Raw genomic sequence first — 57,671 nt, forward strand, 5'->3', positions numbered from 1 at the left:
TTAGTGCAACTCACGCTGCTGGCTTTGTTTGCCGCTAGCAAGATAATGCTCTTGCACCTGGCTTCTAAACAGAAAGAAGCCGTGCCGCTGGCAGAAAGCTTTACCCGGCAAGAAGTCGCTTGTCTGCAGGCTTTACAAAAACGTTATGAAGGAAAAACAGCCAAGCAGCGGAATCCTTACCCCCAAGACTCTTTACAATGGTGCTACTGGATAATAGCCCGATTAGGCGGGTGGAAACCCCACGAAAAGCAGGCGGGGGTGATTACCCTTTTGCGCGGTTGGAATTACTTCCAGCATATCTTGCACGGGTGGACCCTGGCCCAAAAATTTGTGTCCTAATCGTAGCCCTAAATTAGGGAAGGAGTTCGGCCAAACCGTATTGTTGCAGAATAGCTTTGTTGAGCTGGCTTGCTAATTAATTTTTAACAATAATTTAGGCTTAGAAAAGCCGTAACTACTGGCATCTGACATCAGTTTGGGCGATGAGGGCCTTCTAAGGTTGTGGTGCTTTAGCATTCCGACGAGAGGAGGAAAACAAGCTTAGACAGCCCGAGTGACCAAACGGGGCCCCGCGGCCGGGAGCAAACTTAGACTTTCAAATACAATTAGCACCTCAGCCTTGAAAGATGGAATCTTTCAAAAGATAAACAGAAAGACTAGGCTATCTATGGAAGATTGTTAAGAGCATTGGCATTATTTTACTGGTGCGACTATCAGAAACCGAATACACCTGGCTTAATATTTTTTAGCCCAATAAAGCTTACGGCAACGTTATCGGAATAAATATTTGAATTTTTTATTTAGATACAGCTAAACTAACTGTAATTTATCGGCGCAATCTTGTTCACCACTATAATTCTGTAATAGTAATGTTTAAAAACTTAGCTACAGTTACCTTGCCAGGCCTAGCCTTATGCCTGTTGTTTTCCTGCTCTTCCAAAAAAAATACGGCTAACTCCGAAACGGCCTCTACCGACTCAGAAGCAACCGCCGGTAGTATCAAATTAATTACCCTCGATCCTGGTCACTTCCACGCCGCCCTGGTGCAGAAAACCATGCTCAGCCAGGTAGATCCTACGGTACACGTTTACGCACCGGCCGGCGAAGATGTACAGGAGCATCTGAAAAAAATTGAAGCCTATAACAACCGCCCGGAAGACCCCACGCAATGGAAAGAAACGGTTTATACTGGTCCGGATTATCTGCAAAAATTGGTGGCCGAGAAGAAAGGCAATGTGGTAGTAATGGCCGGCAATAATGCCCGCAAAACCGAATACATTAAAACAGCCGTAGAAGCCGGTTTTAATGTACTCGCCGATAAACCCATGGCTATTAACACCCAGGATTTTACCCAGTTAAAAGAGGCATTCGCCACCGCCAAAGAGAAAAATATTCTGCTCTACGACATCATGACGGAGCGCTTTGAAATAACCACCATGCTGCAACGGGAGTTTTCGCAATTACCAGAGGTATTTGGGGAGTTGCAGAAAGGTACCGCCGCCGACCCGGCAATTACGAAAGAAAGCGTGCACCACTTTTTTAAATATGTTTCGGGGGCTCCTATTAAACGGCCAGCCTGGTTTTTTGATGTTACCCAGCAAGGCGAAGGCATTGTGGATGTAACCACCCACCTCGTAGATTTAGTACAATGGGAATGTTATCCGGAACAAATAATTGATTATAACAAAGATATTACTATTAACTCGGCCCGCCACTGGAAAACTACTTTAAGCCCGAGCCAGTTTAAAAAAGTAACTTCTTTAACTTCTTACCCCGAGTTTTTGCAGGAAGGTGTAGAAAAAGACAGTATGCTGGGTGTTTATGCCAATGGCGAAATAAATTACCAGTTAAAAGGTACCCACGCCAAAGTTTCGGTTATCTGGAACTACGAAGCCCCCGAAGGTGCCGGCGATACGCATTTTTCTATTATGAAAGGAACCAAAGCCAACTTGGTAATCCGGCAGGGAAAAGAACAAAACTACAAACCGCAGTTATACATAGAGCCGGCGAAAGGCACCGACTTGAAAGCTTTTGAAACCAGCCTGAAAAATTCTTTAGCCAAAATACAGGCCAATTACCCTGGTGTAGAAGTAAAGCAGTTTAAAGATGGCTGGCAGGTTGAAGTTCCTGAAAAATACCACAACGGCCACGAGGCGCACTTTGGTCAGGTAATGGAGCGGTATTTAAAGTACGTAGGCGAAGGCAAATTGCCCGAGTGGGAAGTACCCAACATGCTGGCTAAATATTACACCACCACCAAGGCATTAGAAATGGCCCGCGGTGCGAAATAAATATTTATTGGTAAAATATTGCTTAAAAAGAAACGGCCTTGCTTTTATTAGCAAGGCCGTTTCTTTTATAGATAAAAGCAAAATTACCGTTCAAGCTTTTTCTTTTGGTAGCCTGATTAAATTCAAAGGGTTTGAAGCAACCACTATGTCATTCAGGAGGAACCTATGTAGCAGGTAGCTAACAAGTTTCCTCCTGAATGACAAAAGTGAGATCAATAAATAATTAAATATACTGGTTAATAATATTTTCCAGTAATTCCTGCTTACCGCTAATTTGCTGCGGTTCACCATTTTGCGAAGCCAGCTTATGTAAATCTTCGAAAGTAAGTTTGCCTTGCTCAAAAGCTTGGCCGTTGCCGCTGTCGAAAGAGGCATAGCGGTTTTCGCGGATTTTACGGTAGTCAGATTTTTCGAGAATATCGTTGGCTACTATTAAAGCACGCGCGAAGGTATCCATACCACCAATGTGGCCAATAAATAAATCTTCTAAATCGGTAGAGTTCCGGCGCAACTTGGCATCGAAGTTAATACCGCCGGTAGTTAAGCCACCGGTTTCCAGGAACACCAGCATGGCTTCGGTTAATTCGTATAAATCAATTGGGAACTGGTCGGTATCCCAGCCGTTTTGGTAGTCGCCACGGTTGGCATCCATCGAACCCAGCATACCGGCATCAGCGGCAATCTGTAATTCGTGGGCAAACGTATGGTTCGCTAAGGTAGCGTGGTTGGTTTCCAGGTTCAGTTTAAAGTCTTTGTCCAGGCCAAACTGACGCAGGAACCCGATTACGGTAGCGGCATCAAAATCGTACTGGTGCTTGGTGGGCTCCATTGGCTTCGGCTCGATGAGGAAAGTACCGGTAAAGCCAGCTTTACGGCCGTAATCGCGGGCCATGGCCAAAAAGCGACCTAAATGCTCAATTTCGCGTTTAGTATTGGTGTTCAGCAAAGACATATAACCTTCACGGCCGCCCCAGAATACGTAGTTTTCGCCGCCTAACGCAATGGTAGCATCAATGGCGTTTTTTACCTGGGCACCAGCGTAAGCCAACACGTTAAAATCCGGGTTAGTAGCAGCACCGTTCATGAAGCGCGGGTGCGAGAATAAATTAGCGGTTCCCCACAGTAATTTAATGCCGGTTTCCTGCTGCTTCTCTTTGGCGTAATCCACAATAGTTTGCAGGTTTCTTTCCGATTCGGCCAGGCTTTGACCTTCAGCTACTAAATCAAAATCGTGGAAGCAGTAATAACCGGCACCTAATTTAGAGGTAAACTCAAAAGCTGCGTCCATTTTTTCTTTGGCGCAAGTAATAGCATCGGAGCTGGTTGCCCACGGAAAAACGCGGGTACCCGGGCCAAACGGATCGCCGCCGGTGCCGGTAAAGGTGTGCCAGTAAGCCACCGAAAAACGGAAATGGTCTTTCAGAGATTTACCGCCTACCATTTTGTTCTCGTCGTAATATTTAAAGGCTAAAGGATTGTTCGATTCCCGGCCTTCGAATTTAATCTGGTCGATGCCAGGGAAATAAGTTTTGTTTCCGGTTACTACTTTTATAGACATAGCTGGATGGTTTGGGTTTTATATTAACAATGGAGATAATTAAAATTTTAGGTGGTTTTGGTGAGCCGCATCTGGTTTTCTAAAAGGGCACACCATTTCCGGTAAACTTCTTCGTATAAATCCCGGTTACTTGCATCGGGCGCAATGGTACGGGTACAAGCCAGGCCGGTAAACGAGCTATCAAAGTCCGGGTAAATGCCGGCCCCAATACCCGCGCCGCGGGCCGCCCCCTGCGAGCCATCGGTGTTGTACAGTTCTACGGTGGTATTGGTAACGGTGGCGAAAGTCTGGGCAAATAATGGGCTTAAAAACATGTTGGCATCGCCGGCCTTAACGGTTTTAGCCTGTATGCCAATGCCATTCATTATATCAAAACCATAGCGCAAGGCAAAAATAATTCCTTCCTGGGCGGCTCTTGCTAAGTGGCCTTTGGTGTGGGTTGTGAGCGATAAGCCGCTGAAAACTGCGCCTATTTGCTTGTTTTGCAATATCCGCTCGGCCCCGTTCCCAAATGGCAAAATAAGCAAGCCATCGGCGCCAACCGGTGCCTGGGTTGCTATTTCGTTTATTTCGGGGTAAGAATACTGGTAATTATATTTAGTAGAAGAAAATAAATTTTTGCGCAGCCAGGAGTTTAAAATACCGGTGCCGTTTACAATCATTAAGGTGCCGGTTACCGGGTTCTCGGCGGTGCCGTTTACGTGTAAAAACGAATTTACCCTCGATTGCGGATCGTAATTAATCTGATTGTTGATGCCGTAAATTACCCCCGAAGTGCCTGCCGTAGCGGCAATTTCGCCGGGCTTTAATACATTTAACGAGAAAGCATTATTGGGCTGGTCGCCGGCGCGGTAACCAATTACGGTACCGGGCGCTAAACCTAAAGTAGCTGCAGCTTCCGACGAAACTTCGGCCTGAAAACCAAAAGTAGGCACTACTTCCGGAATTAAATTGGCGCTGATGCCGTAATAATCAAGTAACTCGTAAGCCGGCCGGCTTTCTTTAAAGTTCCACAAAATACCTTCGGATAAACCTGAGGGCGTCGTCTGGATTTTACCCGATAATTTCATGGCAATAAAATCGCCGGGCAGCATAAACTTGTCAATCTGGCTGAATATTTCGGGTTCGTTTTCCCGCACCCATTTTAGTTTAGAAGCCGTAAAGTTAGCCGGCGAATTCAGGAAGTTAGACAAACAAACTTCTTCGCCTAAACCTTTAAACGCCTGATTACCAATTTCTACGGCCCGGCTGTCGCACCAAATAATAGAGGGGCGCAACACCTGCTGGTTTTTATCTACCACTACCAAACCGTGCATCTGGTAAGCAATCCCAATGGCCTTAATATCAGTGGCCGCCACCTGGCTTTTCGCTAATACCTGGCGGGTGGTTTCGGTAACGTATTGCCACCAAAGTTCCGGGTCTTGCTCGGCCCAGCCTTCCTGCTTTACCAGCATTCCCATTTCGTTGTTGGGCGCAAAAGCCGAAGCCAAAGCTTTACCGGTTGCGGCAATCATTAAAGTAGCTTTTACCGATGAACTACCAATATCATATCCGAGTAAATACATGTTTTTAGGCTTATTGTATTTTTTACAATAATAAAGGAATAAATTTACGATTCAAATTTTTTACCTTTTAATTTAGCTGTTTAAATTTTAACCAATTAACCCGGCGTAACTTATGTACTCCGGTATACTTTGTTTAAAATAATAAGTGTACTCACCTGCAAACAGAAAGGTTAAAGGTTTTAAAGTAACCGCACCCCAAAAACTAATCGGTATTCGTGTATATTTGAAGCGCAAAAGAGAATAGGTACCGGCTAAAAAATTTATTTTTTTAATTTGAATTGATTATTTAGCTTAAAAACACCATTTCTTTAAACCAGATAATAAAGTATGGATTACAGGCCGGAAGATATATTGCCTTCTATTTCGACAGACAATATTATTTTTGGATTAGATAACCGGAAGCTTAAAGTTTTATTAATCCGGCGAAATATTGAACCCTTCTTGGGTAATTGGGCTTTGCCTGGCGGTTTTGTGTTGTACAACGAAGATTTAGATATGTCGGCGCGGCGCACCCTGCAAAACATGACCGGTATGTCTAACGTGTACATGGAACAGGTGTATACTTTTGGCGCCGTAAATCGTTTTCCGGACCGCCGTGTAGTAACCGTAGCTTATTATGCGCTTATAAATTATACCCTTGATAACCTGAAAGCCGGGCCCGATGCCAGCGATATTAACTGGTTTGATATTCTGGAATTACCCGATCTGGTTTTCGACCATCAGCATATTTTAGAAACCACGCTGGAATTTTTGCGGGCCAAAGTAAGAACCGAACCCATTGGGTTTGAATTATTGCCCCAGAAATTTACCTTAACCGAATTGCAGGGTTTGTACGAGGCCGTGTTGGGAACCGTGTTTGATACGCGCAATTTCCGGAAGAAAATATTAAAAATGAACCTGCTGATGCCGCTGGACGAAACGCAGGTAGGCGTAGCGCACCGGGCAGCCCGGTTATATAGTTTTAACAAAGAAACGTACCACAAGCTGAAAGATAAAGGTTTTACCTTTGAGCTTTAAATATTAAATGCGGCTGGGTGTTTATGAAAATATTAGTGGTTGAAGATGAACCGAAAGTTTCGTCGTTTATAAAGAAAGGACTGGAAGAGCAGTCTTACGATGTGGATGTGGCTTACGATGGATATTTTGGGAAAAAGCTGGCCATTGAGAACGAATACGACCTAATAATTCTGGATGTAATATTACCCAAGCAAAGCGGGGTAGAAGTTTGCCGCGAAATCCGGCAGCAAAAACCGGCTGTTCCAATATTAATGTTAACGGCCCTGGGCAGCACCGACGATAAAATATTAGGTTTAGATTCGGGGGCCGATGATTATTTGGTAAAGCCTTTTGTTTTTCAGGAGTTGCTGGCCCGCATTAGGGCCTTAACCCGCCGGGCTTACGAAGCGCCCAACAACGAAATATTAAAAATAGCCGACTTAGAATTAAACCTTACCAGAAAAACCGTAACCCGGTCGGGGGTGCAGATAAACCTGACAGCCCGCGAGTTTTCTTTGCTGCATTACTTGTTGCGTAATAAAGAGCGCGTTGTTTCCAGGGTAGATATTATTGAACAGGTTTGGGAAACATCGTTCGATACGGGCAGCAACGTAATAGACGTATATATTAATTTTCTGCGAAAAAAAATTGACAAGGATTTTTCCCCTAAACTGATTCATACGCTGGTAGGAATGGGTTATGTGCTGAAGGAGGTGTAATATTTATGAAAATCAGGACCCGGCTTACGTTACAGTTTACTTCCATATTTGCCATTATCCTGGTTTTGTTTTCGCTTACCGTCTATTTTTATACGGCCATTACCCGCAGCATTTCTTTCTACGATAGCCTGGCTAACCGGGCCAATATTGTAGCGCACGTTTTTTTAGATGCCGATAAAGTAAGCGAAGCCACTTACCGCCAAACGCTGCAAAAATATTACCAGACCTTACCTTACGAAATAGTGCAGGTGTATAACCTACAGGGCGAAGTTGTTTTTCGCGAGGGCGAAGGTTCTTTTACCATCTCCCCGGCAACTTTTGCGAATATTAAACAAAATTATTTGGTAGAATGGAAAGATGAACAGCGCCATTTTACCGGTTTGGTTTACAAAGATGTTAGCGGCGATTACGTGGTAGTAGCCTCGTCTATTGATGTGGTTACGCTCGAAAAGCTCGGCGACTTAAGGCTAATATTAATAACCGGTTTACTAGGCTCGATGCTGATAGTGTTGGTGAGCGGTTGGTTTTTTGCGAAACAGGCGCTGCGGCCCATTTTAAAAGTAGTGCAAGAAGTAGAAAAAATTAACGTTTCGGATTTGCACCTGCGCCTAAGCCAGGCCGATGGAAAAGACGAGGTGTCGCACCTGGCGCTTACTTTTAACTACATGCTCGATCGGCTGGAAAGTGCCTTTGATATGCAGAATACCTTTATATCAAATGCCAGCCACGAATTACGTACACCACTCACGGCCATAATCGGCGAATTAGAAGTGGCCCTGATGAAGCCCCGCAATGCGCACGAATACGAGCGTGTACTGCAATCGGTACTCGACGAAGCCCGTCTGCTGGCCCGCCTATCTAACGGAATGCTTCAGATTGCCCATGCCAGTTTTGATATTTCTAAAATAAAGCTGGAGCCACTCCGGTTCGACGAGCTCGTTTTTCAGGCCATAGAAGAAGCCAAAAAGCGCCAGCCCCACGCCCTTATTGATATAAATTTCGAGAATTTGCCGGATGATGAACGGCTGTTGAAATGCCGGGGCAACGAGTCGCTGCTGCTGATAGCACTATTAAATATTGTTGAAAACGCCTGCAAATTTTCCGTTCCGGGCCAAGCAGTTGTTGGTACTATTTCGGTACAAAAAAACTTTGTGCAATTGCAAATTAAAGACCAGGGCAGGGGCATGTCGCCGGACGATTTAAAAAAAGTGTTTGTGCCTTTTTGGCGGGCCGATAATGTACGCGATATTTCCGGTCATGGCATTGGGTTGCCCTTGGCCGAAAGAATAGTTAAACTCCATAAAGGCAAAATTCAGATAAATTCTAAATTAGGAATCGGTACCGAAGTAATTATTGCCATCCCGGCTGCCGAAATTTTAATTTCATTTTAATTTCAGTTTAATACCTCCTTAATGTAGTACTTGTAAGTTTGCAGGACTATAAATTTAAAGAACACTTGTGTAGTTTCCTATTTTGGGGTTAATGCGCCGTTTCTAAAGGGAAATTGAAATAAATTATGAAAGAAAACACCTATAATCCAAGTTACATTGCCAATCTGGGTAAAGATATACCGGCCGGATTGGTAGTTTTTTTTGTGGCCCTGCCACTCTGTTTAGGTATTTCGCTGGCTTCGGGCGCGCCGCTCTTTTCGGGCGTAGTTACCGGTATAGTGGGTGGTTTAATTGTGGCGTGGCTTAGTGGCTCCGAAATGAGCGTTAGTGGTCCGGCGGCCGGTTTAACCGTTATTGTACTCAATGGTATCGAAACGTTGGGTAGTTTTGAATCTTTCCTGCTGGCGGTGGTTCTTGCGGGTGCTATTCAGTTGGTTCTGGGTTTTGTTAAAGCCGGAGTTATTGGCCTGTATTTTCCTTCTTCGGTAATCAGAGGTATGCTGGCTGCTATTGGTCTTATTCTTATTCTAAAACAAATACCGCATTTTTTAGGTGCCGACGAAGACTTTTTTGGCGAAATGGAGTTTTTTCAACCGGATGGCCGCAATACTTTTTCTGAAATTGGTTTTGCTTTATCCGGCTTGCAGTTGGGCGCTTTAATAGTAGGGGCTATATCGCTGGTAATTTTATTGTTATGGGATAATCCAAAATTAAAAAGGTTCTCCTTCTTTAAACTAGTTCCTGGTGCCTTAATAGCCGTTGTATTTTCTATTATAATTAACCTGATTTTCAAAAATTATTTTCCGGCTTTGGCTATTGCGCCAAGCCATTTGGTAAGTTTACCTGTTGTAGATGGAATTGGTGATTTACAAAAGGAGCTCCGCTTTTTAAGTTTAGAAAAATTAACTGACCCTTCGTTGTATGTTGTGGCATTTACCATTGCCATTGTAGCCAGCCTCGAAACGTTGCTGAGTGTGGAAGCCGTTGACAAACTAGACCCGCACAAACGCCGCAGCAATACCAACCGGGAACTGCGGGCACAAGGCGTAGGTAACATGGTTGCTGGTTTTTTAGGTGGTTTACCCATGACGGCTGTAATTGTGCGTAGTTCTACCAATGTTGCGGCAGGCGGACAAACCAGGGTTTCGGCTTTTGTGCATGGTGTTTTTCTGCTCTTATCGGTGCTTTTTTTAGCCAGCCTCATGAACCAGATTCCGCTCTCGGCCCTGGCCGCTGTGTTACTGGTGGTTGGTTATAAACTTACCAAACCAAGCATGTTTAAGGCGCAGTTTAAACTTGGTTTCGAGCAGTTTTTCCCGTTCATTGTTACGGTTTTGGCTATTCTGTTTACCGATTTATTAATTGGTATATGCGTAGGTTTGGCAGTAGGTGTTTTCTTTATCCTGAAAGCCAATTACAAATCGCCTTATTTCTACCAACGCGAAGACAGCTCAGATCACCAGACCATTCGCCTCCGGTTAAGCGAGCACGTATCGTTCCTGAACAAAGCGAGTATAATACTTACGCTGGATAAGTTACCTGCCAATTCGCACGTAATTATCGACGGCGAAAACTCGGAATATATAGATTACGATGTGCTGGAAGCTATCCAGGAGTTCAGGAAAACCGCTCATGAGCGTAATATTAAAGTAGATTTGCTGAACGTGCCGGATGTGAGCGTGCTGGAAATGCATTAATTCCGCGGGAATAAATCAGCAAGAATCTTATTACTAAAAACAAATTGATGGAAAAAATATTTGAAGGAAATAAAAAATGGGTAGCCGAAAAGCTGGCCCTGGATAAAGAATATTTTAAAAAACTGGCCTTAGGTCAAAGACCGGAATATTTATTTATTGGCTGCTCCGATAGCCGCGTGCCGGCCAACGAAATATCGGGCACGCAGCCCGGCGAAATGTTTGTGCACCGCAATATTGCCAACATGGTGGTACATACCGATATTAATTTGCTGTCGGTGTTGCAGTATGCTGTAGAGGTACTAAAAGTAAGACATATTATTGTGTGCGGCCATTATGGTTGCGGCGGTGTGCTGGCGGCCATGAGCGATAAATCGTACGGCTTAATTGATAATTGGCTGACAAATATTAAAGACGTAATGCGGCTGCACGAAGTAGAGTTTCTGCGGATTAAAAGCGAAGAGCAGCGCGCGCGCCGTTTGGTAGAGCTAAACGTGATTGAGCAGGTTCGGAATCTTTCTAAGACCTCTATTTTACAAACCGCCATGAAATCAGAAAATCCGCCGCAGTTGCATGGCCTCGTTTACGATATCGCCGAAGGTATTTTAACCGATTTAAATTGGCAGGATGGCGACATGAAGCGGTTTGAGCATATTTATAACATGGAATCTACGCCGGCTGAAAACCCGGCCTAAAAGTTTTTGTTTTTTATTGTTTAGTTTGGTTGGATAAATAAAAGCCTTGCTGAGTTTTCAGCAAGGCTTTTTGTTTTAGATTCAAGTTAAGAGTTAAAGGTTAAGAGTTAAAGGTTAGTTTATCTTTTAACTCTTAACTTTCAACTCTTAACTCTTATTTACCATTCGTAATCGCGGCGGGAAGAAGAACCGTAGTTATAAGGCGGACCACTGTTGCTCGATGATTGGTTATAGCCGCGGTTATCGTCATCGTTCCAACGGTTGTTGTTCCGGTTACGATTAGCGCGTTCCTGATCAGCGCGTTCTTCCTGGGTTAAATTATGCCAGGCATTGCTAATATAATTGCCTACGCGGTCAAAAAAGCCTTCGCCGTCCTGTTCCTCGCGCCGGCCAGATTGGTCGTAATCGCTTCGGCGCTGGCTATACCGGTTTTCGTCGTAACCGCGCCCCTGGTTGGCCGATGTTTGATGACCATAATCAGAAGAATACCGGCGCTGGTTATCGCCCGCGTTAAAATTGCTCCTGTTTTGGTCGTAGCGATTGCTTTGGTAACGATTTTGGTCGTTGTCTTTATCTGACCACCGGTTATTCCAGTTTTGGTTCTGGCGGTCATCGTTGTGCTCAAAAGAACTTCTTTCGCCGGCCCGGTGGCGGTCATAATCGCGGTCCTGAGAGTGGTTACCGTAATTACTTTGGTATTGCCGGTTATCTTGCGGCCAGCGGTTTTGCTGGTTACTTTGCCAGCTACTACCTTGGCCCGATTGCCAGTTACCAGACTGATTGGATTGACGGTTGCTGTAATCCCGATTCTGGTTAGACTGCCAGTTATCGTGCTGGTTTCGTTGCTGGTTCCAGTTTTGGTTATGCTGTTGGTTTTGGTCGTTGCGCTGGTTATCGTTCCGGTGTTCGCGGTACTGCTGCGGCTGATGCCAAACAGAGTTATCCTGAAAATGATCGGCGGTGCCAAAAGTAGAGCCACGGCGGGTTACCGAGGCCGGACTACCGTAGCCGGTTCTGCTGGAAAGTTCTCTTCTTGGGTTTTCGGAGCCAGACCGATAAGTATTGAAGGACGAAGTGTCCGAATTCTCATAATCTCTCATAGTTTTTACATTTAGGTTAAATAAAAATTATCCTTTTCAAAACTTAAAAGGTGACTATATAATACGCATTCAGCCTTTTTTGGTTTATCGGACGGTTGGTTACCCTTTATTTTTACAACACTAAAAAATAATAATTCAGCTTTCCCGTTTTAAAAATTATGAAGCCGCCTTTTACGACTTGTTTCTAATTAATGTTGCAGCTTCTATAAGAAATATTATACACATTAAGTTATTTTATTATAAAAGTACAAAACTTTATTGCTATAGAATAATGTTAAGGTGCATTGAGTAAATTGTGTTGTATTATTTTATTTATATATTTTAGTTATGAGATATACTAAGTTTGCATTTATAGCCCTGGTAGCAGTATTTACCGGATGTGAAGAATATTTTGAAAAAAAAGACAGCGAACCCGATGGATCTAAGCCCTACATTGCTATTTCGGCTCCGGCAAATAATAGTGTATTTTCAAGTACTCAAGCTATTAAAATAGAATCGGTTATTTCGGATAAAGATAAAGTTAAAGAACTGGAAGTACAGATTGTTCAACTCGGCGAAGCGGGCAGTGCACAGGATAAAAGTAGCAATGCCGATAACAGCAACGCCAAAGCACTGTGGAGTTTTAAAGAATTTCCGAAAACCAATCCGGTAGTAGTTGATACCGCATTTGCCGCCGCAACGCTGCCGGCCGGCAATTATTTATTAACCCTGAATACCATTGATGGCCGTACCAATGTGGGCATTAAAGAAGTTCATTTTACGGTAAAGTAAGCACCTTCATTTTGCCGGGCAGCTACTAGTAGCTGCCCGTATTTTTTTAATATTTATTCCCGGTAAATATTATACTAAATATTAAGCCTTCCGCAGCTAGCCTGCATGTAGCTTTGGTTACAAAAGTTTTTCAAGCCCGCCCGCCAACCACAACTTTACCCTTAAAAGAGGAAAATAGGTTTGTAAGCTGTATTTTTGCTTTAAACTAAGTTATATCTAGCCCAGCAGCGTTGAAAGTTTGTATTGCGGAAAAACCAAGTGTAGCCCGGGAGATTGCTTCGGTAATTGGGGCTAATAATAAAAAAGACGGCTACTTCGAAGGCAATGGCTACCAGGTTACCTGGACTTTTGGCCATTTTTGCCAGTTGCGGGAGCCGGATGATTATCGCCCGGAATGGAAGCGCTGGAGCATTCATGACCTGCCTATGATACCGGATCAGTTTGGTATTAAATTAATGCAGGACAAAGGGGTACAAAAGCAATTCCGGATAATAAAAGACTTACTCGCAAAAGCTACTGAAGTAATTAACTGCGGCGATGCGGGGCAGGAGGGAGAAGTTATTCAGCGCTGGGTACTCACCGAAGCTAAATTCCGCCGGCCTTTTAAACGGCTTTGGATTTCGTCGTTAACCGAAGAAGCCATCCGGCAAGGTTTTGCCAAACTGCGCGAAGGTTCAGAGTTTGATTTATTGTACCAGGCTGGTAAAAGCCGCGCCATCGGCGACTGGCTCCTGGGCATGAACGCTACCCGCTTGTTTACCTTAAAATATGCGCAGGGCCGCCAGTTACTTTCCCTGGGCCGGGTGCAAACGCCAACCCTGGCCATGCTGGTAAACCGGTACCACGAAATTCAGAATTTTAAGCCCGAACCTTATTGGGAACTCAAAACCCTGTACCGCGAAGCAATATTTGCGAGTATTACCGGCCGATTTACTTCCGAGGAAAAAGCAACGGCTATATTAGAAGCCATTAAAGGCCAACTGCTTACCATCACCGATATTGAGGTAAAAAAAGGCGTAGAAAGTCCGCCCCGGTTATTTGACCTTACCTCACTACAGGTAGAGTGTAACAACAAATTGGCCCTTTCCGCCGACGAAACCCTGAAAACGGTGCAAAGCCTCTACGAGAAAAAAGTAGTTACCTACCCCCGCGTTGATACCACGTATTTGCCCGACGATATGTACCCCAAAATTCCGGGCATATTAGAAAACCTGAACGGCTATCAAAGTTTAACGCAGCCCTTGCTGCAAAATAAAATCCGGAAAACGGGCAAAGTATTTAACAACAACAAAGTAACCGATCACCACGCCATTATTCCCACGGGCGGTTCGGCCGCTTTGTCGGGGCAGGAGAGCCGGGTGTACGATATTATAACCAAACGCTTTATTGCCGCTTTTTACCCCGATTGTATTGTAAGTAACACCACTGTTCTGGCCGATGTAGCGGGGCACGGGTTCCGGGCGAAAGGCCGGCAAATATTAGAGCCCGGCTGGCGGGTAGTGTACGAGAAGGAACCCAAAGAACAAAATACCAAAGAAGCAGAAGGCGACGATAAAGAAGAAAACGCTATTTTGCCTATTTTTGAAAAGGGCGAACAAGGGCCGCACGAACCTGTTCTGGATAAAAAAATGACCAGTCCGCCTAAAGAATATACCGAAGCCACCCTGCTCCGGGCCATGGAAACCGCCGGTAAGCAAATAGAAGACGACGAACTAAAAGAAGCCTTAAAAGAAAATGGCATTGGCCGCCCTTCTACGCGCGCCGCCATTATCGAAACTTTGTTTAAGCGCCAGTACATCCGCAAAGACAAAAAGAAAATAATCCCGACCCAAATGGGCATTGACCTGATTGGGCTTATTCAGAACCCAACTTTGAAATCGCCGGAACTAACCGGCCAATGGGAACGAAAACTGCGACAAATAGAGCAGGGTAATTTTAACGCCGATGCGTTTTTGCACGAACTAAAACAACTGGTTTCGGAAATGGTGCAGGAAGTAAAAGCCGACCGGAAAACCATGTATATAGCAGCCCCGCCGGCTACACCTGCCCCGGAACAGGTTAAAACAAAAGCTCCTGGCAAAAAATCAGAACCAAAAGCGCCTGCAAATCCGGCAGCCGATGGTTACGGAACTTGCCCCTTGTGCCAGACCGGCCGGGTAATAAAAGGCAACCAGGCTTTTGGCTGCTCGCGCTGGAAAGAAAACTGCAAATTCCGGTTGCCTTTAATATTTAAAGAAAAAGCTTTAACCGATAGCCAGGTTATTTCTTTGCTGCAAAAAGGTAAAGTAACAGTAAAAGGTTTACAGGACGAAAACGGCGACGCCCCTTATCAGGCTGAATTAACTTTTGACCAGAATAAGCAATTAACGGCCAATAAAGTAGAAAAAGCCCCTAAAACCGCCGGGCCGCTCTTGTGCCCCAGATGCAAACAAGGCCAAATGCTGAAAGGCAAAACCGCTTACGGTTGCAGCCGTTTCCGCGAAGGCTGTGAGTTTAAAATTCCGTTTGTAGTTAGCAGTAAAACCCTTACTGATAAACAAATAGAACAACTGCTCCGAAAAGGAAAAACTTCTAAAATTAAAGGTTTTGTTTCGCAGAAAACCGGCAATGCTTTTGAGGCCGCTTTGCTGGTAAATGCGGAAGGAAAAGTAATTTTTGGGTTCGATTAGTTTTTAAAGAATCTACTATTCGACTACCAAAAAATAGCCGGTAATTGGGGCCTAACTTGGTAAATGGTTAGCAGATAGACCCGCCCGAAGTAATATTAAATAATTGTAATGTTTTAATACCCTGTAACTGAACCAGAGTAGTTCAGGTATATGCTAAAATTAAAGAGTTTCCGCCTGATAATACTATGAAAAATAATTACTACCGAAAAGCCCTGCTGGTAGTTAAAATGGGGTTGTTTTTGGTAATGAGTTCCTGTGAGTTAGTAGAATACAGCCCCTACCAAGTTAAGTTACCAGACTCCGAAAAAGACCTGAACCGGAAAAATGCCGAAAAAATTGCTGCTCTAAACTTAAAACCTACCGATACATTACGCATTGCGCTTATATCGGATACCCAGCGCTTTTACGACGAAACCGAAGATTTTGTCCAGGCAATTAATCAGCGAACGGAGCAGAAAGGCAAAAAAATTCATTTTGTATTACACGGCGGCGATATTTCGGACTTTGGCTTGCTGGAAGAATACCGTTGGCAGCATGAGATTTTAAAAAAACTAAAAATGCCTTACATGGTAGTTTTGGGTAACCACGACTGCGTAGCCAACGGCGATAAAGTTTATGCTCATATGTACGGCCCTTTTGAGCAGGTTTACCAATTTGCCCGTAACCGCTTTATTCTGATGAACACCAATACCATGGAGTTTACCGAAGATATTGTGCGGCTGGATTTTCTTGAAAACAACCTGCGCGATACCAAAAACTACGATAATGTTTTTGTACTAGCCCACGTAAGCCCGTTTGATGAAGATTATGATAAACAAAAAGAAGAACCTTTTGCCCGCTTAATTCGCCAATACCAGGCTTACCCGATTCACGGGCACAAACACACGCACAAGATTTCGCAGCCTTACAACGATGGCGTTAATTATATGATTATTGGCAGCGTTTCGAACCGGAAATATGTGGTGCTGACCATTGTGGGCAAAAAAGTTAGCCACGAATTAATAAATTATTAACTAGGCTGCTATGAAAACGCTCGCAAAAATATTGCTTTTAGGAGTGCTCTTATTAATAGCGGCCGCCACCAAAGCGCAGGATTCGCATACGGCTAATTCTAACCGGCCCTGGTATTTGCCCGACCATGCCGTGGTACAGTTTGCCGGTAATATTGGCTTGTTTTCGGCCGGGCCAGGCTATAGTTATGCGCACGACAAAGTGCAGACCGATATTTTATACGGCATAACGCCGGGCTTCGAAACCAAAACCAGCATCCACATTCTTACGGCCAAAACCGCCTATCATCCTGTACAAGTTATGCTAAAAAATGGGTATATGCTGGAGCCGCTTCGGCTGGGATTGGGTATAAGTTACTCGGCCGGGCACCAGTTTTATACCAAATGGCCCTCACGTTACCCCGATGGCTATTATTGGTGGACGACTAGTTTCCGGTTAACGCCATTTGTGGGCGCCTCGCTCAGCCGAAAAGTAGGCGATGGAAACGCAGCTATCAAACGGGTACAGTTGTATTCCGAACTGGGTACCCACGACCTCGCCTTAATTAGCTTTTTTAACAACAAGCACTTGCCGGTACACCGTATATTAAATATTGCCGTCGGTACCAAGCTGGTTTTTTAAAGCACAGTTATTATTGAATACCAATAATATACCCTTAATATTGGGGTATTGCGCATAAAATATTGCAGTCATAGGTAGCCTGTCGAAATACCTGAATTTACATATTCATAAATGTAATAGATTCTTAGACAAACTCAGGATAACCCAGTAGCAAACACTTAAGCGTTAGTTTTGTTTTATTAGGGTATTATATTGCTTTGAGCACTACGCCGGCCTGTAAAAGCACTTCCTTAATGCGTTTGGCAAAGGTAACTGCCAATGGCCCGTCGCCGTGAATGCAGATGGTGTCGGTTATTAGCGTAATTTCCTGCTGATCGGTTGTTTGTACTTTGCCGGTTTGCACCATGTTTAGCACTTGCTGGGCGGCAACTTCTGGGTTGGTAATGTGGGCTTGCGGGTGCTGGCGGGGAGTAAGGGTGCCATCTGGTCTGTAGCTGCGGTCGGCAAATACTTCGTGAGCCGTTTTTAAGCCTAATTTATCGCCGGCCTTAATTAGTTCGCTTTGGGCCAACCCGTACAAAATAAGGTTTGGGTTTACTTTATAAACAGCTTCGGCAATGGCTTCGGCCAGGGTAGCATTTACGGCTGCCATATTGTACAAAGCGCCGTGGGGTTTTACGTGGTGCAGGGTGCCGCCTTCTGCCTGAATAAATCCCCACAAAGCGCCAATCTGGTAAACTACCAAAGCATAAGCTTCGTCCGGTGAAATTTTTATTTCCCTCCGGCCAAAGCCAGCCAGGTCGGGTAAGCCCGGGTGCGCCCCAATGGCTACATTTTTCAGTAGCGCCATCTTTACCGTTTTTTGCATTACTTGCGGGTCGCCGGCGTGCAAGCCGCAGGCAATATTGGCCGAGGTAACCAGGTCCAGCAACGCTTCGTCCTGACCAATGGCGTACGCGCCAAAGCTTTCGCCCATATCGCAATTTAAATCAACGGTTAACCGGCTCATGTTAAATATTTAAATTTGAGGTTTAATATTTTTTTCAGGTTTTCTAATTTGCTTTCCTGCGCCAGTAATAATTGCTGCGCCTCGGGTAAATTTATTTCTTTAAACCAGATAAGGGCTCCGGGTTTTACCTGGGCCAAAACAGAAAAATCGGCCGTAATAACCTGGGCCAGCCGGGGGTAACCGCCCGTAGTCTGGTGGTCAGATAGCAGCACGATGGGGTTGCCCCGGGGCGGTACTTGTACGGTACCAAAAGTTACGGCCGTCGAGAGTAGTTCCTGGGGCTGACGCAAATGTAAAACCGGCCCTTGTAAGCGGCCACCCATGCGGTCCGATTCGGGGGTAACCCGAAAGGGCGTTTCCCAAAATAGTCGCTGAGCCTCCGGGGTAAACCATTCGTACTCGGGGCCTTTTATAACCCGTATTACCGCATTTGGAGCGAGGTTTGGGTAAAAAGAGGCATTTAGAGTCCAGGTTGCTGCTGCGAAGCCAGTATTAGCCGCTTTTTTCTGCAAGAATAACATTAATTGCCGGGCAATTGCGGCGGGTTGGTTTAACGGAATAATATTATTGGTTTGCAAGGCTTTGCCCTGAAGGCCACCCAAAGCAGCGCGCAGGTAAGTAGCATAACTGCCCAATATTTGTGGTAGTTTAAAGCTGCTGGCAACTGCCAGGTACGCGCGATATCCCGAAATTGGTTTCTGGAACGCTAACAGGCTACCAGCGGTTACATAAACCGGCCGACACATTTTTACCGGCTGGCCATTAATAGTAGGGCCCAAATTTGCGCCGGTAAGGGCCAGCAAACAATCAACTTCAAATAATATTGTGGGGCCAGTTAAAGTTATTTCCAGCGCAGGGGCATCACTGGGGTTAGCTACTAATAAATTAGCCAGGCGCAAAGCCATAAGGTCGGTGGCGCCACTGGTGGTAATGCCGGCCTGGCGGTAGCCCAACCGGCCAGTATCCTGTATGGTGGTTAACAAGCCGGGCTTCAATATTTTAAGACTCATTTTCCCGGGCCTTTCTTTGGTTAAATTCGGCTGGCGTTACAGAAAAAAATTGTACCCGATCGCCGGCCTGCAGCAGGGTTGCCGGTTGCTGCCCCGGATTAAATAAATTTAAAGGCGTACGGCCAATTAATTGCCACCCACCCGGCGTAGGCAACGAATAAATGCCGGTTTGAAGACCGCCAATCCCCACCGAACCAGCCGGTATTTCGGTTAGGGGTACTTTTTTACGCGGGGCTGCAATGCTTGCGTCCATTCCTCCCAGGTAAGGAAACCCTGGCGCAAAACCTATCATGTAAACCAAATAAATATTCCTGGTATGTATGTGAATGACTTCTTCGGGGCTAATATTATTATGCAAGGCGACAAACGCCAGATCCGGACCAAAATTGCCGCCGTAACAAACAGGTATCTTTACGATTGGGGAACTAGTTTCGGCTGCGGGCTTTAATTGCGGCAATAAATTTAGTATGGCGTTGGTAACCTGCTCGTAGGGGTTATATTTTCCTTTTTCGCTGCTTACCCAAGGATTATAAAAAATGGTAACGGTAGTATAAGCCGGCACCAGTTCTACAAACCCCGGAAAAGAATAAGTAGTAAGCAGTTTTGCAAATGCTTTTACCCAGGTATGCGTAGCTGGCGAAATATTTTCTCCGAATTTAACGATTATGGCCGCATCGCCGAGCGGACTAATCTGGAGCGGCGGCAAAGCGTTTTCCATGGCATTTTTAAATACTGGCGCAAAACCGCAATTTCCGGACGCGGTACAAGTAGCCGGAAAAGCAATATTTTACAGTTGTACGCTAAATTAAATTTTATTCAAGAAATATAAATACCGGCTGTTTACCTCAATTTCGCTGTTTTGGGCAATTAAAAAACGCACAAACCTATTAAAACAAAAATAGCTTTTACCCAGCTACGATACGCGGTTTTAAACATCTGCGCGACGATTCCGAACAAGTGGGCAACCTTTGCGTAAATAATTATTCAACTAAGAAATAAGTATTATGGCTATAAACGAAGAAAATCAGCAAAATACACCGGCCAAAACGGAAAATATATACGACAAAGATTATCGGGAACAAACCAACGGCAACCGCCCCGACCCCAGCGCCAAGCGAAATATTGGACTGGGCGGCGAAACGGAGCGGCGCGGCCAGAAAGATAAACTAGAGAATTTACACATTGGCGGCAACGAAGTTTCCGGCTACGGAGCCAATAATCCGGACGAGGTAGAGTCCATTGCGCAAGGTCCGGGGTTTGAATTTGAAGGAAGCTACGAAGAAGGAGATGGCAGCGTAAATGGCGTTCGCAGTTCAGACCAGCCTTTGGATAGCGATACCACCGAACCCAACGAAAATGCTTCCGGCTATAACCGGATTTAAGCAAGCTATATTTTTATTTAAAAAGCAGACCCGTATTTTCATGGGCCTGCTTTTTTTATTTAGTAGCCCGACAAATTAAAGTATATTCATAAAAGCACTGGAAGCTCCCTTTCTGTTTCAGGAGAATTAAAAAAATACCTGTTATTTTTTGCCCACTTATTTTTGTACTTGTACTTAGTTAAGGCTTGCCATAGTTTTTGATTAAACTTATACGCGTTTATAGTTAGCAATTAATGGTTATCCATTTTAGCTTAAGGCTAATAATCCATTTTGCTTTCTAAAATATCAGAAATAACCCAAAAAGAGCCATTGACGAAATTGTGGCAAATAATTTTTTGATAACCGGCGCATGGATTGAAGAAAAGAATTAATCCCCTGGATGGTTTAAATTTTTATGAAACATAATATATTTATAAGGCTTAAGCCAAAATTATATAAACGCACCTGGTAAAATAAACGCACCACAGGAGATGAAATGTAATTTGTTTATAATTAATAACTTAACAACAAACAACCACCTATTTTTAAAGGCGATATAAACGCCAGTGGTGCGTTTACATACTAGTTCGCGGCAAAAAATTATACCGCTTTAAGTATAATTTTTAGAGTTATCAAAAAACAAACTGCAATGATATGAGAAGAAAGTGCGCATTCCTTTGTTTCCTTTTTTTGTTTGTTATTATTTGCATTGGCAAAGCGCAAACAAATCAACCACCTGTTACAGCGACAGAACAACAAGCTGCCATTGATACAATTGCGCAGCTATTAAATAGAAATTACGTCTTTCCTGAAATGGCAAAAGCAATGGCAGGCTTTCTTTCCACTAACCTGAAACAAGGAGTCTATGCCTCTATTACCGACCCCGCTTTGTTTTCCGAACGACTGACTTCAGACCTGCAATCCATTAGCAAAGACAAACATATACGGGTACGGCTTAATCCAGTCTTCATTAAAGAAGTAAAAGCAAGGCAATTACAAGGTGCAGATGGTGATAAATTTGCTCCCACTATGCTTGAACAGTGGAAGACCGACAACTATGGTTTTAAAGAAGTCAAAATTTTGGAGGGCAACATTGGCTACATTGATCTGCGCAATTTTTTTCCACCACAATTTGCCGGTGAAACAGCTGTTGCTGCAATGAATTTTGTTGGCAATAGCAAGGCTCTTATTATAGATTTGCGTAAAAATAGCGGTGGTTGGCCAGCAATGATTCAGCTTGTAAGCAGTTACTTGTTTGGGGCAGAACCGGTACACCTGAACAACTTTTACTTCCGTCCAACAAATGCAAACACTCAAACATGGACATTGCCCCATGTAACAGGTAAGCGGCGTCCGGATATGGATGTTTATGTACTTACGAGCAAATCCACGTTTTCTGCAGCCGAAGAATTCACCTATAATTTAAAGAACCTAAAAAGAGCAACCGTCATCGGGGAAACCACCGGCGGAGGTGCCAATCCCGGGGGCGACGAAATTGTAAACGACCGGTTCACTGTGTTCGTTCCGAGTGGAAGGGCAATTAATCCCATCACGGGCACTAATTGGGAAGGCACAGGTGTACGGCCGGACATTGAGGTGGCTGCATCCGAAGCGTTTTTCACTGCACAACAAAAAGCACTGGAAAAATTAGCACAGAAGGAAGCCGGCAACGCACATAGCATTTATCCTTGGCTATTGGCTTCACTACAAGTGAAACAGAAGCCGGTAAAAGTAGAGGAAAAGCAGCTAAAGGAATATGCTGGTACATATGGTCCAAAAACTATTACACAAGAAGGTGACAGGCTTTTCTTTCCGGTAACACGCCTTCGCCAGGCAGTTCTCATTCCGATGGGTGGTGACCTGTTTGACGTAGATGAAAATCTGTTTCGTGTGCAGTTTATTCGAGAGGCTGGAAAAGTTACAGGCCTGCGTATCAAAAACTATAATGGTAATATAGAAAATTACAAGAAAGAGAAGAAGCCACTATAAATGCATCTGCTGCTAACGGACTTGTGTAAACCTCAGCTTCGGCCGCCAGCCTTGCCGTCGTTTACACAAGTCCGTTAGCAGCAATTTTAAATTGCATATTAGGTAAAACTTGAAAGGATTAAAACAGAATAATGCTCATTAATATATGCTATTCGTTATTTTTCCTAGTTACTGATTTTGCAATTTTTGTTCAACTAACCAAGGCATACAAGATAGAGAAAAAATATTTATACTTTATTGGAGGTTCCGTGCTGACACTTTGGATATTACATAATGAAGTATTTCGGCCAGTTTTTTTATGCCGTACAAAGATTTTTTAGCATTCTAATGTTCAACTTTTGCTTAATAATATTTCACCTTGGAAGTAAATTTCAAGAGGCTATATATAAAAAACTGAACACTAATAATACTTCAAATTAGAAGTTTCCTGAATTTATATTAAAAGTATTTTATATTATGAGGTTTAAAATTATTTACCTCTTGATTTATGCATATCAGTTCCTTGCAATATAGATTCCTGCAATTAGGTAACTTAAGAAAAAAGCTGCTAACCCAATATATACCAAATCCTGGCTCCGCTTTGGGCTTGGGATTTAAGCGGCCCGTTAGCACAATCAGAAATAAGAAAAAAATCAAGAGCTTTAAATAATGAAAAGACAGCTTTAATGGAAAGTAGATCTGTAGAAGAAACGTACAACGCCAATGAACAAGGATGGTCTTATTACAGCAAAATGATAAAAGACACCAAGAAGTCCCTGTTTTTGGCAGGCCCTTTTCTGATTCTTTTTGTTTTGTTCAGCTGCTAACTAATATTTTGTTTATACTTTTTCCGCTGTAATAATTTGCCCTCATTTTCTAAGAATTTCTGCTGTTGGTAGGCAGCAGTCATTGCCAGGAGGTATAGCTCGTAATTTCCCTTTCAATATACATTTATTTAGAATGTTCCTTAGTCTACAGACCTATGGTGTGTTCACCAGCTACCTGCGAGCTTGCCAGTCTGTTTTAGCACCTGCATTTCTCACGTAACGTTGCGGCCGTAAAGAATAGGAAAGTTGTTGTTTCGTAACAATTCTGATAGAACAGGTAGCCATGCCACAGTTGTCTTGTTTCTGCTGCGCCTGATGCTTTTGTAACAGCGGCAAATGCTAGGCTTATACTGCTATTCAGTTATGGTTACCAGAATATTTAAATGAGGCACTGAAGGGGCACAATAATGATAATCTCCTTAACCGTGCATTTTTCAGGATAACTACTCTGTACAGCTAGCCGCTATAACACGAAAAAACAAGGTACAAGTCAATCCACTTTAACTAGCATTATTTAATGGCTTGTATAAAATATTCTCCGGGAAAATATTTTATATAGTAGCTTGCAATGCATAGTACTATATACTACATTAGCATAACCTTTTCATCTGTTTTATTACAGGTCTCAGAAGGGCAGCCCTTGTAGTCTAAATAAATATATAAACCACTCTTGCTTGCTCCGCTAAGACTTTGTTTTTCAAAAAATTACACCCGATGAATATTGTCCCTAATAAAATAAACCTATGATCCTAAAAATTACTAACATCTCTAAATTATATTCCAATGGGGTTCAGGCACTCCGGAATGTTACGCTCACCATTCCGAATGGCATGTACGGCTTGCTAGGGCCAAACGGGGCCGGCAAATCTACCCTGATGCGCATTCTGGCAACCTTGCAGGAACCCGATACTGGCAGTATTTACCTGGATGAAATAGACGTGCTGAACCAGAAAGCGGCGGTACGCCAAACGTTGGGGTACTTGCCGCAGGAGTTTGGCGTTTACCCGAAAGCAAAAGCAGAAGATTTGCTCGATTACTTTGCGGTGCTCAAAGGCATTACCAACCGGGCCGCCCGCAAAGAAGTGGTAGCAGCCTTACTGAAACAAACCAACCTTTGGGATAAACGCCGGCAGCAACTCGGCAGTTTTTCGGGTGGTATGAAGCAGCGCTTTGGCGTGGCCGTGGCCTTATTGGGAAACCCGAAACTCATGATCGTGGACGAACCTACAGCGGGGCTGGACCCGGCAGAACGGGTGCGCTTTCTTAATTTATTAAGTGAATTAGGCGAGAACAGCGTGGTTATTTTATCTACCCACATAGTAGAAGATGTGCGCGAGCTTTGCACCCGCATGGCGATTATTAATAAAGGGCAAATATTGCAGGAAGCAGAACCTTTAAAGGCTGTGGCAGGCTTGCAGGGAAAAATCTGGCGCCGGATTGTGCAAAAAAGTGAGTTGCCAGCTTTGGAGCAATCATACAAAATAATTTCTACCAAGCTGTTAAGCGGGCGAACCATAGTCCACGTCTACAGCGAAACAGACCCTGGCAACAACTTTGAAGGGGTATACCCAGATTTAGAGGATGTCTACTTCACCACCATGGCCGGGTACATTGGCAACTATAAACCGGAGGTTGCCCAATGAAGTTCTGGAATATTTTTCGCTTTGAGTTTGGCTACCTGGTTCAGCGCCTCTCTACCTGGCTTTATTTAGCCATCCTGCTGGCATTTACCTTTCTGATGAAACTGGTTATTACACCCGGCGACGGCGTATATGCTAATAATACCTTCCATATAACGGCTATTACGGTAATTGGCAGTCTTATATGGCTGGTAATGTCCGCTTCCATAGCCGGCGAAGCCGCCGCCCGCGATGTGCAAACGCAGATGCATCCGCTTACCTATACTGCTCCGGTTACGAAGCTGAACTACCTGGGTGGTCGCTTTCTGGCCGCTTTTGCGGTGAATGCCCTGCTACTACTGGCTTTGCCGGTTGGGGTGCTGCTTTCCTTCTACCTGCCCGGTTTAGATCAGGGTGAATTATTACCGTTCCGGCCCTGGGCTTATCTGAGTGTCTACTTATTTATTGCTTTACCGAGTGCTTTTGTGGCAACAGCGCTGCAATTTAGCCTGGCCGCGCTTAGCCGCCAGGTAATGACCAGTTACTTGGCCGGTTTGCTCTTAGCCTTAGTTGCCCAAATTATTGCGGTGGCGGCGGCAAAGCTTTTTGGTAACTGGGATTTAGTAAAATTACTGGACCCCATAGGTGTAACCGGCATTATTGGCAACGAACTGCAAACCTGGACGCCTACCGAAAAAAATACGAGGCTCGTTACCTTAGAAGGCCTCTTTCTGCTAAATCGGGTTTGGTGGCTTAGTGTTGCGGCAGGGTTTTTATCCCTTACGTACTTTCGCTTCAGTTTTGCTGCGCCGGTAACGAACGGCCGTAGGAGGCTATTTAAACGGCAACCCAAAGTACAGGCCATGGCAACCGCGGAAACTGCCATACTTAGAGTACCCGCCATTACGGTGCCGCAGGTTCAGCGCAATTTCGGGTTTAAGACCAATTATTACCAAACGCTCACCATTGCCGGGGCTTCTTTCCGGAAGATAGCCAAAAGCCCGGCCGGACTGACGCTGATTGCTGCTATTGCCTTGCTATCTGCTGTATTCGGTAACAAAATTATGACGGAGTTTGGGATTCCGCTACTCCCCACTACCCAACAAGTAATAGCCTACTTAGCCACGCCTGTTGGTAACCTTAATACGCCATTGGTAATTATTCCGCTCCTGATTATATATTTTACCGGCGAGCTTGTGTGGCAGGAGCGAGCGGAAGGCCTCAGTGAGATTGCGGATGCCACCCCAATTACGGAATGGGTACTTTTTACCGGTAAGTTTCTGGGCTTAAGTCTTATCATCTTGGCTTGGATGGCACTGCTAATGGCCGGCGGTATAGGAATGCAACTAGGCCTGGGCTACCATAAATTGGAGATAGGGCTGTACTTGCAAACGCTCTTTGGCTTGCAACTCCTAAACTACCTGCTCTTTGCCCTGCTGGCCCTGGTGGTACACGTTGTGGTAAATCAAAAATATATTGGTTACCTGGCAATGCTTCTGGTTATTAGCTTTATGGCTTTTCCTGCTACCTTTGGGGTAGAACACAACCTGCTCATTTTTGACTCCGACCCGGGCTGGTGGTACACCGATATGCGGGGTTTCGGGGCTACCCTGGGGCCTTGGCTGTGGTTTAAACTGTATTGGCTAGCCTGGGCTTTGCTACTGGCAGTAGTCGCGAAATTGCTTTGGCCTCGGGGAAGAGCGCAAGGTTTAAAATACCATCTTCTGTTAGCGCAGCGCCGTTTTACCCGCCCAACCACCTGGGTTGCCATAATAGGGGTAGGGCTTTTATTAACCCTGGGAAGCTTTATTTTCTATAATACAAATGTGCTGAACGAGTACCTCACCGGCGCTGACCTAAATGAGCAAAAGGCGGAATACGAACGGCGCTACAGCCAATATCAAAACACCCCGCAACCCCACCTAACAGCTACCAAACTGCACGTCGAGATTTACCCTGCGCAACAGCAAGTCGAGATTCAGGCCGCTTATACCCTGGTGAATAAAAATGCATTACCCATAGACTCCATCCACCTGAGCAGTGTTTCGGGCATTGCCATAAATAAGATAAAATTCAACCGGCCGGCTGCCGGTGTGTTAATAGACCAGGAACTCAGCCACTACATTTACGCCCTGAAGCAACCCTTACAGCCGGGAGATTCCTTACTAGTAAACTTTGTTGTACACTATCAACCGCAGGGTTTCCAAAATAATGGCCCGAACGCATTGGTAATGGAGAACGGCACCTCCTTCACGAATTACGACCTGCTTCCAACCATTGGTTACCAACGTTACCGGGAAATCAACGATGCAGTCCTCCGGAAAAAATATCAGCTTGCAACGCGCCCGGCCATACCTGCTCTTTATGATGCGGAGGCGCGTAAAAAGCCGGGCAGCACCGACCAAACCACCTTGGAAGCCATTGTGGGTACGGCAAAGAATGAGGTTGCCGTTGCACCGGGCAGGTTGCACCAAACCTGGACAGCAGGAGGCCGCCGTTACTTTCACTACAAAACAGATGCTTCTATCGGAAGCGAGTACACTTTCTTATCGGCTCAATATGCGGTGCAGGAAAGCAATTGGCATAATGTTGCGATCCGGATTTATTACCATCCGGACCACGCCATAAATATAAACCGCATGCTCCGGAGCGCAAAAGCCTCGCTGGCGTATTATACAGAACAGTTTGGTCCTTACCCTTATAAATATTTTACATTAGTAGAGCGCGCTGGGGTGGGAGGTGGAGGAGCAACGGCGGATGCCGGCATCATCTATTATGGAGAACAGAATACCCTGATGAAACCCGACGACGGCCCCAATGGCTTTGACCTGCCTTATTATATTTTGGCGCACGAAGTAGCGCACCAGTGGTGGGGCTTGGCCCGCTTAACTCCCGCAAACGTAGAAGGAGCCGGTGTGCTGATTGAAGGTCTTGCGGTATATTCCGGGATGCAGGTTTTAGAGAAGAATTACGGGAATAAACATTTGCAGCAATACGTTGATTATTTGCATTCATTTTACGCAATGCCCCGCTCCCTCGCAACTGCTTCCTTACTGCAGGCAAACGAACCATTTTTATACTATCGCAAGGGGGGGCTTGCCCTATATGCCCTGCGTAAGTACATTAGTCAGGAAAAGGTTAATGGGGCGCTCCGGCGTCTGCTCCAAAAACGCACATCCGGAGCGCTACCCTTGCCAACTACCCTTAATCTTTACCAGGAACTACAAAATATTACCCCGGACTCTTTGAATTACCTGTTACACGATTTGTTTAAAGAGAACACCTATTGGCGCCTCAAAACCAAGCAATTTACCGCAGCGCAAACAAAAGCCGGCAACTGGCAGGTAACCCTGAAAGTGCAGGCGCAAAAAGTAGTAGTTGCGGCTACGGGTTCTGAAAACGAAGTGCCGATGCAAGACTGGCTGGAAGTAGGTATTTTTGAGGAAGGCAAAGAAGCAACTGAACCGCTCTACCTGCAGATGCACCGCATCCGGTCGGGTGAGCAAACCATTAAAGTAACCGTGCCACGCAAGCCTGAACGCGGCGGTATTGATCCGAATCATTTGATGATTGACCTGAGATTGGATGATAACATCATGTACCTGGACGGGCGGTAAAAAACCGCAACTAACTAAAGAATTCAGGAACGCTGAATTTGGAGCCAGAAAACTGCTCCGGGGCTTTCTGCTGCTACTTGTTCTCTTACATTAGGTAATTTTAGTAGCAGAAGTTAAAGTGTAATTATTTACGCCGGAGCAGTTTTATAAAACTGAAAGGATAAATATTCTTTTCATCGGGCTGGTGGTCTTCACGCCACACTTCCTGCCAGTCTTGTTCGTTGTAAGCCGGGTAATAAACATCGCCCTCAAAAGTGGCATGTATAAGCGTCAGGTACATGGTATCTATTAGGGGTAAGGCCTCTTTTAATATTTCGGCTCCGCCAATAATAAATATATCTTTATTTATCTCTTGTGCTTTGTTTATGGCTTCGGTTAAAGAATTTACCACCAGGGTACCCGGCACTTGGTAATCTGGCTGGCGGGTAATAATAACGGAGGTACGCAGGGGCAGCGGTTTACCGATAGATTCGTAGGTTTTGCGGCCCATTAAAATAGGATGGTGCAAGGTAGTAGCTTTAAAAAACTTCAGGTCGGCGGGCAGGTGCCAGGGCAATTTATTTTCTTTCCCAATAACCCGGTTTTCCGACATGGCAAAAATGGAAGCTATCATGTAGATTTTATTTGTTCTTTCGGATTTTAAATAAATATGGTTGCAGGCAGTTGCTTTTGCTTGCAGGTGCCTGCAACCTATAAAATCAAAGGTAGCTTTAATATTTTGTTTGGCAGAAATCTAAACCTGCCGATGCAGTGGTATATTTTAGTTGGCTTGCAATTTTGCAACAACTTTTTTAAAAGAAGGAAATGAATAACCAACCTAGTAACCCAAACAGTAAACCGCCGAGCAGGGTAGGCACAATATTGTGGGCCAGTACGCTTTTGTAATTTTTAATATTAGCAATAGAAGCGGCGGCGATAATATTAAATAAGCAAATAGCATTACCCATAGAGGCCCCGCTTAGTTGTAACGCAAGCACAGAAGCTGGTGGCATATTTAAAGATTCGCCGGTAACCAGTTGGGAAGGACCAAAAACAACATTCGAAATGGTGGTGCTGCCGGTTATAAAAGAACCGGTTATGCCAATAAAGGGGGCACATATCGGGTAAAAATTACCTAAGCGGGCCAGCATTTCGGAAATATAATTTACCATAGAAGGTTGACTTACCCCGGAATTTAACATGAGTTGGGCCACAGCGATAGAAGGAAATAAAACAATTAGAACGGTAATAATTTTACCAAAAGTGTCTTTCAGGTAAAAAGATTGGGTTTTGGTAAAAAACGCTACGCCCAGGCCAACTATTATAAAAGGAATAAGCGGCGACTGCATCGGCTTTAAAGAAGCATCTATGTTGGAGCCGAACATATTGTTGAAACTAATATCCCAACCAATCCAGCGGTGCAGCGGGTTAAATAATTTAGGTAGCAGCAGCAAAAAAGCCAAAGCCGCATACGGCACCCAATATTGCAAATGCAGGTTCCGCTGATAACCTTTAAAATAAAGCACCGATAAAACCAACATAATGAGTGCGGCCAGCACCGTAGCCAGTTCAGGAACAAAGTAGGCCAATGCACAAAAAGGCAAAGCAAAAAAGGAATATAATACAAGAACCTGCTTTTTATCTTTTACCGGAATATTATATTGGGCAAATAACCGAAAAACAAATAAAAGTAAAACGGCTATTACCATAACCCCCGCCACCGCCGACAAAATGGCAATATTTTGTACGGTAGCACCCGGCAGTTGCAGCGGAATTTGCAAACCCGTAAGCAAGGGAGTACCAACCGCACCAAACATAGAGAACAGGCCATCGAACAACAAAACCACCGATACGGAAAGAATAGCATTAAAACCCAAAGAAATAAGGAGTAGGGGCACAATAGCGCCTGGGGTACCAAATCCCGCCACCCCTTCGAAAAGCGCGGTAAGCCCTATTGCCAGCAAAAAAAACTTTAGTTCTTTGGTAGTTTCCAGGTTATCCAGCGAGTGGCTTATACCATTTATTAAGCCGGTCTTATCCATAATATTATACAGAAAAGCAGCCCCAAAAACAATCATCAGAATATTAATGGTTGTCATTAAGGAAACGCCTAAAGTACCTAAGAAATGGCTGAAAGACGCACCCCAGTAAAAAAACAAGACCAGGGTAACCAGCAATCCGGCGTAAACAGCTTCTTTTACACCCTTAGTTAGGGAAAGAATTATTAAAACCAAAATAGGCAGAACCGATAGAAAATATACCATAAACTTAGCTTTAGTTCTAAACCTTGCTGCGCTGCCAGGCAGCCCTAAGGAACTGGAGGTTTATAGCGGGTAAGTTAAATATTTAAACCCGAAAAGACAGGTTATACAAATTGAACCTGCTTATTCTTCGCCGGGATATTTCTTATTTTTCAGCTTATTTTCTTATAACCAGCAGAGTTTTATTCTGTACAAAGACAAAAATAAGTAGGCAAAAACTAACAGGTAAATATTAACCACCGCTGCCCCTCCGGAAATAGAAGGGAGCGCTCGGCGATTTAGAAAGTACTTGTATGCCAATGAATAAATTATGTTGGTATAAAACTTATGATAATCTTTAACTATTTACTGTTTACTGTTTACTGTTCACTGTTCACTGAAAACTGCTTACTGTTTAAGCCGGTAGCCGCGCAGAAATTCACTTATGCCCATTCGTTTTTTGCCTTCCAGTTGTAGGTCGGTGAGGCTGAGGTTACCGTTGGCAGTGGCTACGTGGAGGTAAGTTTTGCCGTCGGAGGTAAACGTTCCGGGAGTGGCTGTAGTTTGGCTATCTGGTATTATTTCGGCTTTAAATACTTTTAATGTTTTGTCGTCCAGCTTGGTCCAGGCGGTAGGGTACGGCGATAAGCCCCGGATAAAATTGCGCACCTGGGCAGCGGGTTGGTGCCAGTTTATTTCGCAGGTTTCTTTAAATATTTTGGGTGCTTCTTTTAGTTCGTGGCTCATGGGCTGCGGCTGGGGCGTAACGGTACCGAATTCTATGGCTCTTACGGTTTTCAGGGCAAGCGTTGCGCCGGCGTGTTTCAGCTTTTCGTAAAGGGTGCCAAAATCATCATCATCCGCAATATTAATTTTATCCTGCAATAGCATGTCGCCGGTATCTATCTGGTGGCGCAGGAAAAAAGAAGTTGCCCCGGTTTCGGTTTCGCCGTTGATTAAAGCCCAGTTAATAGGTGCCGCGCCCCGGTATTGCGGCAGCAACGAAGCATGAATATTAAACGTACCCAGCGCCGGCATGGCCCACACTACTTCGGGCAACATCCGGAAAGCCACAATTATTTGCAGATTAGCCTGGTAACTGCGCAACTCTTCCAGGAAACTTTCGGCTTTTAAATTAGTGGGCTGCAACACCGGAATATTTTGGCTGATGGCGTATTCTTTCACTGGCGATTGCGCCAGCTTTAAACCCCGGCCGGCGGGTTTATCGGGGGCAGTAATAACGGCCACCACATTGTACTTATTTTCTACTAAAGATTGGAGCGTAGGTACGGCAAAATCGGGCGTACCCATAAATATTATTCTTAAATTCTGCATAAAAGCTTATTCGAAATCGGGGTAAAGTAAATATTGCTTGCGCATTTTTTTGTAAGCGGTTAAAGCCGGTTCCCACGAAGCCCGTATTTCGGCCTCCGATTTACCGGCTTTTATCTGCGCCTGCAATTCGGTGTTACCGGCCAGCGTATTAAAGAAATTATTGAAAAACTTATCCTGATTGGTGGAGTTCTGGTAAAAATCGAGCAGGTAAGCCAACGAAAATTTCCCCTGCACATCTTTTTCGGTTAGTTTATAACCGTAGCAAACCTGGTTCAGGTTGGGTGGATTAGTAGCGCCGGGCACCGATTTAGGCGTAAAAGAATAAGTTTTCTTTTTGTAAAACGGGCTGCCAATTACCTGGAAAGGCGTAGCCGTGCCGCGGCCCACACTCACGGAGGTGCCTTCGAACAAACAAATAGACGGATAAACCTGAATGGCTAAATCGTTGGGCAAATTAGGCGAAGGTTTTACGGGTAAAGAATACCGCGATTTATGGGTATAATTTTTTGCCGGAATAACGGTTACCTTACAAGTGCGCTGCCCCGCCAGCCATTTCTGGCCGTTAATCATACCCGCCAGTTCGCCAACTGTTAAGCCGTGTACCACCGGAATAGGATGCATGCCCACAAACGACTGGTGTTTTAAGTTCAGCACCGGGCCGTCTACGAAATAACCGGTAGGGTTGGGCCGGTCTAATATTAATACGGTTTTGTTGTATTCGGCGGCGGCTTCCATTACGTAATGCATGGTGCTGATGTAGGTGTAAAACCGCGCGCCCACATCCTGAATATCAAAAAGCAGCACATCTACGTTTTGGAGTTGTTCGGCCGAAGGTTTTTTGTTTTTACCGTACAAGGAAAAAATAGGCAAGCCGGTTTTGCTGTCGGTAGCGTTACTAATGTGGGCGCCCGCATCGGCATCGCCCCGGAAGCCGTGCTCGGGGGCAAATATTAACGTAATATTTACCTTAGCCGCTACCAGCGAATCTACCAGGTGCTTGTTGCCAATCATGGAGGTTTGGTTTACCACCATGGCTACGCGTTTATTTTTTAACAGGGGTAAATATTCGCCGGTCCGTTCGGCACCAGTTTGAATAGCAGCGGCCGGCAGCGTAACGGTTGTTTGGGCTTTAGGCGGCTTATTAACAGCGGCCGTTTCGTTCCGGGCACTGGTGCTTTCGGAACATTGTGCCAGACTAAACAGTATGGATAAAAGCAAAAGCAGGTGTGCGTGCATCATAAAGTAAAATTAGAAAATTTAAATCAGGCACCTATATTTGTTCTAAAGAAGCCCGCGTGAACATAGCAAGGTATATTTCGAGTAAGATAACAGATTCCGGTACGGAGTCTTTTACGGCGTCGGTTACAAAAATAGCAATTATTAGCATTGCTATTGGGTTGGCTATCATGATTGTTTCCTTCTCTATTCTGGAAGGTTTCCGCAACCAGATTCAAAGCAAAATATTCAGTTTTGCGGCCCACATACAAGTAAGCAAGTACGATACCAATAATTCTTTTGAAGGCGACCCGGTAAGTTCTCTTGCCATAGAAAAAGATTTAAAAGGCATTGCTGAAATCCAAACAAAACAACCTTACGCTTTTAAAACCGCCATTGCCAAAGGCTCCGACGAAGTATTGGGCATTATTATTAAAGGGGTAGATAAAACTTACGACCTGGGCCCGATGCGCGGAAATTTAGTAGAAGGCAAAACCATTACTTTTACCGATACCGCCGCCTCTAACGAAATAATGGTAAGCCGGCAAATTGCCGATAAACTGCGCCTGCATATTGGCGATAAAGCTACTTTTTATTTTATTCAGAATCCGCCCCGGGCCCGCCGGTTTACCGTTACCGGCATTTACAAAACCGGTTTAGAAGAGTTTGACCAGGCTTACGTGATTGCCGATTTGCAGCACATCCGCGACCTGAACCGCTGGGACGATACCCTGGCGGGCGGCTACGAAATTGTGCTGAAAGATTTTGCCAAAATAGATACGGTAGCCAACGTTATTTTCGATAAGATGGACTATGACCTGCAACTCGAAAAAATTACCGACCAGTACGCCCAATTATTCGATTGGATGAAGCTGCTAAAGAAAAACGTGATTATTTTCTTAATCCTGATCATTTTTGTGGCCACTTTTAACATGATTTCCACGGTGTTTATCATGATTCTGGAACGCACCAACATGATTGGGTTATTAAAGGCTTTGGGGGCCACCGATCCGCAAATACGCGAAATATTCTTTTTTAAAGGACTGAGCCTGACCTTAAAAGGGTTGTTCTGGGGCAACGTAATAGCCTTAAGTTTTTGTTACCTGCAAGATCGCTTCAAAATTATTCCGCTCGATCCCGAAAATTATTACATGGATACGGTGCCCATCAACTGGAATTTTGGGGTAATTGTGTTGCTAAACGCCATTACTTTAATTCTCACTATGCTGTCTATTATTATTCCCACCCTCATGATTACCCGCATAAAACCGGTAACGGCTATTAAGTTTGATTAAGTAATTATAGCATTCTATTTAAATAATATTTGCCGCTGGTTAAAGGTGCCTTGTTGATTTTGCCCGGATAATTTGCATATATCGGTTGGGTAAGCTTACCTTTCTGCTATGCATAAAATCTGGTTAATATTTCAGCGGGAGTACCTGGTGCGGGTCCGTAAAAAAAGTTTTATCGTCATGACGCTGCTGGCACCTATTCTGCTGGCCGCCATTCTGGTTATTCCTATTTATTTAACTACCGTAACCGATAAAACCAATACCATTCAGGTGCTGGACGAAAGCGGTTTATTTCAGGATAAATTCCAAAGCACTGAAAAGCAGGTGTACCTACCCGTGCAGGGCAACCTGGAAACCTTAAAAGCGGCTTTCCTGGCAAGCGATCATACGGCTTTGCTTTACATTCCCAAACTAGATTTAGATAATCCAGCCGGCATCCGGCTTTACTCTAAGAGCAATATTAGCCTCGATAATAAGCTGGCCATTGAAAACAGCCTGCAGAAAGAAATTGAAACCCTGAAATACCAGCGGTCGGGCATTGAGCAGGAATTGCTCGAAAAAATTAAAACCGATGTTGATATTAGTACAACCAACCTGAGCAAAGAAGGCGAAAAAGATAATAATGCCTTTGTAACAACGGGCGCGGGCTACGTTGGCGCTTTCCTGATTTACATGTTTATTTTTATTTACGGCGTGCAGATTATGCGGGGCGTTATCGAAGAAAAAACCAACCGGATTGTAGAAGTTATAATTTCGTCGGTTAAGCCTTTTCAGTTAATGATGGGCAAAATATTGGGGATTGCGGCCGTGGGGCTTACCCAGTTTTTACTCTGGATAATATTATCGACGGTGGTTACCTCAGCCGTAACGGCCAGTTTCAAAGATAAGCTGGTTGATTCTCAGGCCCAATCAGTAGCCGCAGCGGGCGTAGAGAACCCGGCAACGGTAAAGGCCAGCGGTCCATCCGAAATATTAACCGCCCTCGATAACCTGAATTTACCCATGATACTGGGCTGTTTTGTGTTTTACTTTTTGGGCGGTTATTTGCTTTACGGGGCATTATTTGGGGCCGTGGGCGCTGCCGTAGATAACGAAACCGATACCCAGCAGTTTATGCTCCCGATTACCATTCCGCTTATTATTACCTTTGTAGTGGCCCAAACCGTAATTATCCGCAACCCCGACGGAGCGGTGGCTTTCTGGATGTCTATTATTCCGTTTACCTCGCCCATTGCCATGATGCTGCGCATTCCGTTTGGCGTTCCCTTACCCGAATTATTGTTATCGATGGGCCTGCTGGTGCTGGGTTTTGTATTTACTACCTGGATTGCGGCCCGCATTTACCGGGTTGGTATTTTAATGTACGGCAAAAAAGTTAACTACCGCGAATTATCGAAATGGCTTTTTTATAAAGTTTAAAGTTATTTTAAATTCTATAAATTATAATTTTGAAGCGCCGGGTAAACTTGTCCGGCGCTTTTTTTGTGCTGCTATGATTAATTACAACCCCAAAGAATGGTTTAGCTTTATCTTCCGGATAACGCGGGCCGATACTATAAGGAAGCTTTCGCCTTTATTGGTGGCCGTGGGCATTTACGCCGGGCTAATAGCTTACCTCGAACTAAACTTTTTAGCTGATTCGGCCGCCAATTTTATTAAAAACGTGGGGCTGATGCACAGTGTACTGGGTTTTGTTATTTCGCTGTTGCTGGTATTCCGGACCAATACGGCTTACGACCGGTGGTGGGAAGGACGCAAAATATGGGGCGGCTTAACCAACACCTCGCGTAATCTGGCTATAAAACTACAGGCCCTAAATATTTCGGCAGTAGATAAAGATTTTTTCCGGAATATGATTCCGAACTACGCGTTTGCCCTGAAAAACAGCCTCCGCGAAAACGAAGATTATCATGAACTCGATCCGGTATTGGATATAAAAAAAGACAAACATTTGCCTAACCAGATTGCAGCTGCCATTTATACCCGGGTAACAGCTTTGCACGCCCAACAGCAACTTTCCGAAGCCCAATTATTAAGTTTAACCACCGATGTAAATACCTTAACAGATTTGTGCGGGGCCAGCGAACGCATTAAAAATACCCCAATTCCCTTTACTTACAGCGTGTTTATTAAGAAGTTTATTTTCTTTTATGTAATATCACTACCATTTGGCTGGTCGTTTAGCTTGGGCTTCTACATTATTCCGGTAGTAGTACTCATTTTATATGCAATGGCCAGCCTAGAGCTAATTGCCGAAGAAATAGAAAACCCTTTCGGCACCGATGCCAACGACCTGCCCATCGATCAGATTTGCCAAAACATCCGTAAACACGTAGGAGAGTTGCTGGGTTAGAATGTAACATTTTCCAGTTACTATATCAATAGTTGCGATTACGCAAAGCCCGACGTTAACAGGAATAAACCTAATATTTTTGGCGCTTTGAGCATTACAGGAATTGCGCCGGGAGAAAATTAATACGTATGTTTAGGCAATTATAAAACTTTGCTATGATTGCCCGCACCATCGACGAAGTTCTCACTGCCCTAGAGGAAATAATAGCTGATTGTACCCGCAACAATAACCGGGCGGGCTACTTTGCCATGGTGTATTATTGTACTACGCTGCGGGTGAAAAAAGATATTTTACTTAATAATTTTGAAGATGGTCCGCGCATGGAGCAGTTTGATGTGCTGTTCGCCAATTATTACCTGCAAGCCTGGCACCAATGGCAAAAAAACCAACCCCCTGCTGCTGCCTGGAAAATTGCATTTGAAACGGCCACGCAAACCCCGGCCATTCTGATGCAGCATTTACTCCTGGGCATGAATGCCCACATTAACCTGGATTTAGGTGCTGCCGCCGTCGAAACCATGCGGGGCGACCGCCTGCAACACCTCCAACGCGATTTTAACAGCATCAACGCCATACTCGGGGCTATGATCGATAAGGTTCAGGAGAATATTGGCAAAATTTCGCCGCTAATGGGTTTACTGGATTTACACGCGCGCAACCACGACGAATTATTGGTGCAATTTAGCATTAACCTGGCCCGTGATGGCGCCTGGCGTTTTGCCCAGGAACTAAACAGCAAAACTGCCGCCGATTACCCAGTCTTCCTGGCGGCCCGGGATAATTGTATTGCCCAGTTAGGTAAAAACCTGGCTAATCCCCGCGGCTTACTCCTGAAATATACCCTAAAAGCAATCCGGGCAACCGAAAATCAACCGCCGGCTAAAATTATTAACTTACTGAAAGTACTTTAATCAGCTTACACATTATTAGTTGGGGCTAACCTAATCCTGAGGCTATTACGGGCTTACTTCTATAAATAAATAGCTTTACTTCCGAAGTAGCAATTTCTCGGAATCATTTTAGCGGCTTATGTAGTATTAAAATAAAAGTTTTGTTTATTTATGTGTGTATATACAATAAATGTAAGTACATTTACTTAAACAGTGTAGCAGAACATTCATAACTAAAATATAAATAACTAAAACCTAAAACTATGGCAACTATTAAATGGGTAGCAGACCCGGCGCACAGCGAAGTTCAGTTTAAAGTAAAACACCTGATGATAACCACCGTAACTGGTTATTTCGAAAAGTTTACGATTGAAGCAGAAACCAGCGACGACCAGTTTACCGACGCTACAAAAGTTACTTTTACCGCCGATATAAACACCATTAACACCAACAACGACCAGCGCGATACTCATTTAAAATCGGCTGACTTTTTTGATGCAGAAAACCACAATGAGCTGCGGTTTGAAGGAACCCGTTACGAAAATGTAGGTGGCAGTGATTATAAGTTACACGGCGATTTAACCATTCGGGGCATTACCAAACCTATAACCTTAAACGTAGAATTTGGCGGCATTGTGGTAGACCCTTACGGCCAAACCAAAGCCGGCTTTACCGTAACTGGTAAAATCAGCCGCAAAGAATTTGGCTTAATCTGGAATGCCGTAACCGAAGCGGGCAGCGTGGTAGTAAGCGATGAAATTCGCCTTTTAGTTGAAGTACAATTGGTAAAACAAGGTTAAAAAATATTACCGTTATGTTAAGCTCGCCGGAGTAGGTATTTCTTAGTTTATACCATTATTTTTCGGGTACTGCGCTTACATTATTGTAGTCATCCTGAGCTTGTCGAAGGATCTAATAATTATTTAATGCTGTTATAGATCCTTCGACAAGCCCAGGATGACCAATAGTAAACACTTAAGCGCAGGTTTCGTTTTATAATGGTATTATAAGTACGGTGTAGCTATTTCGGCAAGCTCAACATAATTATTCTATCTTTAAGTAGCGTAAACCTGATATTTATATCATTTATTCCGCAGCTAAAATATTAGCTTCTAGGGTTGCGGGTTTGCGGAAAGGTTGCCCAATGAGGTAAACCGCGAAAGCTTCTTTTACGCCTTTTAGATTTATATTGGTGCAAATTGTTTCCTGGGGTTGATTTTTTAACAACTGAAAGGCTTTGGCCGAAATGACAAAGTTGTTATTAAGTTCTTTGGTGGCATTCTGCAGGCGGGCGGCTACATTTACCGGAAAGCCCATAACGCTTAAATTATTATTTACGCCAATACCAATATTTCCTAATATTACGCGGCCTACGTGCAGCCCAATGCCTACCTGTAAATAATAATTAAAATAATGCTGTAAATACGTTTGGTTAAAAACCTCCAGATCTCTAAAAATCTGGTTGCCGGCATTTACTGCGGCCTGTACGGCGTTTCGCAAGCTGGTTTCCAGACCAAAAACAGCGTATAAGCCATCGCCGGCGGTTTCTATAATGCGGCCCTGGTGGCTGGTTATGGCATTCGAAAATATCCGGAAAAGCCGGCGCATAATATGAATAACATCAAATGGCAGGTGGGCTTGCATAAAAGGAGTAAAGTCGCGGATATCGAGAAAAAACAAGGTTAGTTTCTTTTCTTCGCCAATTGCTTGCAGCATATCTTCGCCCGACGCATCGTTTATGTAAAGACAGCGATCGGTTTCGTCGCGAATAATGCGGTGGAGTTTTACCGGCTGACCAATTACCTGGGTCTGGCACGCTAACCGGACTTCATTCGGAAATTTTATTCTGCTTTGGGCTAATTTTTCCCGGACATTTGGTTCGCTCAGGTTTTCGGCGCCTTCGGTTACCAGCACCCGGCAAGTAGAACATTGGGCCTTACCGCCGCAAGCGTGGTAATGCGGAATACCCGCAGCCAGCGAAGCTTCCAGAATGGTTTGGCCCGGCTGCACCGGCACCATTTTTTCACCTATAAACAATATTTGGTTTAGTTCTTTTTCAGCCATAGCCTTACAATAAGTTTAGCCTTACTTTATTAAACAAACTGCCGGGCACCTGCTGCATTTAATCCCAGGAACTGCGCACCGAAAGGGCATAGCGGCCAGCTCCCAGAAAATAAACAGCCAGCGCGCCAAATAAGAATAAAGCCGGCAACTCCACGCCCCAGGCACCTGATTCGGTTAGCTTAAAAATATCGGAGAAGTGCCGCATTACAATGGCCCAGAACATGGTGAAAGCTATTAACAACGCCGCCAAACGCGCCCGCAAACCTATTATTAATAGCAAAGGGGCAATTACCTCGCCTAAATATACCCCGTACGCCATTACGGCCGGTATGCCTTTGGCCTCGTGCAATTCCACTAAGCCGTCAATGCCTTTTATTAGTTTGCTAATGCCGTGCAACAAGAGCAGTCCGCCAATGGTTAAACGCAAAAGCAGCTTACCCGTATCGGTGCTGGGTGCATTCATATAACCTGAATATTATGTGTTTAAATAAAGTTTTACCTTAAAATATTCGTTAAGTTTATAGCTTATCTTTATTGTTTTAAGGCATACGCGTATAAAAAGTACCCGGGTAACGTTCTTTTGTTAAACCAATCTTTTAAACTTTAGCTGCCATGAAAAAGATTAAGCTTGCCGCATTTGTATTACTCTTGTTTTTGAGCACAGCTTTTACCTGGTTTCACCACGGTTGGGCCAATTACGACCAAACTAAACCGCTCGATTATACCGGCACCATTCAGGAATTTACTTACGAAAATCCGCACGCTACGGCTAAACTGGCGGTTAAAGACCAAACCTGGACGGTAGTGCTGGCGCCTACCAGCCGCATGCAGGAAAGAGGCGTTTTGGCCGAAATGCTGGCCAAGGGCACTTCTATCCGGGTGGTGGGGTATCCGCACCGCGAGGTTAAAAACGAAATGCGCGCCGAAAGAATATTTGTAAAGGGCAAAAAATACGAAATGCGCCGTTAAGCATGGCGGCACTCGTAACGGAGGTATTCCGGTGGCTCGAAGATTCGGTTTGGGCTGTTACCATCCGGCAATCGGTATGGTTATACCCGGCGCTGGAAGTAGTGCATATTTTGGGTATTGTCATAATTGTGGGCGCTGCATTTATGTTTGATTTACGCTTGCTGGGTTTTGGCCGCGAAATATCGGTGCAACACCTGGCTGGGCATTTGCTTTCGTGGTCGCGGCGCGGGCTATGGCTGGTGGTACCTTCAGGCTTTTTGTTGTTTATAACCGATGCCCTGGCCTTGGGCTACAGTTTTACTTTCTGGCTTAAAATGGCTTTGCTCTCCCTGGCGGGTTTTAATGCCCTAATATTTCATCAATTTACTTTTGCTTCGGCTGCCGGCTGGGCTACTTACCAGGTTGCGCCCATTAAAGCTAAAGCAGCAGCAATTATTTCTATTTTGTTGTGGCTAGGCGTAATAATTTGTGGTAGATGGCTGGCGTATTAGGGCGGTAAGTTTTGTTTAACCAAAATTGTTATTTCGAATTTTTCCCAAGCGCTTTAAAGGTTTTTTAAAATATTGGTACACCTGGTTCTGGCAGCGAGAACCAGGTGTACTAATTTTTAGGTTGCTCTAATCTATGCTGCTTCAAAATAAAGTTTAAACAACATACGATAGCCGTTGTTCAGGAATTTCAATATTGGCGTAACCCAGTTCTTCTAAGTCAGTTTTTAATCTTTCCATTACCCGTTTTTCGCCGTGTACCAGAAATATATTTTTAATTTTTTCTTTATCCTGGCAATGTAAAAATTTGGCAATATCGCTGTAATCGCCGTGGGCACTGTATTCTTTCATCTGCATTATTTCGGCTTTTACTTCAATTTCTTCCCCAAAAATATACACCTTTTCGGCGCCGTTCATGAGTTTACCGCCCAAGGTAGAAGGTTCGCAGTAACCCGTAATAAGTACAGCGCTGTTTGGGTCAGAAAGGTTATTTTTTAAGTGGTTCCGGATGCGGCCGGCCTCCATCATCCCCGACGACGAAATAATAACACAAGGTTCGTCGAAAGTATTTAGTTGTTTAGAATCTTCGGTTTCGGTAATGTAGCTGAGCTGCGGAAAGCCAAAAGGGTCCGGATCGGTTTTAATGTACTCCAGCATGGTATCGTTAAAATATTCCGGGTTGCTGCGCAAAATATCCGTAGCATAAACCGATAATGGGCTATCTACGAAAACCTTAATATTGGGTAAGCGGCCTTCTTCGGCTAAGTAATTTAAGGAGTAAATCAGTTCCTGGGTGCGGCCAATACTAAAAGCCGGAATCAATAATTTACCACCGCGTTCTACGCAAACTTCCTGTACTATTTTTTGGAGGCGTTCTTCGGTGTTTTCTAAGGAAAGGTGCAGTTTGTCACCGTACGTCGATTCGCACAAAATAATTTCGGCTGCCGGAAAAGGCTGGGGCGTTTTTAAAATGCGGTTGGCAAAGCGGCCAATATCGCCGCTAAAGCATAAGGTGCGTTCCTGGCCGTTGTCCTGCAATTTTAAGTTAATGGCCGCGCTGCCTAACACGTGGCCGGTATCGGTAAATAAAAGTTCTATGTCTTCGTCTATCTGGTAAGGCTGGTCGTAAGGTACGGTTTTAAAAAGCTGCAGGGCCGCTTCGGCATCTGCTTCGGTGTAAAGCGGTTCATGAGTAGCATTATTGCCGTTGCCATTATTGTCTTGTATGCGGGCACTATCGCGCAAAAGCAGTTCGCACAACTCCAGGGTGGGTGGGGTACAGAAAATGGGGCCGTTATACCCTAGTTTTACCAAACGCGGAATTAAACCCGAATGGTCGATGTGGGCGTGCGAAAGAATCAGGTAATTAATATTTTCGGGTTCAAAGTTAAATTCGCGGTTTTCTTCGTCGTTGTTCTCGCCTTTTCCTTGTTGCAGCCCGCAATCGAGCAAGATGCGTTTGCCGTTTTCTAATGTAACCAGGTGTTTGCTACCCGTAACGCTCTGTGCCGCGCCGTAAAATGATATGGTCATAAGTGGGTGATTAAATAAGTTGGCTTATCTACGGGTTGCGCGGGCGGGCGTTGTGCTGATGGCAAATATTAATATGGCAGAGTAAACCCACCGAATAAAGCCCGGCTCTTGCAATAATTAGCGAAACTTTTCTTAAATAAATATTCCTAATAAATATTAGTTTATTTAAAAATTATTAAATTAGGATATTAATGTATGCGTATATTTTCCTGACCCAAGATGGCTAAAAAAATACTCCTGCTGTTTTATTGCTGGTTTGCCGTTGTTGTTGCATATGGGCAGGATATTATTACCCGCACCGATGGCGTAGCCATTAAAGCGCAGGTGCTTGAAATAAAACCCAACCAGATAAATTTTAGGTTATTTGGGCAACCCGACACCTTAGTTTACCAGATTAGTACCCAGGATGTACAAACCTTGCGCAAGGCCGATGGCACTACCCAGACTTTTAACCAGCCCGGTGCCAACGTAGCAGACAGGGGCTTTAATTACGAAACCCAGACCCGCCGGCACATACTTTGGTTTCATCCTTTCGATTTAATTTACGCTAGCTTTACTTTGGGCTACGAGTACCTGTTGCCTTCGGGTAAGTTAGGGATAAAAATACCGGTTTCTTTGGGTTTGGCTGGGGGTACCGGCAATAATTATTACGATGATTTCCGGCGCAATAATCGTTACGGAGCCGGATTAGAACTAAATATTTACCCGTTTGGCCAGCGCCGGTTCAACTATTATTTTGGTCCGGCTATAAACTACCGAACTTACCGGTTTTATTATTACAATTATGCCCAAGGGCTGCCACAACCCGAATTATTAAAAGAAAATGCGCAGCTTTTTGCCGCAGTCCTAAAAAACGGAATTTATTACCAGTTTAATAAATCGATTAGTATTGGGGCCGATTTAGGTTTGGGCATTCGTTTCTTTAACGAGCCAAACCCACCCGATGATTATTACTATCCGGAAAACAGAACGCGCGGCTACCTGCCCGGTAACATACAACTCGGATTTCGTTTTTAACCTTTTTAACTATGAAAAAATTAACGGGGTTATCCGTCCGGAGTATACCGCTATTTAAAATATTCCGGTTGCGATTGGTGCAACGGTCTGTAGCCTTTTTGCTGAGCTTTTCGTTGCTGCACCTAACAGTAGGTTGCAATTTTTACCGGGTACGGGAAGAAAAAAATATTAGCGCCGAAAAGGTGACCGGTTTACCCAATTACAAACGTTTTATTTTGCACCAGGGCAGCAACCTGTGGGAACTGAAAAATATTGCCCTCCAGGAAAACACCATAACCGGCAATTTACAGGCCTTACCCGACGATCTTTTACCCTACACAGACGACAAAGTAGGCACACCGCACCGGTATAAATCAGATTACAAAGGCATTGCCCTAAATATTGTGCACCTGTACGTGTACGAGTTTGCCCAGCTCAAAAATAACCAGGCCAGTATTCCGGTTGCGGCCCTGAAACGTTTAGAAATTACCGATAAAGACAATGGGGCAACTGTGGCCTCTTATACCTTTACTACCATTGCCAGTTTGGGCGTGGCTTTTTCGTTGGTAGCTATAATTGCCTTGCTTTTAAAAAGTTCGTGCCCGTTTGTGTACGCTTATAATGGAAAAAACTTTGAGTTTATCGGCGAAGCTTACGGTGGCGCCATTTTTTCGCCGCTGGAGCGCGATGATTATATGCCCTTACGAAACTGGCAAGCCGATGCCGGTAAAGTACAGGTAAAAATAGCAAACGAGTTAAAAGAGCGGCAATACACCAACCTGGCTGAACTGGCCGTGGTGCAGCACCCGACAACCGTTAAAGTACTCCTGGACCAGCAAGGCCAGCCGCATACCCTGCAAAATATACAGGCGCCCGTAACGGCTATGGCTTCCGACGGGATTAATTATGCTGCCGCGCTTGCTGTTCAGGATAGCAGCACCTGGGCTTTTAACAACGCTGCAAAAAATATTAATGCTATTAATATTAAGTTTCCTAAACCGGCTAATTCCAAAACCGGCAAGTTGGTGCTGCATGCCCAAAATTCTTTGTGGCTCGATTATTTATTTGGAGAGTTTACGAAGCAATTTGGTAGTATTTATAACCACTGGGCCGAAAAACAAAAAGCTGTACCGGCTGCCGATTTGTACCAATGGCAGCAGGAGCAAGGCCTTCCGTTGCTGGTAGAAGTGCAAACTACCGCCGGCTGGCAAGTGGTAGAACGCATCCCGCCGGTTGGGCCGCTTGCGGCCCGCGATTTGGTGGTGCCCATTAATTTAACGCAAGTAAAAGGCAAAGACGTAAACGTGCGGTTATCGTGTGGTTTTATGTTTTGGGAAGTAGATCGGGCCGGCATGGATTTTACGCCCAATTTGCCGGTAACTGTAGAAAAAGTAAAAGCAACTACGGCTTTTGAAAAGACCGGGCAAAATGTAAATCACTTGTTAGCCGCTACCGACCAAAAATATCTGGAACAATTTTCGGTGGGCGATGCTGTAACGCTCACATATTTATTGCCTGCCAAAAAAGCAGAGCAGGAGCAAAGCTTATTTTTACATACCCGCGGCTATTACGAGCATGTCCGGGAGTATGAAGGCATTCCCAATTTGCTAACCTTACGGGAATTCGAAAAGCCGGGCCATTTTATTCAGTTTTCGCGCGACCGGTACGAGCAACTGGCTCGCCAGAATAATTATTATAACCTGATTACCGCCCATGCCACAACCCGTTAACCAAGTAATAGCCGGGTTAAATATTTTACCGGAAGCGCCATCGCCTGAGTTACCTTCAGCTATAATTACGCCTATAAATATTAAGCCGGTAATGCTTAACCGCTGGCAAAGTTTTTGGGCCATGCGCCGCATTCGGTTTAGTTTATTTTGGTTGATTTTAATTAAACTCCGGAACCCGCTAAAAGCCGTTTGGGCCATTCGCCAGTTAATTAAAATCCGGCGCCGGTATTTAGGTGATTTTGCCTATAAAAAAGTAGCAAAGGTAGATAACCGCTATTTTTATGAATACAATACTCCGGGTTGGCCTTCCAAAGCTTTCGACGATTACCATTTGGCTGAACTTAACCGGCTTGTACCCTTCGAGCAAAAGCCTTATTTTTTCAAAAACGTAATTATTGCCATTACCAAAAAATGCGCCTTGCGCTGCGAACATTGTTTTGAATGGGATGCGCTGAACAAAAAAGAAAAGCTTACTACGCATGATTTGCAGGCAATTGTACAACAGTTTCAGGCGCAAGGAGTAGGGCAATTGCAATTTTCGGGCGGTGAGCCTTTGCTCCGGATGCCTACCTTAATAAGCTTATTGCAAACAGCCCAACCCGGCACCGATTTTTGGGTATTAACCTCGGGTCATTTATTAACGCCTGAACATGCCCAATCCCTGAAGCAAGCCGGCTTAACCGGCGTAACTATTAGCCTCGACCACGTAGATCCGCACCAACATAACCTTTTCCGGGGTTTTAGTTCCGCTTATGATTGGGTAGAACAAGCAGCCGCTAATGCCAATAAAGTTGGTTTGGTGGTTGGGTTTTCGTTGTGTGCCACCAAAGCTTTTGTAACCGAACAAAATTTAATGGCTTATGCCCGGCTGGTAAGCCAGTTAGGTGGTGTTTTTATTCAGGTACTCGAACCCAAAGCCGTGGGGCATTACGCTGGCCAAACAGTAGGTTTAGCGGCAGCCCAGCAGAAAATATTAGAAGATTTTTATACCAAACTAAATTATTACCCCGCTTACCACCATTTGCCCATGGTGGTTTACTACGATTACCAACGCCGGCGGGCCGGTTGCGCCGGTGCCGCCGATCGCCACGTTTACGTAGATACCGACGGCAACCTGCACGCCTGCCCATTTTGCCAGAAACCGGCCGGCAATATGCTCGAAAAAGGAGTAGAAAATGCTTTAGGAAAATTACGTCAAACCGGTTGTCCCGTTGTGTAAGCTTCTAAACTAAATTATTACATTAGCAAACGAAACTTGCGCTTAAGTATACATTATTGGTCATCCTGAGCTTGTCGAAGGATCTATTAAAACTATGAAAAGTAGATTTAGCCATTTCGACAGGATACCTATGACCGCAATACCCCAATAATATTATATGCTTCTTAAGGAATTTTTTAAGGAATAATGGTGGTAAACAGGTAAACGGCAAATATTACCAATAGCACCACGCCCTGCAAAATATTAGTGCGCCCCGTAGAAAGCGATATAATAATCGTAAATAAAGATAAAAATAATAATACCGTAGATTTTACATCGATGCCCAACGTAATGGTTAAGCCTGTAAAGGCTGATAACACCGCTACAGCCGGAATAGTTAAACCAATGCTGGCCAAAGCAGAGCCAAGCGCCAGATTTAGGCTGGTTTGCAAACGATTATTCTTGGCGGCCCGCCAGGCAGCTAACCCTTCGGGCAATAATACCACCCCGGCAATAATTACCCCTACCAAAGAATTAGGTGCCCCAAGACTTACCACGCCAGCTTCGATGGTAGGAGCCAATGCTTTTGCCAGTAAAACCACCGCTCCCAAACAAGCCAGGAGCAACATAAAACTAATAAAAGCAACCTTATTGGTTGGCGGAGCGGCGTGGGCGTCTTCATCGTCGGCAGCATCTGGCGGTAAAAAGAAATCGCGGTGCCGGACTGTTTGCACGAGTACAAAAGTGCCGTACAAAATTAATGAAACAATAGCAATGAAACCTTGCTGCAGGTAATTGAAAACCGGGCCGGCAATACTGGTGGTATAATTGGGCAATATTAAAGTTAAGGTTAATATTGCCATTAGTGTAACCAGCGCCGCACTTACACCTTGTACGCCAAATATTTGTTCTTTAAACCGCGCCCCGCCTGCTACCAGACATATACCAACAATACCGGTAAGAATAATCATAACAGCGGCAAATACCGTGTCGCGGGCCAATGCAGTGGTTTCGGGGCCACCCGCTAGCATTAAAGAAACAATTAGCGATACTTCTAAAAAGGTTACCGCAATAGCCAGTACCAAGGTGCCAAAAGGTTCGCCCACGCGGTGCGCTACTACTTCCGCATGATACACAGCCGCTAACACGCCAGCAATGAGAACTCCCGCCAAAATAAAAACATATACACCACCCCATTCAAGCGAAATTAAAAAATAAGCTAACCAGGCAAAAACAGGAGACGCAATAGTCCAGAACGGGAGCGGTAATTTCAATTTCATTCGAAAAGTAATTTTTAAAATAGTTTATTTAAGAAGCTTCTAAGTAGCTAGTTAAATTAAAGTATATATAAGTATAAGTGCCGGATACGCCCCGTCTGTTTTAGGAGAGGCAGGAGTATTAAATATTCACCGGTTACTTTTTGCCTACTTATTTTTGTACTAGTACTTAATAATACCACCTTCTGCTAAATACGGTAATATCGGAAAAATAACCGGCCACTTATAAACAAGAACTATCTCGTTAGGGTTTTGCCAACTATAACGAGGTAATAACGGCTTGCCAAAATTTATTACAAGCCGAGTTGGACATCGCGAACTGCAATTTGGTGTAAGTTTTATGTGTTCCTCATTAAAATATTCAGGAATATATTACCAACGGTTGTGGCTCCGCTGGGTAAACAGCTAATATATTCCTGAATATTCTACTGCTTTATTCTAATTCAGAATCATTGGTTCTGGCCGTTTTAATTAAGGAAAATACAATGCTAATGGTAATAATAAGCCCAATCACGATTAAAGAAATAAAGGTTGGGATTTTAAAAATATCGATCATTACCATTTTAAAACCTACAAATACCAAAATAACGGCTAAACCAGTAGATAAATAAACAAACCGGTGTATTACGTGGGCCAGGGCAAAATAAAGCGAACGAAGACCCAAAATTGCAAAAACGTTTGAGGTATAAACAATAAACTGATCTTGGGTAATAGCCAGAATTGCCGGAATGCTATCAACCGCAAAAATAAGGTCTGTGGCTTCAATAAGCACCAGAACCAGGAAAAGCGGCGTAGCATATACCTTGCCGGCTTGCTTCACAAAAAACTTGTCGCCTTCTAATTGGTTTGTAACGGGCATTATTTTCCGGAAAAATTTTATAATGGGATTTTTCTCCGGCTCAATTTCTTTGCCCTGATCCGAAAACATTTTGTAGCCGGTGTAAATAAGGAAAGCCCCAAACAGGTAAATCGTCCAGTGAAACTTTTCAATTAAAGCAACACCCGCAAAAATAAACAGCACGCGCATGAGCAAAGCGCCCAAAATACCCCAAAACAATATTTTGTGCTGATAAATAGAGGGAATTTGGAAATATTTAAATATTAAGACAAATACAAAAATATTATCTACACTAAGGGTTTTCTCTAAAACATAACCCGTTAAAAATTCAACCGCTTTATGCTCGCCAAACCAATAATAAATAAGTCCATTAAAAATTAGGGAAAGGCAAATCCAAACGCCGGACCAGGTTAATGCTTCTTTAACCGAAACCACGTGTGCTTTGCGGTTAAATACCCCCAAGTCTAAAGCCAACATTAGAAGGACGAAAACATTAAAGCCAATCCAAAACCAATTATTTACTTCCATCCTTATAGTTAGTTATTAGGTTTTATGCTAGATTATTTTTTTTATGTTAAACAAGAGCGCTGAAACAAATTATAGCAGCAAATAACGGTGCAAGTTAAGTTAAATTAAAACAATAAGCTCTTTGGCTGCCGTTTTATACGCAGCAACGTACCTAACCGTAAACGGCAATTGAGTTATAACAGTATTATAGAGGAAGTGGCAGAAAGGCAAACTGCCGGTTTAATTATAAGGCGTAGTGTAAGCTAAATTAATTAGAAGTAATAACGGCGCCGTGCAGCACGTGCTTTATTCTTTTTTATCTGAGTTTGTTTTGTTGCTGGCCGGCGTGGGCAGGTTCCAGTGAAAACGGAGGGCTAAAATGCGTAAGGTAAAACATACAATTAAGGCTATAATGGCCACCCAACCACCGGCACCCCATTTTAAGTAATTGCCCAACACCACAATTGCCGACCCAAGCAGCGCTGCCGATGCATATATTTCTTTTTCCAGGATAACAGGAACCCGGTTAAGCAAAATATCGCGTATTACACCACCGCCCACGGCGGTAGTAATGCCCAGCAAAATAGCCACCTCGCCATTATGGCCATAAGAAAGCGCTTTTTGTGCACCGGTTACAGCAAACAACGATAAACCCACCGCATCGAAAAGTAGAACCGGTCGGTTGAGCCGTTGTACAAAGGAAAATAACCCAACGGTTAAGCCGGTAGCAATAATGGCTACTACCAAATAACGCCAGTTTGTTAATCCGGCGGGCGGAATGGCCCCAATACAAAGGTCGCGGATAATACCGCCGCCACAGGCCACGGTAAAAGCAAGCGCACAAATGCCAAACAGGTCGAGGTTGCGTTTTCTGGCTGCTGTTGCCCCGCTTATAGCAAAGGCAAAAGTGCCTGCCAGTTCCAGAATATAATACAAGGATTGTAGTTTTTCCATTTTAATAACCCAGCACAGATTAACTGAATGAGGTAGCAGTTCCTGTTAGCATCGTTGGCAAACCGGTTTTAAGATTATGTGTAATATTAGCGCAAATATTGGTTAATAGTTACTTAGTAAATTACGCAATATTTGCTTGTATACTTTCTTTAATGCTTAGCAGTCCACTATTGTCATTCAGGAGGAAACTATGTAGCAGGCAGTCAAATAGGTTCTTCCTGAATGACACGTGTGGATTGCTTGAACTTTCATTTTTTTGGCTTTTGCGTAACTGCTTTATGCAAATGAAATGCTACCTATTTGTTACGCAATTTGCTTAACTAAACAAAAAAAGCCAGCTACAGGTAGCCGGCTTTTATGTTTTAGTAAGTAGAAATTAAAAATAATTAATTGCTCTCGCCCGCCTTGGCATCGTCGTTGGATATTTTCTTTTTCCGGCGAGGCTGATTTTTAAAATCCATTTTACCAAATTGGTAATTGGCACTAATGCGGAACTGACGGGTGTAGACATACAGCAGATTGTCTTGCTCCGAAGTATTGGTTTTAAATGTGTTCCGCATTTTTAATGTTTGGGAAAAAGGATTATCAACCCCCGCGCTAATACTGGCTTTCTTATTTAACAATTCTTTTTTCAGAGCCAGGTTATAATAGGTCCAGGAAGATGATTTACCTTGTAAAGTTACGCGGGGCGAGTTAAACATGCCAAACACCTGGGCGCTAATGCCCTTAGGAAAGGTATAAGACGCATTCAGGTTGGCATTGTACATAACGCTGGCGTTAGATGCTTCCAGTTGTGCGCTCCGGCTTTCCAAATCGGTGTAAAAAATATTAACGTTACCACTAATATTGCCTTTCTGTAAAAACTTGGTATTGCCAAATAAACTAAAACCATAGCTGGCATTCCGGCCAATATTGCCGAACCGGGTATAATTTACACCTTCTGAGGTAGGCAATGTAAAAGATTGAATAGAATTATTGGTTTGCCGCCAGTACACCGAAGCATTAAACGAAGTACCGGATTTAAAGAACCGGCTGTAGCCTAGTTCATACGAATTGGTTAACTCGGCCTCTAGTTTAGGATTACCTACCTGAATATTAAAGGTATCGGAGCGGTTTTCAAATGGGTTCAGGTAATATAATTGGGGGCGCTGGATGCGTTTGGTATAGTTAAACTTAATTGTTTGGTTATTTTTTAAAGTACGGGATACGGCAATACTCGGAATAAAATTGTCGTAATCCTGGTTAATCGTGGTTTCAGTAGAGGTAAAATCACCGCTGATTTGGGTGTGCTCGTAGCGGGTACCAAGTTTAAAGTTATATTTTTTGTTAAGGCTAAACCCATAAGAGGCATAAGCCGCGGCTACATCCTGGTGGTAAGAGAAAATATCGGTACGGTTCGGCTGAATTACAAAATCTCCAGTACCCGGTTCGGCCAGTAAAAAGCGGTAATCGCTTTCGGCGTAACGTAAAATGGCCTTGCCGCCAATTTCCAATAGCTGGTCTTTAGCCAAAGGCTGGGTATAATCTACCTGTAAAGTTTTTTCTTCGTTGTACGCATCGTTCAAATTTTGTTCCTGCAACGATAATTGGTTATCGCGGTTATAAACATCGGCATAATTATAATTATCGCGGTTGTTGTGGCTTAATAAACCCAAAACAGTTAATTCCTGACCTTGCTTGCTAAACTGCCGGTTGTAATCCAGGTTTACATCGTAATTCATGTTTTCGAACTCAATATTATTTTGCCGGGTGTTTAAACCTATCAGCGCATTTTGCAAATATTGGGTAGAAGTCTGGGTGGTTTTAAAAGCAAAATTGCCGCTTTGCATGCGAATACCAGCCGCTAAATTACTTTTGGGCGTTAAGTCGTAGTCGGTGCCAAACTGCAGAAAATTAAAGTTGCCCACCCGTTTGCCTTCCATTGTCTGGTATAAGCGATCAATATTCGAAAGGCCGGTATAGTAGGTATTGCCGGTTTGTTTGCCTGGGTTGTTGTTCCAGTTGGTGCCTAAAGCCGAATTAAGGCCAAATTTTCCTTTGCGGTAGTTTACATTGCCATTTACGTTGCTGTTGCGGGTACCGTAAGAAGCGTTTACTGTGCCATTTACGCCTTGTAACCCGTTTTTCTTGGTAATAATATTAATAATGCCGGCGGTACCTTCGGCATCGTACTTAGCCGAGGGGCTGGTAATCACTTCCACGGTTTTAATTTGGTCGGAGGGAATTTGGCGCAAGGCATCGGCAATATTGGTAGCCATAATGGTAGAAGGCTTGTTGTTGATGAGTACCCGAATATTGCCGCTGCCGCGCAATTGCACGTTTCCTTCTAAATCTACGGTTAACCCTGGTACTTTTTTCAGTACATCGCTGGCCGTGCCGCCGGTATTGGTAATATCTTTTTCGGCGTTGTATACCATGCGGTCTACTTTGTCTTCTACCAAAGGTTTTTCGCCTAAAACGGCTACTTCGTTCAGGGTTTTGGTGTTGGCTTTTAAAGCTATCGGGCCAATATTAACTTCGTTTTTGCCTTCAATGGCAATATTATTGATGCTTTTCGCTTCGTAACCCAGAAAAGTAATGGTTAAGGAATATTGGCCATTGGCTACCCGGCTAATCGTAAACTTTCCTTTATCGTCGGTAATGGCGCCGTCTATGGTTTTACCGGTAAGTTTATCTAGGAGGGCAACGGTAGCAAAAGCTACCGGGGTTTTAGCAGCTTCATCAGAAACAACGCCGCTTATTTTGCCGTTACCTTTGGGTATTGCCTGGCTTGCTGCTTGCGCAGTAGCAACGGGTGGGGAAGGAGCTTGCGCAAAAATTGTTCCGCCGGAAAAAATACTGGCTGCTGCCAGGAGTATAAGTGTTTTCATAATAGGTAGATAAGTAGATAAGGTTAATTTAATTTCCAGAGAATATTCTCTGTTAAACAATAGCCTTTTTGCTCTTTCTCTACCAATCCCCCCAGGACCATTATTTACAAAATATTCAAAAGAAGTCGTGAGCTTTCTTGCATATTCTGAAGCAAAGATACTTAAATGGCTGCTGGCCGAAAGCCGATAGGGGTGAACCGCCATTACATACCGGTAAACCAACAATATTTGTAGGTGAACAGAGCCGTTCAGAAAAAATTAGGGTAAATATTTCTTCTTAAAGCCAGATGATAAGCCTGGTTTATCAACCTGCTTTTTTACAGGGGGAATAGCTCGGGTTATAATTCTAAGTAAACCGATATACACGAAGAAAAGACATTGCAATTAAACCCAAATATTTAAAAACAAAGCAGTCTGCCGTAAAAATTGCTTGCTGAACATCCTGTTGGGGTATTTGTTAGCAGCCTTTATCAGACTACAAATTTCTAAAATTTGAAAATTTCCAGAATTATTTAGCTTTTATGTAAATCTGGCGTTTGCCAGTGCATTAATATTTGCCTTATTTCTAGTATTTTAGCGCGCGCTTATTCTGAATTTTAAAGTACTATTAATGTTAAATGCAAACGAATTAGGTGCTGTTTTTGCCTATGCTGATTCGCCCTATTTAATCGTATCGGCTGAGGCTGCTTACCCAATTGTTGCGGCTAATGCGGCTGCTTCTAACTGGAGCCATTTTGATGCAGATAAACTCATACACGAAAGTAGAGTAGCAGGCCCGGCTAAATTTGCCGATTTACTCGGATTGCCCGAAACCCGATTAGTAGATTTATTCGGGCAAGTTATAAGCACCCTACAGGCTATAAAAATTAAGGTAGAACCGCCCCGGCTACCAGATAATGACCTGCCGGTTAATGAGTGCGCCAGTGTTTTAGAAATATTCCCGCTTATTACTAACAATCAGGTAACATACCTGGTGCTAAAGGTTTTTTTAGCAGATAAAATATTGCCGGAGCCAAGTGCTTCTGAAATCGCGCATATACATTTGCCCGAAACGCAGCAATCGCTGGCCGTAATATTCGATAGTTTAGCCAATGTTATTTTTGTATTAGATGTAGAAGCGCCGGATTTGTATAAATTCTCGTATGTTAATCGGGCTTTTCAGGTTACTACCGGCTTACCTGTTTCTAAGGTAGTTGGCAGCTACGTACAGGAAATAATACCGGAGCCATCGTTAAGTCTGGTTTTAGAAAAATACCACGAAGCCATTACTAAACGCAAACAAGTAAGCTGGCAGGAAGTATCGGAGTACCCGGCGGGCCAGAAAACCGGGGAAGTGCTGGTGGAGCCGGTTTTTGATGCGCAGGGCAATTGTTTGCGCTTGGTGGGCATGGTACACGACATTACCGAACGCAAAGAAATTGAAGTAAACCAAATGCGTTTAACGCAGGATTTGTACCAGCACAACCGCGATTTAGAACAGTTTACCTATATTGTATCGCATAATTTGCGCGCGCCTTTGGCCAATGCGCTGGGTTTGGTAAGGCATTTGCCCAATATGCCCACAACCACTGAACTTTACCAGCAATACCTTTCGCATTTAATCACGAGCATCGAAAAACTAGATACTATTTTAAAAGATGTAACCCAGATTTTATCTGTCCGGGACAGGCAAAATATAGACCATTACGAAGCTGTTGTTTTAGCAGAAGTTTGCGAGCAGGCCAAGCAGGATCTGGCTCCAGAATTAGGCGCATGTGGCGGCCATTTGCATATAGCCGTAGCACCGGATTTTATCGTACACGGCAGTCGGGTTTATTTGTATAGTATATTTCATAATTTAATTAGTAATGCTATTAAATATCGTTCTTTAAACCGGGTGCTGGAAATAAATATTACTACCATTAACACAACCCCGGAAGAGAAAACAATTCAGTTTTCGGATAACGGCTTAGGGTTTGATATGAACAAGTACGAAAACGACGTATTTAAATTATACAAACGCTTTCATCATAATAGTAGCATAGAAGGGCGCGGGGTTGGTTTATTTTTAGTTAAAACCCACGTAGAAGCACTTGGCGGCAATATTACGGTAAAAAGCACGCTAAATGCCGGCACAACTTTCACCATTAACTTTAAATCCCGGGCCTGATGAAAATATTTATTATTGATGATGATGAGATAAGTATTTTTCTTACCGAAAGATCGCTGCAATTGGGTGGGTTTAAAGCAGAAATTACTACTTTTTTAGAAGCCGATGCTGCCTTAGAGGTACTCAAAAATGCACCGGAAGAAGAATTGCCTAATTTTATTTTTTTAGATTTAAATATGCCCGAGGTAGATGGCTGGGAGTTTCTGGCGGCTTTTGAGCAATTAGACCAGGAGCGGTCGCTTAACAAATGCGCCATCTATATTTTAACTTCTTCGCTTAATATCTCTGATATTGACAGGGCCAACGAACACGAATTAATTAAAGGATTTATTCATAAACCCGTTAACCTGGAAGATATGGAGGCAATTCTGCATTTGAACTATTAAATTATAACTTTTTTGAAGTAAACTAATAGGTTAGCCTTTAACTAATTACCCAAAATTATGCAGGTAGATAAGAGTGGTTTAAATGCCACATGCACGAAGGTTAATAAGTGTGCATAATACCTTCCTGTAAGGCCTGTTCATACTGTTCTTTTTCAAACTGGTATAAGAAAGGCGAGCGGTGTGCCCCAATCGACCGGCGTTCGTCTAATTTTTTTATCAGTCCTAAGGCAATTAATTTTTTAGAAAAATTCCGCTGGTCCAGTTCTTTTCCCAGTATTGTTTCGTAGAGCGTGTGAATTTCCGGAATGGTGAATTTTTCGGGCAACAGGTTGTAACCAATGGGTTGATGATAAATCTGGAGCCGCAGGGTTAATAATGCTTTCTCAACGGTTTCATTCTGGTCAAATAACAGCGGCGGAATATCACTTACGTCAAACCAATAATAATCCTCGGTAAAATAATCGGTGGTTACAGAAACCTTCGAATAATCTACTAACGCAAAATAGCCAATAGATAAAGTTCGCTCCAGCAGCCAATTATCTGGTTCAACCTCCAACCCAAATTTTTCTTTGTACTCCCGGCCACTTCTTTCCTGAACCCGGTACGGCGAATCGCCAAAAACGTGAAACTGCTGCAAAAATAAATCGCTCAGGTTGGTTTTCTCGTGCAGGATGCGATAAGCAGCCTGGCTCAAAGGTTCGCGGCGCTTAATAAAACCACCCGGCAGTCCCCAACCATCTAGTCCTTTCCAACGAAGCAATAAAATTTTAAGCTTTTGCTGATAGTAGCCAAATATTACCGGGTCTATGCTTACATGGGGCAAATATTCCTGATGGCCATGATGCACAAAGTCATTTACTTCTTCCAGCGTATTCATGAAACAAAATTAAAAAATTATTCCGTAAATTTTACGCATTGTAAAAGAAAGTCTTTATCTTTATTCCGTAAGATTTACAATTTGATGTTTTCTTATAATAAAAACTTATTGCTTAAACCCTTTTATCCATCCAATCACCTTTTTAAAACTTATTAATCATGAAAAAGTTAAGTACTCTTTTCGTTCTTAGTTTATTATCGCTACTGGTTTTTGCTACCAATTTGCAGGCCCAAACTGCCCCGGCAGATTATTTTGCCGGTACCTGGAAAGTGAAGGCTTTTGGTTTACCCGACGGCGATATCGAAATGACCCTTCTGTTTGAAAAAAAGGACGGTAAACTCACGGGCGGCATAATAGATCCGGCCACCAAAAAAATAGCCAATCCTTTTACCAAAGTTGAACTGGTTGGCGATAAAGTAACGGCTTATTTCATGGCGCCCGAGCACAATATGGAAGTGTACCTGAACTTAGAAAAACAAGATGATACGGCTGTGAAAGGTAGTATTATGGATATGTTTAAAATGAAAGGTTCCAAAGCTAAGTAAGCTCAACTCGTTATTGGTGCCGCTAAATCTTTATTGCCCGGTTTGCAGTTAAGTAGCCAGCCAAACTAAAGTATATATAAACCAAAGGTGCCGGAAATGCCCCTCCTGTTTTAGGCTACTATTAGGATACATTTTAATTATTTTATTGATTTTTAATAAGTTATAATATTTTATATTATTACAAAAAAATTGATAATCAAATATTTATGTAGTTTGTGTTCTAATAGTAGCCTGTTTTAGGAAGATCAGTTAAATATTTGCCTGCTATTTTTTTCCTATTTATTTAATGCCTGCTGCCAATATTTCCCATCTATTTTATTTTATCCGGGGCATTAATATTTTCTGATAATAGTAAAGCTGGTTAATTGGTGTTAGCCCGTCGGCGCTCTTCTTCGGAACTGGTTTGGCGGCGGGTGGCGGCTTTCATTTTCTGATTACCAAAATTGCGGGAGTAGGTAAGCCGCACTACCCTGGGGTCGGAAAAAGTGCCGTCGAAATACGAATATACGTTTAAGGCTGGCTGATCGGTAATAAATCTAAACCGCATGGTCCAG

General features: G+C 43.8%; 46 protein-coding genes and 1 pseudogene (1 of these 47 running past the window's edge). 28 read left to right on the forward strand and 19 right to left on the reverse strand.

Annotation, left to right across the window (positions count from 1 at the left end; translation table 11 throughout):
* Both F0145_RS26255 and F0145_RS16090 read left to right on the forward strand, forming a co-directional pair.
* A pseudogene (locus F0145_RS26255) lies at positions 1-339 on the forward strand (IS4-like element ISSysp3 family transposase); the annotation flags it as partial.
* A gap of 530 nt (positions 340-869) precedes the next feature.
* A complete protein-coding gene (locus F0145_RS16090) occupies positions 870-2,291 on the forward strand; it encodes a putative oxidoreductase C-terminal domain-containing protein (protein ID WP_150089755.1) in 1,422 nt (473 codons plus the stop codon).
* 223 nt (positions 2,292-2,514) lie between these two features.
* Here the strand turns inward: F0145_RS16090 and xylA are convergent, their stop codons facing one another.
* Positions 2,515-3,849 (reverse strand): xylose isomerase, encoded by a 1,335-nt coding sequence (xylA, locus tag F0145_RS16095; RefSeq protein WP_150089757.1) that lies wholly within the window; start codon positions 3,847-3,849, stop codon positions 2,515-2,517.
* 47 nt (positions 3,850-3,896) lie between these two features.
* Positions 3,897-5,414: a xylulokinase gene (locus F0145_RS16100; protein ID WP_150089759.1), complete on the reverse strand. Its 1,518-nt coding sequence runs from the start codon at positions 5,412-5,414 to the stop codon at positions 3,897-3,899.
* A 327-nt stretch (positions 5,415-5,741) separates the two neighbouring features.
* Here F0145_RS16100 and F0145_RS16105 point away from each other — a divergent pair, with 327 nt between their 5' ends.
* The 5 genes from F0145_RS16105 to F0145_RS16125 all read left to right on the forward strand — a co-directional run bounded on the left by F0145_RS16105 (position 5,742) and on the right by F0145_RS16125 (position 10,909).
* Positions 5,742-6,431: an NUDIX hydrolase gene (locus F0145_RS16105; RefSeq protein WP_150089761.1), complete on the forward strand. Its 690-nt coding sequence runs from the start codon at positions 5,742-5,744 to the stop codon at positions 6,429-6,431.
* A 23-nt stretch (positions 6,432-6,454) separates the two neighbouring features.
* Complete coding sequence (locus F0145_RS16110) at positions 6,455-7,129, forward strand: response regulator (protein ID WP_150089763.1); 675 nt, start codon at positions 6,455-6,457, stop codon at positions 7,127-7,129.
* A 5-nt stretch (positions 7,130-7,134) separates the two neighbouring features.
* Complete coding sequence (locus F0145_RS16115; RefSeq protein WP_150089765.1) at positions 7,135-8,520, forward strand: HAMP domain-containing sensor histidine kinase; 1,386 nt, start codon at positions 7,135-7,137, stop codon at positions 8,518-8,520.
* 125 nt (positions 8,521-8,645) lie between these two features.
* A complete protein-coding gene (locus F0145_RS16120) occupies positions 8,646-10,217 on the forward strand; it encodes a SulP family inorganic anion transporter (RefSeq protein WP_150089767.1) in 1,572 nt (523 codons plus the stop codon).
* A 47-nt stretch (positions 10,218-10,264) separates the two neighbouring features.
* Positions 10,265-10,909 carry a carbonic anhydrase gene (locus tag F0145_RS16125; RefSeq protein ID WP_150089769.1) on the forward strand — a complete coding sequence of 215 codons (645 nt, stop codon included), beginning with the start codon at positions 10,265-10,267 and terminating at the stop codon, positions 10,907-10,909.
* A 158-nt stretch (positions 10,910-11,067) separates the two neighbouring features.
* Here the strand turns inward: F0145_RS16125 and F0145_RS16130 are convergent, their stop codons facing one another.
* The gene (locus F0145_RS16130) at positions 11,068-12,009 is read right to left on the reverse strand and encodes a hypothetical protein (protein WP_150089771.1); all 942 of its coding nucleotides are present in this window, start codon (positions 12,007-12,009) and stop codon (positions 11,068-11,070) included.
* A gap of 327 nt (positions 12,010-12,336) precedes the next feature.
* On the opposite strand from F0145_RS16130, the gene F0145_RS16135 reads away from it, so the two are divergent.
* The 4 genes from F0145_RS16135 to F0145_RS16150 all read left to right on the forward strand — a co-directional run bounded on the left by F0145_RS16135 (position 12,337) and on the right by F0145_RS16150 (position 17,081).
* Positions 12,337-12,780 (forward strand): DUF4625 domain-containing protein, encoded by a 444-nt coding sequence (locus tag F0145_RS16135; protein WP_150089773.1) that lies wholly within the window; start codon positions 12,337-12,339, stop codon positions 12,778-12,780.
* A gap of 230 nt (positions 12,781-13,010) precedes the next feature.
* Positions 13,011-15,449 carry a type IA DNA topoisomerase gene (locus F0145_RS16140; RefSeq protein ID WP_150089775.1) on the forward strand — a complete coding sequence of 813 codons (2,439 nt, stop codon included), beginning with the start codon at positions 13,011-13,013 and terminating at the stop codon, positions 15,447-15,449.
* A 185-nt stretch (positions 15,450-15,634) separates the two neighbouring features.
* Positions 15,635-16,462, forward strand: a complete 828-nt coding sequence (locus F0145_RS16145) for a metallophosphoesterase family protein (RefSeq protein WP_150089777.1) — start codon at positions 15,635-15,637, stop codon at positions 16,460-16,462.
* A 10-nt stretch (positions 16,463-16,472) separates the two neighbouring features.
* Positions 16,473-17,081 (forward strand): hypothetical protein, encoded by a 609-nt coding sequence (locus tag F0145_RS16150; protein ID WP_150089779.1) that lies wholly within the window; start codon positions 16,473-16,475, stop codon positions 17,079-17,081.
* Positions 17,082-17,268: 187 nt separating this feature from the next.
* On the opposite strand, the gene F0145_RS16155 is transcribed toward F0145_RS16150, so the two are convergent.
* Genes F0145_RS16155 through pxpB form a run of 3 tightly spaced genes read right to left on the reverse strand, consistent with a single transcriptional unit; the run spans position 17,269 to position 19,758 of the window.
* The gene (locus F0145_RS16155) at positions 17,269-18,030 is read right to left on the reverse strand and encodes a LamB/YcsF family protein (protein WP_150089781.1); all 762 of its coding nucleotides are present in this window, start codon (positions 18,028-18,030) and stop codon (positions 17,269-17,271) included.
* Positions 18,027-19,040, reverse strand: a complete 1,014-nt coding sequence (locus tag F0145_RS16160; protein ID WP_150089783.1) for a 5-oxoprolinase subunit C family protein — start codon at positions 19,038-19,040, stop codon at positions 18,027-18,029. The genes F0145_RS16155 and F0145_RS16160 overlap by 4 nt, the downstream gene beginning before the upstream one ends.
* The gene (gene pxpB, locus F0145_RS16165) at positions 19,030-19,758 is read right to left on the reverse strand and encodes a 5-oxoprolinase subunit PxpB (RefSeq protein WP_150089785.1); all 729 of its coding nucleotides are present in this window, start codon (positions 19,756-19,758) and stop codon (positions 19,030-19,032) included. The genes F0145_RS16160 and pxpB overlap by 11 nt, the downstream gene beginning before the upstream one ends.
* A 286-nt stretch (positions 19,759-20,044) precedes the next feature.
* On the opposite strand from pxpB, the gene F0145_RS16170 reads away from it, so the two are divergent.
* The 4 genes from F0145_RS16170 to F0145_RS16185 all read left to right on the forward strand — a co-directional run bounded on the left by F0145_RS16170 (position 20,045) and on the right by F0145_RS16185 (position 28,432).
* Positions 20,045-20,422 carry a hypothetical protein gene (locus F0145_RS16170; RefSeq protein ID WP_150089787.1) on the forward strand — a complete coding sequence of 126 codons (378 nt, stop codon included), beginning with the start codon at positions 20,045-20,047 and terminating at the stop codon, positions 20,420-20,422.
* A 633-nt stretch (positions 20,423-21,055) separates the two neighbouring features.
* On the forward strand, positions 21,056-22,390 hold the full coding sequence (locus F0145_RS16175; protein WP_150089789.1) for a S41 family peptidase: 1,335 nt from the start codon (positions 21,056-21,058) through the stop codon (positions 22,388-22,390).
* 1,549 nt (positions 22,391-23,939) lie between these two features.
* On the forward strand, positions 23,940-24,839 hold the full coding sequence (locus F0145_RS16180) for an ABC transporter ATP-binding protein (RefSeq protein ID WP_150089791.1): 900 nt from the start codon (positions 23,940-23,942) through the stop codon (positions 24,837-24,839).
* Positions 24,836-28,432: an ABC transporter permease/M1 family aminopeptidase gene (locus F0145_RS16185; protein ID WP_150089793.1), complete on the forward strand. Its 3,597-nt coding sequence runs from the start codon at positions 24,836-24,838 to the stop codon at positions 28,430-28,432. Before F0145_RS16180 ends, F0145_RS16185 begins: the two co-directional genes overlap by 4 nt.
* Positions 28,433-28,556: 124 nt before the next feature.
* On the opposite strand, the gene F0145_RS16190 is transcribed toward F0145_RS16185, so the two are convergent.
* The 4 genes from F0145_RS16190 to F0145_RS16205 form a co-directional block, all read right to left on the reverse strand.
* A complete protein-coding gene (locus F0145_RS16190) occupies positions 28,557-29,045 on the reverse strand; it encodes a dihydrofolate reductase (protein WP_150089795.1) in 489 nt (162 codons plus the stop codon).
* Between the two features lie 178 nt (positions 29,046-29,223).
* Positions 29,224-30,675 carry an L-lactate permease gene (locus F0145_RS16195; RefSeq protein WP_150089797.1) on the reverse strand — a complete coding sequence of 484 codons (1,452 nt, stop codon included), beginning with the start codon at positions 30,673-30,675 and terminating at the stop codon, positions 29,224-29,226.
* A gap of 384 nt (positions 30,676-31,059) precedes the next feature.
* A complete protein-coding gene (fmt, locus tag F0145_RS16200; RefSeq protein WP_223816116.1) occupies positions 31,060-31,986 on the reverse strand; it encodes a methionyl-tRNA formyltransferase in 927 nt (308 codons plus the stop codon).
* Positions 31,987-31,992: 6 nt separating this feature from the next.
* Positions 31,993-33,225, reverse strand: coding sequence for an exo-beta-N-acetylmuramidase NamZ family protein (locus tag F0145_RS16205; protein WP_223816117.1), 1,233 nt, complete (start codon positions 33,223-33,225; stop codon positions 31,993-31,995).
* A 56-nt stretch (positions 33,226-33,281) separates the two neighbouring features.
* Between F0145_RS16205 and F0145_RS16210 the strand changes: the two genes are divergently transcribed.
* The 5 genes from F0145_RS16210 (at position 33,282) to F0145_RS16230 (ending at position 38,536) form a co-directional block, all read left to right on the forward strand.
* The gene (locus F0145_RS16210) at positions 33,282-34,496 is read left to right on the forward strand and encodes an ABC transporter permease (RefSeq protein ID WP_150089799.1); all 1,215 of its coding nucleotides are present in this window, start codon (positions 33,282-33,284) and stop codon (positions 34,494-34,496) included.
* Positions 34,497-34,604: 108 nt separating this feature from the next.
* Complete coding sequence (locus tag F0145_RS16215; RefSeq protein ID WP_150089801.1) at positions 34,605-35,912, forward strand: ABC transporter permease; 1,308 nt, start codon at positions 34,605-34,607, stop codon at positions 35,910-35,912.
* Between the two features lie 73 nt (positions 35,913-35,985).
* Positions 35,986-36,846: a bestrophin family protein gene (locus F0145_RS16220; RefSeq protein ID WP_150089803.1), complete on the forward strand. Its 861-nt coding sequence runs from the start codon at positions 35,986-35,988 to the stop codon at positions 36,844-36,846.
* 155 nt (positions 36,847-37,001) lie between these two features.
* Entirely contained in the window at positions 37,002-37,757 is a 756-nt protein-coding gene (locus tag F0145_RS16225) for a DUF5995 family protein (RefSeq protein WP_150089805.1), read from the forward strand.
* A 242-nt stretch (positions 37,758-37,999) separates the two neighbouring features.
* On the forward strand, positions 38,000-38,536 hold the full coding sequence (locus tag F0145_RS16230) for a YceI family protein (protein WP_150089807.1): 537 nt from the start codon (positions 38,000-38,002) through the stop codon (positions 38,534-38,536).
* A 286-nt stretch (positions 38,537-38,822) separates the two neighbouring features.
* On the opposite strand, the gene F0145_RS16235 is transcribed toward F0145_RS16230, so the two are convergent.
* Both F0145_RS16235 and F0145_RS16240 read right to left on the reverse strand, forming a co-directional pair.
* Positions 38,823-39,800: an adenylate/guanylate cyclase domain-containing protein gene (locus F0145_RS16235; RefSeq protein ID WP_150089809.1), complete on the reverse strand. Its 978-nt coding sequence runs from the start codon at positions 39,798-39,800 to the stop codon at positions 38,823-38,825.
* 58 nt (positions 39,801-39,858) lie between these two features.
* Positions 39,859-40,263, reverse strand: a complete 405-nt coding sequence (locus F0145_RS16240; RefSeq protein ID WP_150089811.1) for a DoxX family protein — start codon at positions 40,261-40,263, stop codon at positions 39,859-39,861.
* A 149-nt stretch (positions 40,264-40,412) separates the two neighbouring features.
* Between F0145_RS16240 and F0145_RS16245 the strand changes: the two genes are divergently transcribed.
* Together F0145_RS16245 and F0145_RS16250 are read left to right on the forward strand one after the other, a co-directional pair.
* Positions 40,413-40,769, forward strand: coding sequence for a DUF6152 family protein (locus tag F0145_RS16245; RefSeq protein ID WP_150089813.1), 357 nt, complete (start codon positions 40,413-40,415; stop codon positions 40,767-40,769).
* A gap of 2 nt (positions 40,770-40,771) precedes the next feature.
* Positions 40,772-41,260 carry a DUF6644 family protein gene (locus F0145_RS16250; RefSeq protein ID WP_150089814.1) on the forward strand — a complete coding sequence of 163 codons (489 nt, stop codon included), beginning with the start codon at positions 40,772-40,774 and terminating at the stop codon, positions 41,258-41,260.
* A 153-nt stretch (positions 41,261-41,413) separates the two neighbouring features.
* Here the strand turns inward: F0145_RS16250 and F0145_RS16255 are convergent, their stop codons facing one another.
* Entirely contained in the window at positions 41,414-42,790 is a 1,377-nt protein-coding gene (locus F0145_RS16255) for an MBL fold metallo-hydrolase RNA specificity domain-containing protein (protein WP_150089816.1), read from the reverse strand.
* Between the two features lie 219 nt (positions 42,791-43,009).
* Here F0145_RS16255 and F0145_RS16260 point away from each other — a divergent pair, with 219 nt between their 5' ends.
* The 3 genes from F0145_RS16260 to F0145_RS16270 are packed head-to-tail and all read left to right on the forward strand — an operon-like array spanning position 43,010 to position 46,735.
* The gene (locus F0145_RS16260; protein ID WP_150089818.1) at positions 43,010-43,807 is read left to right on the forward strand and encodes a hypothetical protein; all 798 of its coding nucleotides are present in this window, start codon (positions 43,010-43,012) and stop codon (positions 43,805-43,807) included.
* Between the two features lie 11 nt (positions 43,808-43,818).
* Positions 43,819-45,516, forward strand: coding sequence for a hypothetical protein (locus F0145_RS16265; RefSeq protein ID WP_150089820.1), 1,698 nt, complete (start codon positions 43,819-43,821; stop codon positions 45,514-45,516).
* Positions 45,500-46,735: a radical SAM protein gene (locus F0145_RS16270; protein ID WP_150089823.1), complete on the forward strand. Its 1,236-nt coding sequence runs from the start codon at positions 45,500-45,502 to the stop codon at positions 46,733-46,735. The genes F0145_RS16265 and F0145_RS16270 overlap by 17 nt, the downstream gene beginning before the upstream one ends.
* 176 nt (positions 46,736-46,911) lie before the next feature.
* Here F0145_RS16270 and F0145_RS16275 read toward each other — a convergent pair whose 3' ends face one another.
* The 4 genes from F0145_RS16275 to F0145_RS16290 all read right to left on the reverse strand — a co-directional run bounded on the left by F0145_RS16275 (position 46,912) and on the right by F0145_RS16290 (position 53,160).
* Entirely contained in the window at positions 46,912-47,994 is a 1,083-nt protein-coding gene (locus tag F0145_RS16275) for a calcium:proton antiporter (protein ID WP_150089825.1), read from the reverse strand.
* A gap of 430 nt (positions 47,995-48,424) precedes the next feature.
* Positions 48,425-49,357, reverse strand: coding sequence for a TerC family protein (locus tag F0145_RS16280; protein ID WP_150089827.1), 933 nt, complete (start codon positions 49,355-49,357; stop codon positions 48,425-48,427).
* Positions 49,358-49,642: 285 nt separating this feature from the next.
* A complete protein-coding gene (locus F0145_RS16285) occupies positions 49,643-50,290 on the reverse strand; it encodes a trimeric intracellular cation channel family protein (protein ID WP_150089829.1) in 648 nt (215 codons plus the stop codon).
* 386 nt (positions 50,291-50,676) lie between these two features.
* Positions 50,677-53,160 (reverse strand): outer membrane beta-barrel family protein, encoded by a 2,484-nt coding sequence (locus F0145_RS16290; RefSeq protein ID WP_190277569.1) that lies wholly within the window; start codon positions 53,158-53,160, stop codon positions 50,677-50,679.
* A gap of 610 nt (positions 53,161-53,770) precedes the next feature.
* Between F0145_RS16290 and F0145_RS16295 the strand changes: the two genes are divergently transcribed.
* The gene (locus F0145_RS16295; RefSeq protein ID WP_150089833.1) at positions 53,771-55,309 is read left to right on the forward strand and encodes a sensor histidine kinase; all 1,539 of its coding nucleotides are present in this window, start codon (positions 53,771-53,773) and stop codon (positions 55,307-55,309) included.
* On the forward strand, positions 55,309-55,695 hold the full coding sequence (locus tag F0145_RS16300; protein WP_150089835.1) for a response regulator: 387 nt from the start codon (positions 55,309-55,311) through the stop codon (positions 55,693-55,695). Before F0145_RS16295 ends, F0145_RS16300 begins: the two co-directional genes overlap by 1 nt.
* A gap of 100 nt (positions 55,696-55,795) precedes the next feature.
* Here the strand turns inward: F0145_RS16300 and F0145_RS16305 are convergent, their stop codons facing one another.
* A complete protein-coding gene (locus F0145_RS16305) occupies positions 55,796-56,572 on the reverse strand; it encodes an NUDIX hydrolase (RefSeq protein WP_150089838.1) in 777 nt (258 codons plus the stop codon).
* Between the two features lie 158 nt (positions 56,573-56,730).
* On the opposite strand from F0145_RS16305, the gene F0145_RS16310 reads away from it, so the two are divergent.
* On the forward strand, positions 56,731-57,117 hold the full coding sequence (locus F0145_RS16310) for a hypothetical protein (RefSeq protein ID WP_150089840.1): 387 nt from the start codon (positions 56,731-56,733) through the stop codon (positions 57,115-57,117).
* A gap of 361 nt (positions 57,118-57,478) precedes the next feature.
* Here F0145_RS16310 and F0145_RS16315 read toward each other — a convergent pair whose 3' ends face one another.
* A protein-coding gene (locus F0145_RS16315) for an outer membrane beta-barrel protein (RefSeq protein ID WP_150089842.1) crosses the window boundary here: on the reverse strand, positions 57,479-57,671 show its end. It continues 2,264 nt past the right edge of the window; the window shows 193 of its 2,457 coding nt (coding positions 2,265-2,457); its start codon lies beyond the right edge, outside the window; its stop codon occupies positions 57,479-57,481.

Origin of the sequence: Adhaeribacter rhizoryzae, assembly GCF_008629685.1 — a bacterium.
In the GTDB taxonomy this organism is placed as follows: domain Bacteria; phylum Bacteroidota; class Bacteroidia; order Cytophagales; family Hymenobacteraceae; genus Adhaeribacter; species Adhaeribacter rhizoryzae.

Excerpts from the sequence above, each read along its gene's own strand:
- fmt (WP_223816116.1), bottom strand. The coding sequence starts at position 31,986 with ATGCAGAATTTAAGAATAATATTTATGGGTACGCCCGATTTTGCCGTA.
- F0145_RS16125 (WP_150089769.1), top strand. The coding sequence starts at position 10,265 with ATGGAAAAAATATTTGAAGGAAATAAAAAATGGGTAGCCGAAAAGCTG.
- F0145_RS16120 (WP_150089767.1), top strand. The coding sequence starts at position 8,646 with ATGAAAGAAAACACCTATAATCCAAGTTACATTGCCAATCTGGGTAAA.
- F0145_RS16205 (WP_223816117.1), bottom strand. The coding sequence starts at position 33,225 with ATGATGCACGCACACCTGCTTTTGCTTTTATCCATACTGTTTAGTCTG.
- F0145_RS16170 (WP_150089787.1), top strand. The coding sequence starts at position 20,045 with ATGGCTATAAACGAAGAAAATCAGCAAAATACACCGGCCAAAACGGAA.
- F0145_RS16160 (WP_150089783.1), bottom strand. The coding sequence starts at position 19,040 with ATGAGTCTTAAAATATTGAAGCCCGGCTTGTTAACCACCATACAGGAT.
- F0145_RS16145 (WP_150089777.1), top strand. The coding sequence starts at position 15,635 with ATGAAAAATAATTACTACCGAAAAGCCCTGCTGGTAGTTAAAATGGGG.
- F0145_RS16295 (WP_150089833.1), top strand. The coding sequence starts at position 53,771 with ATGTTAAATGCAAACGAATTAGGTGCTGTTTTTGCCTATGCTGATTCG.
- F0145_RS16150 (WP_150089779.1), top strand. The coding sequence starts at position 16,473 with ATGAAAACGCTCGCAAAAATATTGCTTTTAGGAGTGCTCTTATTAATA.
- F0145_RS16265 (WP_150089820.1), top strand. The coding sequence starts at position 43,819 with ATGAAAAAATTAACGGGGTTATCCGTCCGGAGTATACCGCTATTTAAA.
- F0145_RS16215 (WP_150089801.1), top strand. The coding sequence starts at position 34,605 with ATGCATAAAATCTGGTTAATATTTCAGCGGGAGTACCTGGTGCGGGTC.
- F0145_RS16300 (WP_150089835.1), top strand. The coding sequence starts at position 55,309 with ATGAAAATATTTATTATTGATGATGATGAGATAAGTATTTTTCTTACC.
- F0145_RS16155 (WP_150089781.1), bottom strand. The coding sequence starts at position 18,030 with ATGAGCCGGTTAACCGTTGATTTAAATTGCGATATGGGCGAAAGCTTT.
- F0145_RS16240 (WP_150089811.1), bottom strand. The coding sequence starts at position 40,263 with ATGAATGCACCCAGCACCGATACGGGTAAGCTGCTTTTGCGTTTAACC.
- F0145_RS16115 (WP_150089765.1), top strand. The coding sequence starts at position 7,135 with ATGAAAATCAGGACCCGGCTTACGTTACAGTTTACTTCCATATTTGCC.
- F0145_RS16310 (WP_150089840.1), top strand. The coding sequence starts at position 56,731 with ATGAAAAAGTTAAGTACTCTTTTCGTTCTTAGTTTATTATCGCTACTG.
- F0145_RS16255 (WP_150089816.1), bottom strand. The coding sequence starts at position 42,790 with ATGACCATATCATTTTACGGCGCGGCACAGAGCGTTACGGGTAGCAAA.
- F0145_RS16260 (WP_150089818.1), top strand. The coding sequence starts at position 43,010 with ATGGCTAAAAAAATACTCCTGCTGTTTTATTGCTGGTTTGCCGTTGTT.
- F0145_RS16220 (WP_150089803.1), top strand. The coding sequence starts at position 35,986 with ATGATTAATTACAACCCCAAAGAATGGTTTAGCTTTATCTTCCGGATA.
- F0145_RS16195 (WP_150089797.1), bottom strand. The coding sequence starts at position 30,675 with ATGGTATATTTTCTATCGGTTCTGCCTATTTTGGTTTTAATAATTCTT.
- F0145_RS16270 (WP_150089823.1), top strand. The coding sequence starts at position 45,500 with ATGCCACAACCCGTTAACCAAGTAATAGCCGGGTTAAATATTTTACCG.
- F0145_RS16290 (WP_190277569.1), bottom strand. The coding sequence starts at position 53,160 with ATGAAAACACTTATACTCCTGGCAGCAGCCAGTATTTTTTCCGGCGGA.
- F0145_RS16250 (WP_150089814.1), top strand. The coding sequence starts at position 40,772 with ATGGCGGCACTCGTAACGGAGGTATTCCGGTGGCTCGAAGATTCGGTT.
- F0145_RS16110 (WP_150089763.1), top strand. The coding sequence starts at position 6,455 with ATGAAAATATTAGTGGTTGAAGATGAACCGAAAGTTTCGTCGTTTATA.
- F0145_RS16190 (WP_150089795.1), bottom strand. The coding sequence starts at position 29,045 with ATGATAGCTTCCATTTTTGCCATGTCGGAAAACCGGGTTATTGGGAAA.
- F0145_RS16130 (WP_150089771.1), bottom strand. The coding sequence starts at position 12,009 with ATGAGAGATTATGAGAATTCGGACACTTCGTCCTTCAATACTTATCGG.
- pxpB (WP_150089785.1), bottom strand. The coding sequence starts at position 19,758 with ATGGAAAACGCTTTGCCGCCGCTCCAGATTAGTCCGCTCGGCGATGCG.
- F0145_RS16305 (WP_150089838.1), bottom strand. The coding sequence starts at position 56,572 with ATGAATACGCTGGAAGAAGTAAATGACTTTGTGCATCATGGCCATCAG.
- xylA (WP_150089757.1), bottom strand. The coding sequence starts at position 3,849 with ATGTCTATAAAAGTAGTAACCGGAAACAAAACTTATTTCCCTGGCATC.
- F0145_RS16280 (WP_150089827.1), bottom strand. The coding sequence starts at position 49,357 with ATGGAAGTAAATAATTGGTTTTGGATTGGCTTTAATGTTTTCGTCCTT.
- F0145_RS16090 (WP_150089755.1), top strand. The coding sequence starts at position 870 with ATGTTTAAAAACTTAGCTACAGTTACCTTGCCAGGCCTAGCCTTATGC.
- F0145_RS16105 (WP_150089761.1), top strand. The coding sequence starts at position 5,742 with ATGGATTACAGGCCGGAAGATATATTGCCTTCTATTTCGACAGACAAT.
- F0145_RS16230 (WP_150089807.1), top strand. The coding sequence starts at position 38,000 with ATGGCAACTATTAAATGGGTAGCAGACCCGGCGCACAGCGAAGTTCAG.
- F0145_RS16100 (WP_150089759.1), bottom strand. The coding sequence starts at position 5,414 with ATGTATTTACTCGGATATGATATTGGTAGTTCATCGGTAAAAGCTACT.
- F0145_RS16180 (WP_150089791.1), top strand. The coding sequence starts at position 23,940 with ATGATCCTAAAAATTACTAACATCTCTAAATTATATTCCAATGGGGTT.
- F0145_RS16135 (WP_150089773.1), top strand. The coding sequence starts at position 12,337 with ATGAGATATACTAAGTTTGCATTTATAGCCCTGGTAGCAGTATTTACC.
- F0145_RS16185 (WP_150089793.1), top strand. The coding sequence starts at position 24,836 with ATGAAGTTCTGGAATATTTTTCGCTTTGAGTTTGGCTACCTGGTTCAG.
- F0145_RS16275 (WP_150089825.1), bottom strand. The coding sequence starts at position 47,994 with ATGAAATTGAAATTACCGCTCCCGTTCTGGACTATTGCGTCTCCTGTT.
- F0145_RS16225 (WP_150089805.1), top strand. The coding sequence starts at position 37,002 with ATGATTGCCCGCACCATCGACGAAGTTCTCACTGCCCTAGAGGAAATA.
- F0145_RS16175 (WP_150089789.1), top strand. The coding sequence starts at position 21,056 with ATGAGAAGAAAGTGCGCATTCCTTTGTTTCCTTTTTTTGTTTGTTATT.
- F0145_RS16285 (WP_150089829.1), bottom strand. The coding sequence starts at position 50,290 with ATGGAAAAACTACAATCCTTGTATTATATTCTGGAACTGGCAGGCACT.
- F0145_RS16245 (WP_150089813.1), top strand. The coding sequence starts at position 40,413 with ATGAAAAAGATTAAGCTTGCCGCATTTGTATTACTCTTGTTTTTGAGC.
- F0145_RS16235 (WP_150089809.1), bottom strand. The coding sequence starts at position 39,800 with ATGGCTGAAAAAGAACTAAACCAAATATTGTTTATAGGTGAAAAAATG.